At 66.4% G+C, this 57,085-nt stretch carries 49 protein-coding genes and 2 pseudogenes (1 of these 51 only partly in view); 22 read left to right on the top strand and 29 right to left on the bottom strand.

Annotated features, from left to right (window positions below):
• The first annotated feature begins 122 nt into the window (after positions 1-122).
• The 5 genes from LIN44_RS26555 to LIN44_RS26535 all read left to right on the top strand — a co-directional run bounded on the left by LIN44_RS26555 (position 123) and on the right by LIN44_RS26535 (position 3,807).
• The gene (locus tag LIN44_RS26555; RefSeq protein WP_370641702.1) at positions 123-941 is read left to right on the top strand and encodes a GntR family transcriptional regulator; all 819 of its coding nucleotides are present in this window, start codon (positions 123-125) and stop codon (positions 939-941) included.
• Between the two features lie 197 nt (positions 942-1,138).
• Positions 1,139-1,441: a hypothetical protein gene (locus LIN44_RS26550; protein ID WP_227315216.1), complete on the top strand. Its 303-nt coding sequence runs from the start codon at positions 1,139-1,141 to the stop codon at positions 1,439-1,441.
• Positions 1,442-1,933: 492 nt separating this feature from the next.
• Positions 1,934-2,164, top strand: coding sequence for a DUF1484 family protein (locus LIN44_RS26545; RefSeq protein WP_227315215.1), 231 nt, complete (start codon positions 1,934-1,936; stop codon positions 2,162-2,164).
• A 284-nt stretch (positions 2,165-2,448) separates the two neighbouring features.
• Positions 2,449-3,210: an SDR family NAD(P)-dependent oxidoreductase gene (locus LIN44_RS26540; RefSeq protein ID WP_370641757.1), complete on the top strand. Its 762-nt coding sequence runs from the start codon at positions 2,449-2,451 to the stop codon at positions 3,208-3,210.
• Between the two features lie 366 nt (positions 3,211-3,576).
• Positions 3,577-3,807, top strand: a complete 231-nt coding sequence (locus tag LIN44_RS26535; protein ID WP_227315213.1) for a DUF1484 family protein — start codon at positions 3,577-3,579, stop codon at positions 3,805-3,807.
• Between the two features lie 215 nt (positions 3,808-4,022).
• Here the strand turns inward: LIN44_RS26535 and LIN44_RS26530 are convergent, their stop codons facing one another.
• From LIN44_RS26530 to LIN44_RS26500, 7 genes are all read right to left on the bottom strand, one after another.
• The gene (locus tag LIN44_RS26530; RefSeq protein ID WP_227315212.1) at positions 4,023-5,060 is read right to left on the bottom strand and encodes a tripartite tricarboxylate transporter substrate binding protein; all 1,038 of its coding nucleotides are present in this window, start codon (positions 5,058-5,060) and stop codon (positions 4,023-4,025) included.
• Positions 5,061-5,155: 95 nt separating this feature from the next.
• Entirely contained in the window at positions 5,156-6,067 is a 912-nt protein-coding gene (locus LIN44_RS26525) for a CoA ester lyase (protein WP_227315211.1), read from the bottom strand.
• 74 nt (positions 6,068-6,141) lie between these two features.
• Positions 6,142-7,383 carry a CaiB/BaiF CoA-transferase family protein gene (locus LIN44_RS26520; RefSeq protein WP_227315210.1) on the bottom strand — a complete coding sequence of 414 codons (1,242 nt, stop codon included), beginning with the start codon at positions 7,381-7,383 and terminating at the stop codon, positions 6,142-6,144.
• On the bottom strand, positions 7,380-7,868 hold the full coding sequence (locus LIN44_RS26515) for a MaoC family dehydratase (protein ID WP_227315209.1): 489 nt from the start codon (positions 7,866-7,868) through the stop codon (positions 7,380-7,382). The genes LIN44_RS26520 and LIN44_RS26515 overlap by 4 nt, the downstream gene beginning before the upstream one ends.
• Positions 7,865-9,079: an acyl-CoA dehydrogenase family protein gene (locus LIN44_RS26510; protein WP_227315208.1), complete on the bottom strand. Its 1,215-nt coding sequence runs from the start codon at positions 9,077-9,079 to the stop codon at positions 7,865-7,867. Before LIN44_RS26510 ends, LIN44_RS26515 begins: the two co-directional genes overlap by 4 nt.
• A gap of 26 nt (positions 9,080-9,105) precedes the next feature.
• Complete coding sequence (locus LIN44_RS26505; RefSeq protein WP_227315207.1) at positions 9,106-9,642, bottom strand: MaoC family dehydratase; 537 nt, start codon at positions 9,640-9,642, stop codon at positions 9,106-9,108.
• Entirely contained in the window at positions 9,639-11,009 is a 1,371-nt protein-coding gene (locus tag LIN44_RS26500) for an MmgE/PrpD family protein (protein WP_227315206.1), read from the bottom strand. Before LIN44_RS26500 ends, LIN44_RS26505 begins: the two co-directional genes overlap by 4 nt.
• A 243-nt stretch (positions 11,010-11,252) precedes the next feature.
• Here LIN44_RS26500 and LIN44_RS26495 point away from each other — a divergent pair, with 243 nt between their 5' ends.
• Positions 11,253-12,155 (top strand): CoA ester lyase, encoded by a 903-nt coding sequence (locus LIN44_RS26495; RefSeq protein ID WP_227315205.1) that lies wholly within the window; start codon positions 11,253-11,255, stop codon positions 12,153-12,155.
• A 16-nt stretch (positions 12,156-12,171) separates the two neighbouring features.
• On the opposite strand, the gene LIN44_RS26490 is transcribed toward LIN44_RS26495, so the two are convergent.
• From LIN44_RS26490 to LIN44_RS26480, 3 genes are all read right to left on the bottom strand, one after another.
• Positions 12,172-12,912, bottom strand: a complete 741-nt coding sequence (locus tag LIN44_RS26490; protein WP_227315204.1) for an IclR family transcriptional regulator — start codon at positions 12,910-12,912, stop codon at positions 12,172-12,174.
• A gap of 267 nt (positions 12,913-13,179) precedes the next feature.
• Positions 13,180-15,390: an amylo-alpha-1,6-glucosidase gene (locus LIN44_RS26485; RefSeq protein ID WP_227315203.1), complete on the bottom strand. Its 2,211-nt coding sequence runs from the start codon at positions 15,388-15,390 to the stop codon at positions 13,180-13,182.
• 32 nt (positions 15,391-15,422) lie between these two features.
• Positions 15,423-16,502 (bottom strand): glycosyltransferase family 4 protein, encoded by a 1,080-nt coding sequence (locus LIN44_RS26480; RefSeq protein ID WP_227315202.1) that lies wholly within the window; start codon positions 16,500-16,502, stop codon positions 15,423-15,425.
• A 627-nt stretch (positions 16,503-17,129) separates the two neighbouring features.
• Here LIN44_RS26480 and LIN44_RS26475 point away from each other — a divergent pair.
• From LIN44_RS26475 to LIN44_RS26455, 5 genes are all read left to right on the top strand, one after another.
• A complete protein-coding gene (locus LIN44_RS26475; RefSeq protein ID WP_111516884.1) occupies positions 17,130-17,993 on the top strand; it encodes a branched-chain amino acid ABC transporter permease in 864 nt (287 codons plus the stop codon).
• Positions 17,994-18,003: 10 nt separating this feature from the next.
• The gene (locus tag LIN44_RS26470) at positions 18,004-19,035 is read left to right on the top strand and encodes a branched-chain amino acid ABC transporter permease (RefSeq protein ID WP_227315201.1); all 1,032 of its coding nucleotides are present in this window, start codon (positions 18,004-18,006) and stop codon (positions 19,033-19,035) included.
• Positions 19,028-19,792, top strand: coding sequence for an ABC transporter ATP-binding protein (locus LIN44_RS26465; RefSeq protein ID WP_227315200.1), 765 nt, complete (start codon positions 19,028-19,030; stop codon positions 19,790-19,792). The genes LIN44_RS26470 and LIN44_RS26465 overlap by 8 nt, the downstream gene beginning before the upstream one ends.
• Complete coding sequence (locus LIN44_RS26460) at positions 19,779-20,486, top strand: ABC transporter ATP-binding protein (protein WP_227315199.1); 708 nt, start codon at positions 19,779-19,781, stop codon at positions 20,484-20,486. Before LIN44_RS26465 ends, LIN44_RS26460 begins: the two co-directional genes overlap by 14 nt.
• 377 nt (positions 20,487-20,863) lie before the next feature.
• Complete coding sequence (locus tag LIN44_RS26455) at positions 20,864-22,036, top strand: ABC transporter substrate-binding protein (protein WP_227315198.1); 1,173 nt, start codon at positions 20,864-20,866, stop codon at positions 22,034-22,036.
• Between the two features lie 93 nt (positions 22,037-22,129).
• Here LIN44_RS26455 and LIN44_RS26450 read toward each other — a convergent pair whose 3' ends face one another.
• Complete coding sequence (locus LIN44_RS26450) at positions 22,130-24,835, bottom strand: DUF6600 domain-containing protein (RefSeq protein ID WP_227315197.1); 2,706 nt, start codon at positions 24,833-24,835, stop codon at positions 22,130-22,132.
• Positions 24,836-25,218: 383 nt separating this feature from the next.
• A complete protein-coding gene (locus tag LIN44_RS26445) occupies positions 25,219-26,547 on the bottom strand; it encodes a bifunctional diguanylate cyclase/phosphodiesterase (protein ID WP_227316434.1) in 1,329 nt (442 codons plus the stop codon).
• A gap of 354 nt (positions 26,548-26,901) precedes the next feature.
• Here LIN44_RS26445 and LIN44_RS26440 point away from each other — a divergent pair.
• Positions 26,902-27,657: pseudogene (locus LIN44_RS26440) on the top strand (diguanylate cyclase); the annotation flags it as partial.
• Positions 27,658-28,010: 353 nt separating this feature from the next.
• A complete protein-coding gene (locus tag LIN44_RS26435) occupies positions 28,011-28,793 on the top strand; it encodes a DUF4397 domain-containing protein (RefSeq protein WP_227315196.1) in 783 nt (260 codons plus the stop codon).
• A 295-nt stretch (positions 28,794-29,088) separates the two neighbouring features.
• On the opposite strand, the pseudogene LIN44_RS26430 reads toward LIN44_RS26435, so the two are convergent.
• The 3 genes and pseudogenes from LIN44_RS26430 to LIN44_RS26420 form a co-directional block, all read right to left on the bottom strand.
• Positions 29,089-29,373, bottom strand: a pseudogene (locus tag LIN44_RS26430) (acyl-CoA dehydrogenase family protein); the annotation flags it as partial.
• Positions 29,374-29,500: 127 nt separating this feature from the next.
• On the bottom strand, positions 29,501-30,553 hold the full coding sequence (locus LIN44_RS26425) for a phosphotransferase (protein ID WP_227315195.1): 1,053 nt from the start codon (positions 30,551-30,553) through the stop codon (positions 29,501-29,503).
• A gap of 55 nt (positions 30,554-30,608) precedes the next feature.
• Complete coding sequence (locus tag LIN44_RS26420; protein ID WP_227315194.1) at positions 30,609-31,421, bottom strand: SDR family NAD(P)-dependent oxidoreductase; 813 nt, start codon at positions 31,419-31,421, stop codon at positions 30,609-30,611.
• 329 nt (positions 31,422-31,750) lie between these two features.
• Between LIN44_RS26420 and LIN44_RS26415 the strand changes: the two genes are divergently transcribed.
• From LIN44_RS26415 to actP, 3 genes are all read left to right on the top strand, one after another.
• The gene (locus tag LIN44_RS26415; RefSeq protein WP_227315193.1) at positions 31,751-33,448 is read left to right on the top strand and encodes a fatty acid--CoA ligase; all 1,698 of its coding nucleotides are present in this window, start codon (positions 31,751-31,753) and stop codon (positions 33,446-33,448) included.
• A gap of 65 nt (positions 33,449-33,513) precedes the next feature.
• A complete protein-coding gene (locus tag LIN44_RS26410) occupies positions 33,514-33,828 on the top strand; it encodes a DUF485 domain-containing protein (RefSeq protein ID WP_227315192.1) in 315 nt (104 codons plus the stop codon).
• A complete protein-coding gene (gene actP, locus LIN44_RS26405; RefSeq protein ID WP_227315191.1) occupies positions 33,825-35,396 on the top strand; it encodes a cation/acetate symporter ActP in 1,572 nt (523 codons plus the stop codon). Before LIN44_RS26410 ends, actP begins: the two co-directional genes overlap by 4 nt.
• 30 nt (positions 35,397-35,426) lie before the next feature.
• Here actP and LIN44_RS26400 read toward each other — a convergent pair whose 3' ends face one another.
• Both LIN44_RS26400 and LIN44_RS26395 read right to left on the bottom strand, forming a co-directional pair.
• On the bottom strand, positions 35,427-35,846 hold the full coding sequence (locus LIN44_RS26400; RefSeq protein WP_227315190.1) for an ester cyclase: 420 nt from the start codon (positions 35,844-35,846) through the stop codon (positions 35,427-35,429).
• A gap of 172 nt (positions 35,847-36,018) precedes the next feature.
• Entirely contained in the window at positions 36,019-36,891 is an 873-nt protein-coding gene (locus tag LIN44_RS26395; RefSeq protein ID WP_227315189.1) for a LysR family transcriptional regulator, read from the bottom strand.
• A gap of 160 nt (positions 36,892-37,051) precedes the next feature.
• Between LIN44_RS26395 and LIN44_RS26390 the strand changes: the two genes are divergently transcribed.
• A complete protein-coding gene (locus LIN44_RS26390) occupies positions 37,052-38,071 on the top strand; it encodes an NAD(P)H-quinone oxidoreductase (protein WP_227315188.1) in 1,020 nt (339 codons plus the stop codon).
• A 321-nt stretch (positions 38,072-38,392) separates the two neighbouring features.
• On the opposite strand, the gene LIN44_RS26385 is transcribed toward LIN44_RS26390, so the two are convergent.
• Entirely contained in the window at positions 38,393-41,122 is a 2,730-nt protein-coding gene (locus LIN44_RS26385) for a LuxR C-terminal-related transcriptional regulator (RefSeq protein ID WP_227315187.1), read from the bottom strand.
• A gap of 900 nt (positions 41,123-42,022) precedes the next feature.
• On the opposite strand from LIN44_RS26385, the gene hchA reads away from it, so the two are divergent.
• The gene (gene hchA, locus LIN44_RS26380) at positions 42,023-42,904 is read left to right on the top strand and encodes a glyoxalase III HchA (protein ID WP_227315186.1); all 882 of its coding nucleotides are present in this window, start codon (positions 42,023-42,025) and stop codon (positions 42,902-42,904) included.
• Between the two features lie 307 nt (positions 42,905-43,211).
• Here hchA and LIN44_RS26375 read toward each other — a convergent pair whose 3' ends face one another.
• From LIN44_RS26375 to LIN44_RS26360, 4 genes are all read right to left on the bottom strand, one after another.
• Positions 43,212-43,538, bottom strand: a complete 327-nt coding sequence (locus LIN44_RS26375) for a helix-turn-helix transcriptional regulator (protein WP_227315185.1) — start codon at positions 43,536-43,538, stop codon at positions 43,212-43,214.
• 213 nt (positions 43,539-43,751) lie between these two features.
• Positions 43,752-45,254, bottom strand: coding sequence for a tripartite tricarboxylate transporter permease (locus tag LIN44_RS26370; RefSeq protein ID WP_227315184.1), 1,503 nt, complete (start codon positions 45,252-45,254; stop codon positions 43,752-43,754).
• Between the two features lie 13 nt (positions 45,255-45,267).
• The gene (locus LIN44_RS26365) at positions 45,268-45,729 is read right to left on the bottom strand and encodes a tripartite tricarboxylate transporter TctB family protein (RefSeq protein WP_025585326.1); all 462 of its coding nucleotides are present in this window, start codon (positions 45,727-45,729) and stop codon (positions 45,268-45,270) included.
• 432 nt (positions 45,730-46,161) lie between these two features.
• Complete coding sequence (locus LIN44_RS26360) at positions 46,162-47,652, bottom strand: MATE family efflux transporter (protein WP_227315183.1); 1,491 nt, start codon at positions 47,650-47,652, stop codon at positions 46,162-46,164.
• Between the two features lie 394 nt (positions 47,653-48,046).
• Here LIN44_RS26360 and LIN44_RS26355 point away from each other — a divergent pair, with 394 nt between their 5' ends.
• Both LIN44_RS26355 and LIN44_RS26350 read left to right on the top strand, forming a co-directional pair.
• Positions 48,047-48,841, top strand: coding sequence for an MHYT domain-containing protein (locus LIN44_RS26355; RefSeq protein ID WP_227315182.1), 795 nt, complete (start codon positions 48,047-48,049; stop codon positions 48,839-48,841).
• Between the two features lie 130 nt (positions 48,842-48,971).
• A complete protein-coding gene (locus LIN44_RS26350) occupies positions 48,972-50,399 on the top strand; it encodes an NAD-dependent succinate-semialdehyde dehydrogenase (RefSeq protein ID WP_227315181.1) in 1,428 nt (475 codons plus the stop codon).
• A gap of 64 nt (positions 50,400-50,463) precedes the next feature.
• Here the strand turns inward: LIN44_RS26350 and LIN44_RS26345 are convergent, their stop codons facing one another.
• The 6 genes from LIN44_RS26345 to LIN44_RS26320 all read right to left on the bottom strand — a co-directional run bounded on the left by LIN44_RS26345 (position 50,464) and on the right by LIN44_RS26320 (position 56,130).
• The gene (locus tag LIN44_RS26345; protein WP_227315180.1) at positions 50,464-50,871 is read right to left on the bottom strand and encodes a cytochrome C oxidase subunit IV family protein; all 408 of its coding nucleotides are present in this window, start codon (positions 50,869-50,871) and stop codon (positions 50,464-50,466) included.
• 8 nt (positions 50,872-50,879) lie between these two features.
• Positions 50,880-51,596 carry a heme-copper oxidase subunit III family protein gene (locus LIN44_RS26340; RefSeq protein WP_227315179.1) on the bottom strand — a complete coding sequence of 239 codons (717 nt, stop codon included), beginning with the start codon at positions 51,594-51,596 and terminating at the stop codon, positions 50,880-50,882.
• 23 nt (positions 51,597-51,619) lie between these two features.
• The gene (locus tag LIN44_RS26335) at positions 51,620-52,267 is read right to left on the bottom strand and encodes a bb3-type cytochrome oxidase subunit III (RefSeq protein ID WP_227315178.1); all 648 of its coding nucleotides are present in this window, start codon (positions 52,265-52,267) and stop codon (positions 51,620-51,622) included.
• Positions 52,264-54,021 carry a cytochrome c oxidase subunit I gene (ctaD, locus tag LIN44_RS26330; RefSeq protein WP_227315177.1) on the bottom strand — a complete coding sequence of 586 codons (1,758 nt, stop codon included), beginning with the start codon at positions 54,019-54,021 and terminating at the stop codon, positions 52,264-52,266. The genes LIN44_RS26335 and ctaD overlap by 4 nt, the downstream gene beginning before the upstream one ends.
• 10 nt (positions 54,022-54,031) lie before the next feature.
• Complete coding sequence (locus LIN44_RS26325) at positions 54,032-55,390, bottom strand: cytochrome c oxidase subunit II (protein ID WP_227315176.1); 1,359 nt, start codon at positions 55,388-55,390, stop codon at positions 54,032-54,034.
• A 236-nt stretch (positions 55,391-55,626) separates the two neighbouring features.
• Positions 55,627-56,130 carry a hypothetical protein gene (locus tag LIN44_RS26320; protein ID WP_111516864.1) on the bottom strand — a complete coding sequence of 168 codons (504 nt, stop codon included), beginning with the start codon at positions 56,128-56,130 and terminating at the stop codon, positions 55,627-55,629.
• 282 nt (positions 56,131-56,412) lie between these two features.
• Here LIN44_RS26320 and LIN44_RS26315 point away from each other — a divergent pair, with 282 nt between their 5' ends.
• Both LIN44_RS26315 and LIN44_RS26310 read left to right on the top strand, forming a co-directional pair.
• The gene (locus tag LIN44_RS26315; protein ID WP_041228702.1) at positions 56,413-56,592 is read left to right on the top strand and encodes a hypothetical protein; all 180 of its coding nucleotides are present in this window, start codon (positions 56,413-56,415) and stop codon (positions 56,590-56,592) included.
• Between the two features lie 42 nt (positions 56,593-56,634).
• Positions 56,635-56,799: a hypothetical protein gene (locus LIN44_RS26310; protein WP_227315175.1), complete on the top strand. Its 165-nt coding sequence runs from the start codon at positions 56,635-56,637 to the stop codon at positions 56,797-56,799.
• 272 nt (positions 56,800-57,071) lie between these two features.
• On the opposite strand, the gene LIN44_RS26305 is transcribed toward LIN44_RS26310, so the two are convergent.
• Positions 57,072-57,085: the 3' end of a ribonuclease activity regulator RraA gene (locus LIN44_RS26305; RefSeq protein ID WP_227315174.1), read on the bottom strand. It continues 706 nt past the right edge of the window; the window shows 14 of its 720 coding nt (coding positions 707-720); the start codon falls outside the window, past its right edge; its stop codon occupies positions 57,072-57,074.

The following is a 57,085-nucleotide window of genomic DNA, read 5'->3' as shown; positions in this document are numbered from 1 at the left end:
ATGGGGATGGGTGCGACAGCGCTGCGGGCTGGAGGCCTTGCCGGTATCGTCGAGGCTGCACCTTCCGTCAGGCGGCGGCTACTGAGGCACCACGGCGTACGGTAAGTCCAGAAATATATATAATGAATGCCACTATCTATCATTCTGCGAGACTCACCGTGCCAGCCAAGTCAGCAAACATGGCCGTCAACGACGATACCACCGCCGTCCCGCCTGACCTGGGCGGGCGCACCTGGGCGTCGGTCCTTGAGCAGGCGGTTCGCGAAGACATCATCAACGGCAAGCTGCCCGCCGGCAGCAAGCTGCGCCTGAAAGAACTGGCCGACCGGTATCAGGCCGGCGTCATCCCGCTGCGCGAGGCGCTTTCACGCCTGTGCACGACGGGCTTCGTTCTGGCCATCGACCAGAAAGGATTCCGTGTCGCGGAACTCTCGCTCGATGAATTACTGGATGTCACTCGCGTCAGGCAGCAGATCGAGACTGCTGCCTTGCGTGATGCCATTGAATCCGCCGATATCGCGTGGGAATCCGAAGTGATGGCTGCTCACCATCGGCTTACGCGCATTCCCATGGTGTTGCGCGGTCAGGGCGGCACCCTGAATCCCGAATGGGAAAATGCCCATGCAGAGTTTCACGAAGTACTGATCGCCGGGTGCCGCTCGCCCTGGATGCGGCGGTTCTCGAGAGTGCTGAGAGACCAGACCGCACGCTATCGTGTTTTGTCCCTGGCTGCGCCGAAGGCGGAGCGAAGCCGCGATGTCGCGGCCGAGCATGAAGCCGTGGTCAACGCCATCCTGGCGCGGGATGCGACGAAAGCGTGCAAGCTGCTATCGGACCATTTCCAGCACACCACAGACCTTGTCCTGAAGTACCTTCAGCAGCGCAAAGCCGGGGCCACCGGGAAATCAAGGCGTGGCGCCGCGACGGAAGCCGCGATTTGAAGGCTTGGGGACGGTTTTCCACCATAGTGGCGGCGCGAAAGCAGCCTGAAAGTAATCAGCGCCGCACCTAGACCCTGCTTCAGGCTCCTCGCGCAGGAAGAGTGGCAGAGTTACTGGCGTTACGGCTCGATACAGTCGCTGACCGCATTTGCTGCTCCCCTCGGCTTATCGCAAACAACTTAACGTTGGGGTTCTGTATGGTTCGCCATTTCGTCAGCCTGCTCCTGCTAGCAGGCTTGAGCGCTACATCAGTTGTCACGCATGCCGACCCGTGGAAGGATGAATCGGGCCACGGCTATGGACGCAAGCACAAGGGCGGCGATTATAAGGAAGAGTACTGGGACGGCCGCTGCAAGGTCGAACGGAAATGGGAAAAGAATGGCGAGTATAAGGAAGAGCGCAAGTGCAAGGACCGCCCCGCCGCGTACCATCCGCCTGGCGCGGTCTACTATCCTGAGCCCGCCATTGTCGTTAGCCCGCAAGTTGTGATTCGCCCCTGAAATCGAGCGGCATGCGCAGCCCAGCCCCGTTGTCGTAAGCAACGGGCTTTTTTGTTTGAAGCCTCTGGCTCAACCACTCAGATCGATATCTTCGTTGAAGCTGAAGGCGAACCTTCGCTGCGCTAAACCTGGGTGTCTCCAAAGGGTCGCTAGCTGCCGCCCGGCAGCCCTCACGAAGGTCGTCTGACGAAGCGCCCCAAGATTGCGAATCGTCTGATCGCCATACCCCACCGAAAAGGCAAAACTAAGCCCATCATCGAAACAACGGTGATCGGGTGTCGCAACTCGCTATTCTCTCTGACGGATGGTCGCTCATGCGACCATCCCCACATGCACGCGCGCGTCGCTTCACCATGGCGGGCCGGGCGGGGCAGCCGATAAGGCTGGCCGGTGTTCGTCAGAGAGCCGGTATTGCGACCCCCGCTGTCAGGCCCGCCACCCTCTACTGTTTTTGCATCCCGCGGGTCTCCCACCCTTCTTCAGGAGAACGCAATGCAAGAGAAACCCCATCCCCAGCACGAAACCATCTTCGTCGGCATTCCGGCGGAAACCCTGGAATCGCTCGACCGGATCCAGGGCGGCCTGGGTAGCGTCCTGTCGCTGCTGGAAGTGGAAAGCGAACGGTCCGAGGGCTGCCACGGCGTCCATTGCCTGCTGGCGATGATCAAAATGCACGTTGATCAGATCGCGGAGGCGTTGTGCCCTGAGGCTGAGTCGTTATGACACCCGAGGCCTTTGCCGGCTGCCCTGCAGCCGGCAAAGGCGCGTACTATTTCACGCTAGGGGTCGTCGCCAGATGCCGTGCCAGGGCCTTGCCAGCCCTGTGCGCGCTCTCGGCATCCCAGGCTCCGACAAGGCAGGCGGAGATACAGGAGGACATGCCCATGGATCGCAGAAAGTTTCTCGCCACAGGCGCCGGCCTGGGTCCGGCCCTGGCCGCGGGATCGTTGATCGCCGCCACGAACTCCTGGGCGCAGACGCCCGCGGATCCCCGCACGCAGCCCCCCATGTCCAGCGCCCGACGTGGTGCAGGCCGCAAGGCGCGCGTGTTCATCACCGGCTCATCCGACGGACTGGGCCATGCCGCGGCCCGGACGCTGCTGGCCGACGGCCACCAGGTGGTCGTGCACGTCCGCTCGCAGGCCCGGCAGCCCGCCGTGAAAGCACTGGTGGACCAGGGCGCCATCGCCACGATCGGCGACCTGTCGGACGTTGCGCAAATCCGCGATCTCGCCCGCCAGGTCAATGCGATTGGCAGGATGGACGCTGTCATCCACAACGCCGCCGTCATCTCCGGTGCGCAACTGATGGTGATCAACGTCGTGGCACCGTACCTGCTGACGGCGCTGGTCCAGCGCCCCCGGCGCCTGATCTACCTTAGCAGCAGCATGCACCGCGGCGCACGCGCCACGCTTGCCGGGCTGGACTGGTCGGGCCGCACGGCCACGGGCGGCTACTCGGAGAGCAAGCTCTTCATCACTACCCTCTCCGCAGCCGTTGCGCGGCTGTGGCCAGACGTGATCAGCAACGCCGTCGACCCGGGCTGGGTGCCGACGAAGATGGGAGGCCCGGACGCGCCGGACGACCTGCGGCTGGGGCACCTGACGCAGGAGTGGCTCGCTACCAGTGACGAGCCCGCGGCGCTGACCAGCGGCGGCTACTGGTACCACCAGCAGCGCCAGAGGCCGCATCCGGCAGTCAACGACATCCGCTTCCAGGACGCGTTGCTGGCCGAACTGGCGCGTGCCACCGGTACCAGGCTGGGGTGAGTGGCCCGGGGCGCTCCGGGTCTCGTGAAGCGTTCGCAGGACAAGAAGATTGAGCTGCCGTCTTTCCAGAACAAGAATATTGCGAATCGTCTGATCGCCATCCCGCACTGAAAAGGCAAAACTAAGCCCATCACCGAAACAACGGTGATCGGGAGTCGAAACCCGCATATCATCAACGGATGGTCGCTCAGGCGACCATCCCCCATACGCACGCGCGCGTCGTTCCACTACGGCGGGCCGGGCGGGGCAGCCGTCAGGCTGGCCGGGCTTCGTTGGTGATCCGGTATTTCGACCCCCGCTGTCTGGCCCGCCACCCTCTACTGTTTTGCATCAGGCGGGTCTCCCAACCTTCTTCAGGAGAGCGCAATGCAAGCAAAAACCCATCCCCAGCACGAAACCATCTTCGTCGGCATTCCGGCGGAAACGCTTGAATCGCTCGAGCGGGTCCAGGCCGGCCTGGGTAGTGTCCTGTCGCTGCTGGAAGTGGAAAGCGAACGGTCCGAGGGATGCCACGGCGTCCATTGCCTGCTGGCGATGATCAAAATGCAGGTGGATCAGATGGCAGAGGCGTTGTGTCCTGAGACTGAGTCGTCATGACCCCCACCACACGCCCGCCAGAGCGGCGTAGGAAAGCGGCCGGGTCCGGCCTGGCAGCACGTGCAGAGGGCTGCCGGTGCCCCGAACGGTTTGCTGGACGGGTCTTGCTAGTGCTTTGTGGTGTTGCCTGACACACGCCGCCCCGGCCGCGACAGTGCGGCCGGGCAGCTGGCGAACCGGTTCATGCCGAAAGGTAGCGGCACCGGTTCCACCCATCATTCCATCTGGAGTCCCACCGACCTCGTCATGGCCTGGTAGGTCGGCCAGGTGCGGCCGATGAACCGCTGCAGCGCTTCACCGGTCAGCGGCGTGTCCTGGCTGCCCAACTGCTCGCGCACGTTCCTGACCGCCTCCGATTCGGTGACCGACTGCCGCACCAGCGTGGCGAGCGTCGAGACGATGCCGGCAGGCAGCCCGGCGGGTCCCAGCAGCATGTTGCACTCCGCCAGGTTGCTGAACACGGGGTCCGAGATGCCCTCGTCCGTCCAGGTCGGTATGCCAGGCAACTTGGCCGAACGCGGTCCGGAGATCACCAGCAGCGGCTTGAGCCCGCCGGACGCCAGCCCACCCGACATGCCGAGCAGCGAACCGGCGCCGATATCGATATGCCCCGCCAGCAGGTCGCCGATCATCGCCCCGGTGCCCTTGTAGTTGATGATGTCGAGCTGCGCCCCGGTCAGCTTCTTCAGCTGCGCCACCATCAATTGCCAGCCCGAGCCGATGCCGTAGTTGCCGACGCTGACCGGACGCTTCTGCGCCAGCGCGATCAGTTCCTTGAAGGTGCTGGCGGGCAGGCCCCTGGTCGCCACCATCACGCCGACGCCGGTACTCATCGAGGCGACCGGCGTAAGCTCGCGCGCGGGGTCGATGGGCGGCTTCTTCAGCAGCACCGGCGCTTGCGCCAGCTGGCTGTGCAAGGTGCACAGCAGCGTGCACCCGTCGGGCTTGGCACGGGCCACGGCTTCGGCGGCGATCATGCCGATGCCGCCGGGCTTGTTTTCCACCACCACTGGCACCTTCAGCCTGGCGGAGAAGAACTCGGCGAACGCGCGCGCGGTGCTGTCGTTGGACGAGCCCGGCGCCTGCGCCGCGATGATCCGGATCGGGCGCGAAGGCCAGTCGCCGGCAAGCGCCTGGCGTGGCAGCAGCCAGGGCAGCACAGCCGCCCCGGCCGCGGCGCCGAGCCATTGGCGCCGGCGCAGGTTGACGGTATCCGCGGGCAATGCGTTGCCCGAACCAGCTATGAAATGCATGGGTCTTCTCCCGAATGCTTCAAGTCCGTGCCCGTGATGAACCGCGGGCAACGTGGCCGCGGCTATGCGCCACGGCCGGCACGGAGGGCATGCCGTTACATGCCGATCAGGTCGGCGCGCTGCACCAGGTTCCTGACGATGCGGACCGAGGCGATGTCGATCATCTTGCCCTCGTACTGGACCGCGCCCAGGCCTTGCGACAGCGCTTCGTCATAGGCGCGGATCATGTCGCGGGCACGTGCCACGTCAGCAGCGGCCGGCGAGAACACCTCCTGCGCAAGCTCGACCTGCGACGGATGAATCGCCCACTTGCCGACCATGCCGAGGATCATGGCGCGGCGCGCTTCCTCGCGGAACGCATCGGGACTGCGGAAGTCGGCGAACGGGCCGTCGACGGCGTCGAGCCGGTAGGCGCGCGCGGCAATCGTCAGCCGCTGGCGCTGGTAGTGCCAGATGTCGCCCGGGTAACCTCCGCTGCCGCCGATGTCGCGCATGGACACGCCCTGGCTGGCCGAGTAGTCGCCCATGCCGAAGATCAGGCATTCCAGCCGCGGTGTCGACGCGGCGATGGCTTCGACGTTCATCATCGCCTCGACTTCCTCGATCAGCACGTCGATGCCGATGCGGTGGCGCAGGCCGAGCTTCTTTTCCATCATCGACAGCAGCTTGTCGACGAACTGCACATCCGCCGCCGACATGGCTTTCGGCAGCATGATCACATCGAGGTTGCGGCCGGCGCCCTCGACCACTTCGATGATGTCCTCGTAGGCGTACTCGGTGGTCAGGTCGTTGATGCGCACGCAGCGCGTGGTGCGGCCCCAGTCGAGCCCGTTGAGCGCATCGACGATCTTGCGCCGTGCCGGGCGCTTCTCGCTGGGCGCCACGGCGTCTTCCAGGTCGAGGAAAACAAAGTCCACGCCCATGGCCGCGGCCTTGGCCATCATCTTCTCGCTCGAGCCCGGCACCGACAGCTGGCAGCGGCGCAGCCGCTTGGTCTTCTCTTGCATGATGTTGTCTCCTGCTTGTTGTACTCGTGTAGTTCTCTTGATGCCTGTCGCCTGGTCACGACCTGGCGCGATACCTACTGCACCACGCCATCCGCGCGCAGCGCGGCGATCTCGCCGGCATTGAAGCCGAGGTCGGCGAGGGTACGGTCGGTGTGCTCGCCAGTCATCGGCGCACGCCGCCGTACGCCGCCAGGCGTGGCGCTCATGCGCACCGGACTGCCGGCAATCGTCAGCGGGCGCGCCGCGCCAGGCTGCTCGGCCTCGACCAGCATCCCGCGGATGCGGAAATGCGGATCGTCGAAGATGTCGGCGGCATCGAACACCGGCCCGAACGGCACCTCGCCGCCGAGCATCCCGGCCAGCGCACGCTTGGTGTGGCGCACGGTCCAGGCGGCGACCGCCTGCTCCACCTCGGCGCGGTGGCGAACACGCAGTTCGTTGGTGGCAAAGCGCGGATCGTCGGCCCATGATGGATGGCCCATCCGTTCCACCAGCAGCCGCCAGAAGCGGTCGTTCGGCACCCCCAGGCTGATATGGCCGTCGCTGGCCGGGAACAGGCCGAACGGGCACAGCAGCGGATGGCCGTTGCCCTCCGGTCCCGGCGCCTGCGCCGAGGCGCTGTACTGGAACACCATGCGCTCGCACACCGCCAGCACGGCGTCGACCATGGCCACATCGACGAACTGGCCGCGACCGGTGCGCTGCGCATGCCAGCACGCCGCCGCAACACCATAGGCCAGGAACATGGCCGGCACGATATCGCCGACGCCGGGGCCGATCTTGGTCGGTGCGCCACCGCGCTGCGCTCCGGTAATCCCCATGATGCCGCCCATGGCCTGCGCGACGGGATCGTAGGCGGGCCAGCCGGCGTAGGCGCTTGCGCCGCTGCGCGGGTCGCCGAAGCCGCGCAGCGCCGCGTACACGAGCTTCGGGTTCTCCCCGGCGAGCCGTTCATAGCCCAGCCCGAAGCGCTCCATCACACCGGCGCGGTAGTTCTCGACCAGCACATCGGCGCCACGCACGAGCCGCAGCAGGGTCTCGCGTCCGGCGGGCCGCTTCAGGTCCAGCACCAGCGATTCCTTGTTGCGGTTGATCGAGCCGAAGTAGCCGCCGAAGCCGCCTGACTCCATCCGCAACGCGCCGTCGAGATGCGGGCCGTTGCGGCGGGTCTGGTCGCCCCCGGGCGGCTCGATCTTGATCACGCGCGCGCCCTGGTCGGCGAGCATCATCGAGCAATACGGGCCGGCCAGCATCTGGGTCAGGTCGAGCACCACCATGCCGTCGAGCGCGCCCCTGGTGTGGCCATCTGCGCTCATCGCCCGCCCCAATGGCTCTCGCGCTTGATCAGCGCAGTGCGCTCTGCCTGCACGCACAGCTTTTCGTCCTGGTTCACGCCGTAGTGGCGGAAGCGGACGATGCCGGCATCCTCGCGGTCGCCGTCTTCCCTGGCCAGCACCTCGGTGAAGGCGTAGAGCGTGTCGCCGTGGAACACCGGATGCGACAGGCGGATCTTGTCGAGCGCCAGTTCCTGCAGGCATTGCTCGGCGGTATCCTGCGCCGCAAGCCCGAGCACCATCGACAGGTTGATCCCGCCAAAGACCACCCGCTGCGCGAAGATGCCGCCGGCGGCGCGGCGCATGGCGTCTTCGTTGAAATGCCCTTCGGCCGTGTTCATGACCATGTTGGTCAGCATCACGTTATCCATCTCTGTCACGGTCTTGCCGCGCGCATGACGGATCAGCATGCCGGGCTCGAAGTGCTCGAAGTACCCGTCGGGGCTGGTAAGTGCGCAGAGTTTCATGCCGCCTCCTTCGACTGCCGCACCTGCCCGCCGAATGCGCGGCCGGCGATCATGCCCTCGACCTCGGACTTGCCGAGCAGGCTGTTGGCGATGATGCGTTGCTGGATCTCCGAGGTGCCTTCGAAGATCTTGGTGAGGCGCGCGTCGCGCCAGTAGCGCTCGACCGGGAACAGCTTGGTATAGCCCGCGCCGCCGAAGATCTGCAGCGCCTGCGAAGTCACGCGCTCGGCCATCTCCGAGGCGAAGTACTTCACCATCGACGCCTCCTTGTCGCAGCGCCGCCCGCTGTCGATCTCGTTGCAGACGAAGTAGAGCAGCTGCCGCGCGGCCTCGATCTCGGTCGCCATGGTGGCGATCTTGAAGCGGATCGCCTGGTATTCGGCGATCGGCATGCCGAACTGGCGCCGCTCCAGCGAATAGGCGATCGCGTCTTCCAGCGCACCTTGCGCCAGGCCGATCGCACGGGCGGCGGTATGCGCGCGGGCACCCTCCAGGCCCTTGGCCATCAGCAGGAAGGCCTTGCCCTCCGGGCCCATCAGGTTGCGCTTCGGCACGCGCACGCCGTCGAGCGCCAGTTCGAAGGTCTTCCAGCCGAAATAGCCGATCTTGGGGATCGGCGAGCCGGTCATGCCCGGCGGAAAGCCGCCGCGCTGCTTCTCGATCATGAAGCACGAAATGCCTTCCCAGCGCTTGTCGGGCGATGGCGGCGCCGAGGTGCGCGCGAACACGATCAGGTAGTCGGCGCCGTCGGCAAAGGTGCACCAGTACTTGTTGCCGGTCAGCACCCATTCATCGCCGTCGGGCACCGCGCGGCACGAGATCGACGCCAGGTCGGAACCGGTATCCGGCTCGGACAGCGCGCTGGCGTTGAGAAAGTCGCCGCGCACCACGCGCGGCAAGTATTCGCGACGCATCTCCTCGGGCATCGATTTCATGATCCAGCCGCCCTGCGCGCGGGCCACGATCGACGCCACCGACATCCAGCCGCGCGACAGCTGCTCGCAGATCAGGCAATACTCGAAGATGCCGAGGCCCAGGCCGCCGTACTGCTCCGGGATGGTGATGCCGAAGTAGCCCATCTCGGCCATCTTGTCGCGCAGCGACATCGGAATCTCCGCCTCGGGGCCGTCCAGCGCGTTGGCCACCGGCAGCACCTCTTTCATCGTAAACTCGCGCGCCGCATCGCGGATCATGCAACGCGCTTCCGTCATGTACCCCAGACCGTCTCCTGACATGCTTATCCCCTCATCCTGACCAGATTGGTACGCTTGAATTCGATCACCGCATCGCCCTGCTGATTCGTGCCCCGCGTGTGCCACGTGACGATGCCGTAGCCAGGCCGGTTGCTGGCCGGCCGGCGCGACACCACCACGGAGCTGGCATAGAGCGTCTCGCCCGGGTAGACCGGCCGTAGGTAGGCCAGCTCGTCGACACCGAGAAAGGGACCGCCGCCCTCGGACAGGTCCTCCACCGACAATCCGAACACGGTGTTGAACACCAGCAGCGGATTGACCGGCACGCCCGGGTGGCCGTTGGCCCGCGCCACCGCCTCGTTGGTGTACTGCGGGTTGTAGTGCAGCGTCAGCACCGAGAACATGGTGTTGTCCGCCGCGGTGACGGTGCGGCCCCAGTGATGGTCGAAGCGGCGGCCCGGATCGAAATCCTCGTAGCGGTTGCCGCGGCCGCGCAGCCGGGCCTCTGCCTGGAGGCGGGCGACGACCGGATCGGCGGGGATCGCGGGGACGCTCCCGATGGCGGGTTGGGTGGATGTCATTGGATTGCCTCAAACAAGGGTTCGACGGAAGGAAGCCGGTCCAGCGTGTCGACCACCGACACCAGCTTCGCGAACTTGGCCGCGCCGATGCGCGGCACGACGATGGCCTGCGCCTTGTCGACCAGGCGCCGCCACTGCATGGCGAGGTCCGCGGCCGGCACCGCGACATTGGCCTGCGCGCGCAGAGTGCGGCCGTCGCGCGTCAGGATCTCGACCGTGGCGGCGTTGCGGTCCGGGCCGGGCACCACCTGCAGCGTGATCCGTTGCCGCGCCCTGACATAGCGCGGCGCAAGCGCGGTCTCGGGCGAATACAGCGCGAGCGACGCCGTGGGCGCGCCGTCCATCGCCAGCGCCGCCAGATGCTGGATCGCGAACTTGATCTCCAGGCCGGTCTGCGGGTTGGCGATATCGCACACGCCGCGATGCGGTCCGGACACAAAGATGGTCATCGACTCGAGCGCGTCGAGGTCGATCCGGTGCTCACGGCAAGCCTGGCGCACGGCTTCGATGGTGGAGTGCGTGAGGTAGCAGGACGCATGGAACTTGAACAGGGTGCGTTCGATCGCCATCGCTGCGCGGCGCTCGAAGGTGGCCGGGAACGCCGGCGCGGCGGGCGCCTGGGTGCGGCCAAAGCCCTGCTCGCACTCGATGCCGCTGGCGTTGGCGGTGAACCCGCGCGCCGCCAGCCGTGCCGCCATCACGCCATTCATCGCGGCCTTGCCCGCGTGCAACGGCTTGGCCATGGTGCCGAACATGCATTTGAGCCCAGCGGCCTGCGTCGCGGCCAGGCCGAGTGCGTGCGCCGTGCGCGCCGGGTCGAGTCCGCCCAACCTCGCACAGGCGGCGGCGGCGCCCAGCGTGCCGGTGGTGCCGGTGGGGTGCAGGCCGAGGCGATACTGTTCGGCGCCAACCACTTCGCCGACCCGGCTTTCCACCTCATGTCCGAGGATCAGCGCGCGCAGCACGTCCTTGCCGCTGGCGCCGACCGCCTGGGCTACCGCCAGCGCCGCCGGGGCCACCGGCACGGTCGGGTGCCCGTGCATGGCCGAGGCCACGTCGTCAAAGTCCAGGGCATGGCCCGCGGCGCCGTTGATCAGCGCGGCCTGCGCCGGTTCGGCACGCAGTGGGCTTCCCACCAGCGCGCACGGCAAGTCGCGCAGGCCGGCATATTCGGCGACGAGCATTTCGACCAGCGGTTCGCGCGCGGCGGCGAGCGTCACCGCGACCCAGTCGAGCATGGCATGGCGGGCCCAGGCGAAGGCCGGCGCGCCCAGCTCGGCATCGTCGACCGTGCTGGTCCAGTCGGCCAGCGCCCGGGTAAAGCCGGCGCGGTCCGCTGTGTTGTCGGAGGTTTGGTCAGGTTCCACCGGAAGCTTCGCCGCGTTGGCCGGCGCCGTGTTGTTGTCGATGGACCCAGTATTGGCGAATGCCGACGAGCGCGGCATCACATATGTGATGAATGCCGGCCGCTGCCATCCATCACATATGTGATGGATGTGCGGGCGTGGGGGACCGAAACTCTCGTCCGTGGTCATGCGCGGCACCCCGCTGCCGCACATGGCCGCCTGTCCCGCCTTCGTCAACCTTACGCGTCCACGACGCCGCCGCTCATGACCATGACCAAGCCCACGCCCCGCCGCTCCGTGCTGTATGTGCCCGCCACCAATACCCGCGCCATCGAGAAGGCGCGCCACCTGCCCTGCGACGCCATCGTGTTCGACCTGGAAGACGCCGTGGCGCCGGCGATGAAAGCCCAGGCGAGGGATAACCTGGCCGCTGCATTTGCCGCGCAGCCATTCACCGCGCATGAAACGGTGATCCGGGTCAACGCGCTGGCAAGCGCCGAGTTCGATGCCGACCTGCGCGTGGCCGTCGCCTGCGGGGCCGATGCCATCCTGCTGCCGAAGGTCGATACCGGCGCGGACCTGGAGCGCTTCGCCGCGGCCATCGGCGCCATCGCCAACGGCCGGGCGCCCCGGCTATGGGCCATGATCGAAACGGCTGCGGCGATCCACCATATCGACGGCATCCTGCAAGCCGGCCAGCGCCGGCAGGTGCAACTCGACTGCCTGGTGGTGGGCACCAATGACCTGGCCAGGGAAACCGGCGTCTGTCCGGGCGACCAGCGCGCGTACCTGCTGCCCTGGCTGATGTCGGTGGTGCTGGCGGCAAAGCGCCATGGCATTGACGTGCTCGACGGTGTGTGGAATGACTTCGGCGACCGCGCCGGCTTCGACAATGAAGTGCGGCAGTCGGTCAGGATGGGCTTTGACGGCAAGACGCTGATCCACCCGTCGCAGGTCGACCCGGCCAATGCGGCGTTCACGCCGTCGGACGCCGCCACGGCCGAGGCCCGGGCGATCGTCGCGGCCTTTGCGCGGCCCGAGCATGCCGCCGCGGGCGTGATCAACCTGGACGGACGCATGGTCGAGCGCCTGCACCTGGAACAGGCCACGCGCCTGCTGGCACGGCTCGACGCCATCCGGGCGCGCAGCGAACGGCCCGGCCGCTGAGCGCGCGCGCCGGCGCTCAGCAGTCCTGCGCCACGGCCAGCACCGCGGCCAGCAGTTTCCTGCGGCGCGCGTGCAGGCGCGCCACCGGGCCGCCGGTGCCGATGCCCAGCCACTGTCCGCGGATAGGTGTGGCCATCAGCGTGGCAATCACGCCGGCCCCTGGCGTGGCCAGGCTGGCCGATTCATAGTAGCCCTGGCGACGCGCCAGCTCGACCTCGCGCAGGATCTCGGCGGGCCGTGCCAGCGGCTCGCCGGCGGCCGCCTCGGCGTTGTAGCGGCGCAGCAGTCGTCCGATCTGCTCATCCTCCATCCGGCTCATCAGCATGATGCCGATCGCGGTGCGATGCATTGGCCGCAGAATGCCCGACGCTACCGACAGGCGCAGCGCATGGCTGGATTCGATCACCGACAGGTATTGCAGCATGTTGCCGCTCTGGCGGCCCAGCAGCACGGTCTCGCCGGTTTCGCTCGACAGGCGGCGCATGGCGTCGTGCACCGAGGCGCCGGCGCCTTGCTTGCGCGTGGTCCAGCCGCACAGGAAGGCGACCCGCACCGACGGGCAATAGCTGCGCAACTGCGCGTCGAACTCCATGTAGCCACGCGCAACCATGGTCCGCAGCAGCATCGAGACACTGGACTGCGGGATGCCGAGGCGCTCGGCAATCTCGCCGACGCGCAGCGGCCGGCGCACGCGCTCGAACAGTTCCAGCAGGTCGAACACGCGGTTTGCCGACTTGACCATGCCGCTGTCCATCATTGTCCCCTCCTTGCCCCGCGCGACTCGTGGCGACGGGTGTCGCTTTGGATCGGCCCGCCCCCCGGATGGCTCTTGCGCAGGATTTCTTCCCTCACGGTCACGGGCTCCATTCGCGGTCTGGTTCAGGCGGTGCACGACGATGCCGCGCAGCAGGCGCAAGATGATGAAGGCCGCGGACCAGCCGCGGCCGAATTGTACCGAAAGGCGGGGGTTATTCGGGAAGGTACCGGCGCGCGCGGCCGGGCCGGTCCTCGCGCCACTCCCCCACTAATTCCGCGTCAGCACGCGCACCGGCCCGCGCCGTTCCAGCACGTCGACCACCACGCGCTCGCCCGAACGTCGCACCGCCACGTCGGCGCTGCCGCCGCCCACCCCCAGGTTGCGGAACACCACCTCATCCAGGAACGGCGGCAGCGACGGGTTCTCGAACGTGATCGCCGGTTCCTGCGTGTCGAAGTCCAGCCCCAGGCAGGCCTGCAGCATCAGCAGCGGCGCGGCCGCGGCCCACGCCTGCGGCGCGCAGGCGACCGGGTAGAAGGTCGGCCCCTGGCTGCGCTGGCGCGCGAAGCCGCAGAACAGCTCGGGCAGGCGGCGCAGGTCGATATAGCTGGAGGCCGCGAACAGGCCCTCGAAGATGCGGCTCGCCTCGGGGTGGTAGCCGTAGCGCGCCATGCCCGCGGCGATCAGGGCATTGTCGTGCGGCCATACCGAGCCGTTGTGGTAACTCATGGGGTTGAAGCGCGCCGCGTCCGCGGCGACGGTGCGGATACCCCAGCCACAGAAGGAAGTGCTCTGCATCAGCGTGCCCACCACGGACGGCGCGCGCTCCGGCAGCGCGATGCCGGTGAAGAGGGTATGGCCCGCGTTGGAGGCGCGGATGCGGCACGGCTGCTTCTTGCCATCCAGCGCCAGCACATAAGTGCCCAGCGCGGGGTCATAGAAGTGCTTGTCGAAGGCGTCGCGCAGCACTTCCGCCCTGGCGGCATAGCGGGCGGCGCCTTCGCTGTCGTCCAGCGCCGCGCGGATCTGCGCCGCGGCCTGCCACGCGCCATAGGTGTAGGCCTGGACTTCGGCCAGCGCGATCGGACCGGCGGCGAGCCGCCCGTCCTCATGGAACACCGAATCGCGGCTGTCCTTCCAGCCCTGGTTGATCAGCCCCTCAGGCGAGAGCCGGCCGTATTCGACGAACAGGTCGCCGTCGCGGTCGCCGTATTCGCTGATCCAGCCCAGCGCGGCCTCCAGCCTGGGCCACAGCGCGCGGACGGTGTCGAGATCGCCGGTGCGCCGCAGGTAGGCGCCGGCCAGCAGCACGAACAGCGGCGTGGCATCGACGCTGCCGTAGTAAAGCGCGAACGGCACTTCGCCCAGGCGGGCCATTTCGCCGTGGCGCATTTCGTGCAGGATCTTGCCGGGCTCGGCATCGGCGTGCGGGTCTACCGTTTCGGCCTGCATCGCGGCCAGGTACTGCAGCACGCCGCGCGCGATCTCGGGATCGAGCCATAGCGTCTGCAACGCGGTGATCAGCGCATCCCGGCCGAATACCGTGCTGAACCATGGGATGCCGGCATACGGGTAAGGCCCGTGCACGGTGTTGGTCAGCAGCATGTACAGGTCGGAGACGCTGCGCCGCGCGACTTCGTTGAACAGTTCGTTGGAGGTGGTGATCGACGCCGCGCGCCCGGAGGAGCGCCGCAGCTCGCGCCGGGACTGCAGCAGCGCACCGAGAAAGGACTGGGACTCGTGCTCCTCGCGGTCGACCGACTGGCAGCGGATCTCCATGCGCAGCAGCTGCATGCACGACGGCTTGAGCAGCAGCGTGAAGCTGGCGCGGCTGCCGCTCAGCGCCTGCGGCACGGGATCGAACGAGAGCCGGGTCTCGCGCCGCGCCTGGTCCAGGCCGGTATAGCTCAGCGTGACCGCGGCACCGTCGACCTGCGGTGCGTGCATGGTACCGCGCCGCAGCCGCTGCGTGCCGCGCACCTCGAACAGGTCGGCAAAGTCCGCGTCGAAGGCGATGTCGATGCACACGCGGCGCGGCCGGTCGTCGAAGTTGCGCACGCTCAGGCGTTCATAGCAGGTGCCGTTCCACAGGAAGCGCGAGCGGCGCAGGTGGATCAGGTCATGCTCCAGCCACAGCGTGCCCTCCTGGTCGAACAGGTCGGGATTGGTCAGGTCGCAGGTCAGCGCGGCATTGTCGTCGCGCAGCGTCGACGACAGCAGCATCGGGCGCTGCCCTTCCACCGTCAGGCGCAGGAAGGAAAGATGGCGGGTATCGAAATGGAACAGCCCCTCGGGGCTGCCCGGTGCGCCGATCGCATCGCCGTTATGGTCGAACAGCGCGAAGGTGTCGCCATGCTTGAGCGTGCGCGGACGCCGCTCCTGCAGCGACGCGGCCGCGGGGATATAGAACTGGGCGACGTCGCCGGCGCCGGCGACCGCCACCGAGCGGTTGGGATGTTCCGTGGATTCTGCAGGCATGAGCGGGTCTCTCCAGCAGTGGTCGTGTGCGGTTATGCGAGCGCCAGTCCGTCGGCCTCGCCATGTGCCTCGCCCGCGTCGCCGGGGGTCGGCAGGCCCTGGTAGATGCGCACGTAGTCGCGCGCCATGCGCTCGGCGGTAAAGCGCGCCTCGAACGCGGCGCGCACGCCGGCGCGCGGCAGCGTGGCCACGCTGGCGACGGCGGCCACCGCTTCGTCGACGCTGTGCACGATATAGCCGCTGATGCCCGGCTCGATCACTTCCGGCACCGAACCGCAGTCGAACGCAATCACCGGCGTGCCGCAGGCCATGGCTTCGATCATCACCAGGCCGAACGGCTCGGGCCATGCGATCGGGAACAGCAGCGCGCGCGCATTGCCGAGGAAGGCGGACTTAGCGGGCTCGTCGATTTCACCGATGAACTCGACGTTGGCGTGCGTCGCCACCAGCGGGCGGATCACTTCCTGCCAATAGGCGCGGTCGACCCGGTCGACCTTGGCCGCCATCTTCAGCGGCAAACCCGCGCGCTCGGCCACCTCGATGGCATGGTCGGGACGCTTCTCCGGAGAAATGCGGCCGAGGAAGGCCAGGTAGTCGCCCGCGGGATGGGCGCAATAGTCCAGCAGCGTCGCCGGGATGCCGTGGTGCACCGTGCCCACCCAGTTCACCGGCGGCATCGGCGCGCGCTGCGCGTCGGAGACCGACACCAGCGGAAAATGCGGGAAATGCGTATAGAAGGGCTGCAGCTCCGGCAAGTCCAGCCGGCCGTGCAAGGTCGTCACCGCGCGCACCGGCAGGCGCCGCAGCAGCGGGCATTGCAGCATGTCGATATGGAAATGCAGCACATCGAAGCGCGTGGCGGCAGCCATCACGCGGTCCAGCATCATCACGTAGTAGGGCAGATGGTCGCCGACGCCGGCATCGAGGCGCAGTGCCATGTCGCAGCATGGCACCAGTTCGGCCCGCGTGGCCGAGTCACCGCTGGCAAACAGCGTGACCTCGTGGCCCTGGCGCACCAGTTCTTCCGTCAGGTACGAAACGATGCGCTCGGTGCCGCCATACAGGCTGGGCGGGCAGCGCTCGGCGAGTGGTGCAATCTGCGCAATCTTCATCGGCTTTCCCCCCTGGTCATCAGCAAACTGCAGGGTGGATTGCCGCGACAGTGCCTGGGCTGATGAAGGCACCATAGAAAGCGGCGGCGGCTTTTTCAAGCTGGTCCGGACCATGCAGGCGCGGCATGGCAACCATGTAGCGCAGCGATGGTGGCGGCCTTTCTCGTCAGGGCTTACCCGGAGGCGCGGCCGCTGCTATTTCGCGGTGCGGAATAGCAGGCCGCTTTCCTTGACGGTGCCCGCGGCCCTATGCAAAAGTCGGCGAAAACGAACGATCGTGCGGGAACGCTTTCCCGACACGGCGTCACCGGGCGGCAACGCTGCCCGGCTTGCCGGGCGGCCATCGCGCCGCATCGCACAGGAGACACCGCCATGCCGTATCCGCAGCACCGCATTGCGCACCGCCATCGCCTCGTCCCGCACGTGGACCCGGCGCCCCCGCGCAGTAACGCACGCACCGCCGCACGCACCACCGCACGCATTCCGGCACGACAGCCAACGCTGCAGCCGGCCTGACCCACTGCGCCCCGATTTCATCTGCGCGGCCGCGCTGGTCGCCGCCGCGACGGAACACGCACGGCCATTGCCGGCGCGTGCCTGGTTTTCCGAACCGTAAGAGGTACCCCCGTGGCATTGTTCCTTCAACAGTTCCTGAACGGCCTGACGCTGGGCGGCGTGTACAGCCTGGTGGCGCTTGGCCTGACGCTGGTCTACGGCATCCTGCACGTGCCCAATTTCGCGCACGGCGCCTTCTACATGGCGGGTGCCTACGTGTCGTACTACCTGATGACCGCGCTGGGCGTGAACTACTGGCTGGCGATGCTGGGCGCGGCGCTGGTGGTGGCGGTGCTGTCGATGCTGGCCGACCGGCTGGTGTTCCACCCGCTGCGCAACTCGCCCGAGCTGCACGACATGATCGCCGCCATCGGCATCCTGCTGTTCCTGGAAGCCGGCGCGCAGGCGCTGTGGGGCGCGGACTTCCACCGCATGCCCACGCCCTATGGCCAGATCGTCGACGTGTTCGGCCTGACCGCGCCGCTGCAGCGCCTGCTGATCATCGGCGCCGCCTTTGCGCTGATGGTGCTGCTGCACCTGTTCCTGACCCGCACCATGACCGGCGCCACCATCATGGCGATGGCGCAGAACCGCGAAGGCGCGGCGCTGGTCGGCATCGACGCGACGCGCGTGACGCTGCTGGTATTTGCGATCTCCGGCGCGCTCGCCGCCATCGCTGCCACGCTCTACGCCCCGATCAACCTGGTCTACCCCAGCATGGGCAACCTGGTCATCACCAAGGCCTTCGTCATCATCATCCTGGGCGGCATGGGCAGCATCCCCGGCGCCATCGTCGGCGGGCTGATCATCGGCATGGCCGAGAGCTTCGGCGGCTTCTACGTTTCCACCGACTACAAGGACATCATCGCCTTCGTGCTGCTGGTGGTGATCCTGTCGATCCGGCCGCAGGGCCTGTTTGCCGGCAAGGCAGCCTGAGGAGCACAACATGAAAGCACTGCAAGGAAAGACCGGCTGGATGCTGCTGCTGGCTTGCGCCATCGCCTTCCCGCTGGTCACGCCCAACAGCTACTACCTGACCGTGATGACGCTGGCCTTCATCTATGCCATCGCCACGCTCGGGCTCAACCTGATCACCGGCTATACCGGGCAGCTGAACCTGGCGCACGGCGGTTTCATGGCGATCGGCGCCTACACGCTGGGGATCCTGACCGTGGACTACCAGGTGCCGTTCTGGCTAGCGTTCGTGCTGGCCGGGGTGCTGTGCATGGTGCTGGGCTATGTGGTCGGCGTGGTGTCGCTGCGCCTGAAGGGCCATTACTTCTCGATCTTCACCATGTGCGTGGGCTACATCATCTACCTGCTGATCGAGAAGTGGGAAAGCCTGACGCACGGCACCGTGGGCCTGATCGGCATCCCGGTGCCGGCGGCGATCGGGCCGCTGAGCTTCGACAGCGTGCAGGCGCAGTATTACCTGGTGCTGGCCTTCCTCGCGGTCGGCGTGTTCCTGATGCACCGCATCGTCACCTCGCTGCTGGGCCGCAGCTTCATGGCGGTGCGCAACAGCGACGCGCTGGCCGAGGCGCTCGGCATCAACCTGATGCGCACCAAGGTGCTGTCGTTCGTGCTGTCGGTGGGCTACGCCGGCCTGGCGGGCGCGCTGTACGCGGGGCAGGTGCGCTTCCTGGGCCCGGACATCGCCCGCACCGACCTGACCTTCGACATGGTGATGTCGATGCTGGTGGGCGGCATCGGCACCATCTTCGGGCCGCTGCTGGGCGCGGTGCTGGTGCCGTGGATCACGCAGTCGCTGCAGTTCATGCAGGACTACCGCATGCTGGTGTTCGGCCCGGTGCTGATCCTGCTGATCATCTTCGTGCCCGACGGCATCGTCGGCTCTTACCTGAAGAAGCAGGCGCGCAAGGCCGCCGCCGAGCGGCGCGGCAAGCTGGCCCAGCCCGCTGCCGCCGGCAACACCGCCGCTGTCCCGACCACCCGCGCCGGAGCCGACCATGCTTGAGATCCGCAACCTGACCAAGAAATTCGGCGGCCTGACCGCGGTGCACGATGTCTCGGTGACCTTCGAGCCAGGCCATATCAACGCCATCATCGGCCCCAACGGCGCCGGCAAGACCACCTTCTTCAACCTGGTCGCGGGCACCCATGCGCCCTCCTCCGGCCAGATCCTGTTCAAGGGCCAGGACATCGCGGGCCTGCGCGCCGACCAGATCGCGCGCCTGGGCGTGGCGCGCACCTTCCAGGCCACGGCGCTGTTCGACCGCGCCACGGTGCTCGACAACCTGATCGTCGGCCACCGCCTGCGCACGCGCTCCGGCCTGGGCGACGTACTGTTCAACACGCGCCGCCTGCGCGAGGAAGAACGGCTGTGCCGCGACAAGGCCGAAGCCGCGCTCGACTTCGTCGGCCTGTCGCACCTGGCGCACGAGGTTGCCGCCGACATCACGCAGGAGGCGCGCAAGCGCGTGGCGTTCGCGCTGGCGCTGGCGACGGACCCGGAGCTGCTGCTGCTCGACGAGCCCGCCGGCGGCGTCAACCCGGAAGAGACCGTCGGCCTGGCCGAGCTGATCCGCAAGATGGTGCGCCATGGCAAGACCGTCTGCCTGATCGAACACAAGATGGACATGATCATGCGCCTGGCCGACAAGATCATGGTGCTGAACTACGGCGAGAAGATCGCCGAAGGCACGCCCGCGCAGATCCAGCAGGATCCGCATGTCATCGAGGCCTACCTGGGAGCCGACCATGTTGCAGCTTGAACGCGTCTCGCTGTCGTACGGCAGCTTCCGCGCGCTGGACAACATCACCCTGCACGCCGGCGCCGGCGAACTGGTGGTGCTGCTGGGCGCCAACGGCGCCGGCAAGAGCTCGATCTTCCTGGCGATGAGCGCGATCCACCGCATCAGCGGCGGCAGCATGCGCTTCGACGGGCGCGAGCTGTCCGGCATGAAGCCCTCGCAGATCGTGCAGGCCGGGCTGGTGCATTGCCCCGAGGGACGCAAGCTGTTCCCGGCCATGAGCGTGGAGAAGAACCTGGTGCTGGGCGCCTACGTGCACCGGCGCGACGGCGCGGGCATCCGCAAGACGCTGGACGAGGTCTATGAACTGTTCCCGATCCTGCGGCAAAAAAGGGACGACCCGGCCGGCTCGCTGTCGGGCGGGCAGCAGCAGATGGTGGCGCTGGGACGCGCCCTGATGAGCCGCCCGCGCGCGCTGCTGCTCGACGAGCCGTCGCTGGGGCTGGCGCCGCTGGTGGTCAAGCAGATGTTCGAGATCATCCAGCGCATCAACCGCGCGGGCACGACGGTGCTGCTGGCCGAGCAGAACGCGTATGCGGCGCTGGGGATTGCGCATCGTGCGTATGTGATCGAGAGCGGCAGGATCGTGATGGAGGGGGACAGGGATACGTTGTTGAAGGATGAGGGGATTCGCAAGGCGTATATCGGGGGCTGAATCCGAAAGCCCTCCACTACCGATTGCGTGCTCCCTCTCCCGCTTGCGGGAGAGGGTTGGGGTGAGGGCCAGGCATCGCAACGAAGTGAAGGCGTTGGCATAGCGACGTCCCGCCCTCTCCCCCGCCCCTCTCCCGCACGCGGGAGAGGGGAGAAAACAAGCAGTGAAGAGTCCGCTCGCAGCAATTGGTTGCTCCCTCTCCCGCTTGCGGGAGAGGGTTGGCGTGAGGGCCAGGCGTCGCAACGAAGTGAAAGCGTTGGCATAACGACGTCCTGCCCTCACCCCCGCCCCTCTCCCGCACGCGGGAGAGGGTAGAAAACCGAGGGGTCATTGAAGACAACCGGAACTGACAAGCCGTACTTTCAGGAGACAACACCATGCAACACAACCTTATGCGCCGCATCTTCCCGCTCGCCGCCACCGCCCTGGCCGCGATGCTGGCCTCGGGCGCCGCGCTGGCGCAGGAAGTCGTCAAGATCGGCTACACCGGCCCGCTGTCCGGCGGCGCCGCGCTGTATGGCAAGAACGTGCTGTCCGGCGTGCAGATGGCCGTGGACGAGATCAATGCCGCGGGCCTGGAGGTCAAGGGCAAGAAGGTCAAGCTGGAGGTGGTGGCGCTGGACGACAAGTACTCGCCCGCCGAGGCCGCCATCAACGGGCGCCGCCTGGTGCAGCAGCACAAGACCCCGGCGGTGTTCGTGCCGCATTCGGGCGGCATCTTCGCGCTGCAGGCCTTCAACGAGCAGGAGAAATTCCTGGTGATGGCCTACTCCAGCGTGCCGCGCATCACCGACGCCGGCAACAAGCTCACCATCCGCATCCCGCCGGCCTATACCGGCTATATCGAGCCGTTCATCAAGGCGCAGATGAAGCGCTATGGCAAGAACGTGGCGCTGGCCCCGGCCGACCACGACTACGCCAAGGCCTGGGTGCAGGCCTTCCTGCCGGCGTGGGAAGCCGCGGGCGGCAAGGTGGTGGCGAACAATCCGATGTCGTACACCAAGGCCACCGACTTCTACAGCGGCGTGTCGCGCGCGATCAGCGAGAAGCCGGACGTGATGTTCGTCGGCGGCCCCTCCGAGCCCACCGCGCTGGTGGTCAAGCAGGCGCGCGAGCTGGGCTTCAAGGGCGGCTTTATCGTGATGGACCAGGCCAAGATGGACGAGATGGCACGGGTCACCAACGGCCTGGGCATGCTGGAAGGCTCGATCGGCGTGCTGCCGCTGGTCAACGACAGCCGCCCCGCCGCGCAGGCCTTCAATGCCCGCTACAAGAAGCTGCACGACGGGCGCGATGCCACCACCGAGATGTCGCTGAACTACACCATGGTGTATGCGCTGGCCGGGGCGATGAAGCTGGCCGGCACCACCAGCGATGCGGCGGCGATCCGCGCGAAGATGCCGGACGCGGTCAAGGGACTGGCCAAGGAGGTCAACCCCAACGAAGTCGACGGCATCGATGCCAAGGGCGGCTCGATGGCCGACACCGTCGTCGGCTGGGTGCAGAACGGCAAGATCTCGCAGGTCCGCTTGTCGGAACTGGCGAAGTAAGGCGAGACACGCTGCCGGCACGGCACCGCGCAGCACAAACCCCGGCAGGCCGCGAGGCCTGCCGGGGTTTTTTATTGCGGCGCTCGGGCGTGGCTAGCGGCGATCGCCGTCGCGGCCCTGGCGCGCCTCGAACTGGCCGCGCTCATGCTGCGCGCGTTGCTGGTGTTGCTGGCGCTGCTGGTCCATTTGCTGGCGCTGCTGGTCCATTTGCTGGCGCTGGCGCTCCTGTATCTGCCGTTGCTGCTCATGCATCTGCCGCTGCTGCTGCTCGGCCTGGCGCTGCATGGCCTGCTGGCGCTGCTGCTCATGCATCGCCCGCTGCTGCTCCTGCATGGCGCGTTGCTGTTCTTGCATATGGCGCTGCTGCTGCTCGGCCTGGCGCTGCATGACTTGCTGGCGTTGCTGCTCCTGCATGGCCCGTTGCTGCTCCTGCATATGGCGCTGCTGCTCGGCCTGCCGCTGCATGGCCTGCTGTCGTTGCTGCTCCTGCGCCGCGCGCTGCTGCTCCGGCATCTGCCGTTGCTGATCCGCTTGCCGCTGCATGGCTTGCTGGCGCTGCTGCTCCTGCGCCGCGCGCTGCTGGTCCTGCATTTGCCGTTGCTGATCCGCTTGCCGCTGCATGGCTTGCTGGCGCTGCTGCTCCTGTGCCGCGCGCTGCTGGTCCTGCATTTGCCGCTGCTGATCCGCTTGCCGCTGCATGGCTTGCTGGCGCTGCTGTTCCTGCGCCGCGCGCTGCTGGTCCTGCATCTGCCGCTGCTGCTGTTCGGCCTGGCGCTGCTGCGCTTCCTGCCTCTGCCGCTGCTGCTCGAAGCGCTGGCGCTGCATTTCCTGCGACTGCCGCGCCGGGTCAGGGCGCTCCTGACCGTCGGCCCACTGGCGCGGCGGCATGCCCTGCTGCCGCTGCTCGTCCAGCTGCCGTTGCTGCTCGCGCAGCGCGCGCTGCTGCTCGATCTGCTGGCGCTGCTGCTCACGCTGCATGGCCTGTTGCTGCCGCTGCGCATCCCCTGGCACGCCCGGTTGCCCGGCAAAGCCGCGCGCCTCGTCGGGCCGGGTGGTCTGGCCACGCCCAGCGCCGCGCCAGGGCTCGCCCCGGGCCTGTGCATCGTTGCGATCCGCGCGGCCGTCGCCGTCGGCATCGATACGCCCGGGGCGCGGCTGCGCTGGGACGTGGTCGCGCGATGCGTTCGCGGCCTGGCTCATGCGCACGTCCGGCAGCGGCCGTGCGTCGCGGCCGGGACGGCGCTCGTTGCCGCCGCGCCAGGCCGGGCCGGCACCGGGGACGACGCCGCCTTCGCGCGCAAAGCGCCGGGCCAGGTCTTCCGTGGCCGGGCGACCGGGCGGGCGCGCGGCGATGGCCTGGCGTTCGAAGCCATGGCGCGCCTGCGGCGGCAGCGGCCGCATCGGCGCCGCGCCCACCAGGCTGCCCTTGACCGGCGCCACCGGCGGCGCGCCGTGGGCCTCGCCCGCCGGCAGGTTGCGCCATTCGGGGCGGTGCAGCCCGCGCACGGGCCGCCCTTCGACAAAGTTGCGCGCCGGCATGCCGGTGATGGCGCCGGGCACGGTGCGGTTGGCGTAAGGCGGCGGGCGGCGGTCGCCCATCACGAAGTTGTTGACAGTGACCCGGTTGATGCGGGCGACGTAAGTCGGGCTGGCGCGATAGACCGGCCGGTAGGCGTCGCGCGGTCCCAGCGGATACCAGGCCACGCCCGGCCCGCTGCCGATGCGCACACTCCAGCTGGGCCCGGCGGCGCCGACGAAGGCGACCAGCGCCGGGGCATAGCACGGGCGCACGCGCGGCCCGGGAACCCAGCCCCAGCGCGAGCCCACATAGGCCCAGCGGCCATAGTGCGACGGCGCGAAGCCCCACGGCGCGTCGTCGATCCAGGTCCAGCCCCAGGGCGCGATCCAGGCCCAGTGGCCGGTGCTGTACGGCACCCAGCCCGCGCTGACCACGCGCGGGAACCAGATCGCGCCATAGCCCGGGTCTTCCTGCCAGTCGCCATAGCCGTCCAGCGCGGCGTAGCCCGGCATCTCGCGCGGCACGTAGCGTGCCGACTGCGAAGCGTCCTCGCGCGCGTCGCGCGCCGCGGTCCAGCGGTCGAACGCATCTTCGGGCGCGGGGCCGCCGCCGGCATCGGCCAGGTCGGTGCCGGCAAAGCGCATGCGGTCGCCGCGCTGCAGCTCGATCGTGCGGCTGTCGCCGTAGACCACCGCGCTGCCATGGCGCATGATCACGGTGGTGGTGCTGCCGTCGGGCGCCACGTCCAGGCGGTAGTCGCCGGGCTCGCGCGGCACGAAGGCCAGGTTCGGGGTATCGACCTCGACCGTCTGGCCCGGCGGCAACGCGCGCACCCGCACCTGCAGCGTGCCCTGCGTCAGCTTGACCTGCGTGGTGCTGTCGTCCAGGTTCAGGATGCTGGCGGCGGTGGCGCCGCCCATGCGCAGCGCCACCGTGCCGGCGTGCAGCTCGGCGCGGCCGCCCGGTTCCAGCCAGAGCCGGTCCCCGGTGGTGACCGGCCGGTTCAGCCCGGCCGCCGCCCAAGCGTCGGAGCCGGCCGGCGCAAAACTAAGGTTGCCGTCGACCGCCGTCAACGTGGCGATGCGCGACGAAGGATCGGCCTGCTGCAGCGCGGCGTCGGCAACCGGCGCATCGAGATAGGGTTCGGCCGGCGCGGCGGGCACCTGTGCCAGTGCAGCAGCCGCCACTGCGAGGCCAGCGGCTGCCGCCAGCGCGGTCAGCGCGAGCCGGCCGCCAATGCGGCCAGAAGCCGGGCCGGCAGATTGAAAGAGATCGGACATGGAAGGGCAGGAGCAGGACGACCACTGGGATCGGCGGGCAGGCCGGCCCACGCCGGCGGCAGCCCTATTGTCACCATACATGGCCCCGGAGTGCGGCGGCGCGTGCGGCGCGGCACAGTTTGTAAGCTCGTATTTCGCCAGGCGGCGATGCCGGGCGGCCTGCCCGGTGGGCGCGGCAGGCTGCGCGCGGGCCGGCGGCCAGCGCCGCCGTGGCGGGGCCTGGCGCGCCGACAAAGGTGGAAACAACTTTGGCTCGCTTGGCGACAGTTAAGCGACTGTCGTCCCCGCGAAAGCGGGGATCCAGTGACTTCTAACGACGCTGGATTCCCGCTTTCGCGGGAATGACGGCAGGAATTGAAACCTTATCTAAACGGCCTTACCGCTCAGCGGCCGGACTGCTGGCGCAGCATCTCGGTCAGGCGCTCGGCGGGCATCGGACGCCCGTACAGGTAGCCCTGCGCCTCATGGCAGCCGTTGGCGAGCAGGAAATCGCGCTGCTCGGGGGTTTCCACGCCTTCGGCCACCACGCCGATGTGCAGGCTGGCACCCACGTTGATCACCGAGCGCACGATGGCCGCGTCGACCGGGTCTTCGGTCACGTTGCGGATAAAGGACTGGTCGATCTTGAGCCGGTCCACCGGAAACGACTTCAGGAAGCTGAGCGAGGCGTAGCCGGTGCCGAAGTCATCGCAGGTCAGCGTGATGCCGTCGCGGCGCAGCGCCTGCAACTGGTCCGAGACCTCGTCGCCCTGCTGCAGGGCGATGGTCTCGGTGATCTCGATCTCGAGGCATTCGGGCGCCAGCTCCAGCGCCCGCAATACGTGGCGCACTTCGGTCAGCAGGCGGCTTTCGGACAGCTGGGCCGCGAACAGGTTGATCGCCACGCGCGGCGGCGTCGGGAACGCCAGCGCCCAGGCACGCGCCTGGGCACAGGCGGTCTGCAGCAGCCACATGCCGACATCGCTGGCGATGCTGCTGCCGGCCAGCGCGTCGATGAAGGCGGCCGGCGTCAGCAGCCCGCGGGTGGGATGGCGCCAGCGCATCAGCGCCTCGGCGCCCTGGATGCGGCCGTCGCGCAGGTTGACCTGGGGCTGGTACAGCAGCTCGAACTGGCGCTGGGCATAGGCTTCGTGCAGCGCCTGCACCAGCGACAGCCGCGTGGTCACGTCCGAACGCATCTGCGGCTTGAAGAAGCGGATGGTGCGGCCGCCGTCGTGCTTGGCCCGTGCCAGCGCCAGGCTCGCCGCCGCCAGCATGTCCGAGCCCTGTTCACCGGCCGCGGGCGCGACGCACGCACCGATGCTGGCCAGCACATGATGGCGGCGCCCGGCATGTTCGTGGGGGGAGGACAGCATCGACAGGATCGCGGCGCTGACGTGGCGCACCAGCGTGGGATCGGCAATGGAAGGCAGCAGCACGCCGAATTCGTCGCTGCCCATGCGGCCGATGACGGCGTCGCGGGGCGAGGCATCGCGCAGGCGGCGGGCCACGCGTTGCAGGATGATGTCGCCTTCGGCATGGCCGTGCATGTCGTTGAAGGCGCGGAAATCGTCGATGCCGATCAGCAGCAATGCGCAGCGCGGCACAGCCTCGCTATGCAGGCGTGCCTCCAGCCGCTTCAGAAAGCCCTGGCGATTGTCAACGCCGGTCAGCGGATCGAGATCCGAGCCTGGCGAGGCGCCAGCCGACTTCGCCCCCGACTTGGCCACCATCCCTGCCCCATCTGTAATTGTCGACATTGTTACCCGCTAGCAATTTAGCAAGTGTGACGAAAACTTGGAAAAAATCAAGCAGTTCCGGTACTCGCCAAAACCCCTAGGCGCCGGCGCAACGCCGCGCCCGCCGGGATCCTGCTGCGCGTTGAATCGGGCGGCTGCATACAGTACCCTACCGCGCATCGGCGCCCCCGCCGCTCGCAGTCCGGCCGCGCCCTGAACAAGAACATCACCGGGATCTCATCGTGAATTCGTGAATGAATGGACCATCCGCACGCGCATCCTGGCAAGCTTTTCGCTGATCCTGCTGGTCATGGCACTGATGGGCGTGGTCAACCAGGTGGTGACCACAACCCCGCCACGCGCGATATCCCGATCATCGTGCTGTCGACCAAGGAAGAAGCCGCGACCAAGGGCGCGGCCTTTGCCGCGGGCGCCAACGACTATCTGGTCAAGCTGCCGGACAGCATCGAGCTGATCGCGCGCATCCGCTACCACTCGCGCTCGTACCTGAACCAGCTGCAGCGCGACGAAGCCTACCGCGCGCTGCGCCAGAGCCAGCAGCAGCAGCTGGAGACCAACCTTGAGCTGCAGCGCCTGACCAACTCGGACGGCCTGACCGGCTTGTCCAACCGGCGCTATTTCGACGAATACCTGGGTGCGGAATGGCGCCGCGCGCTGCGCGAGCAGACCGAGCTGGCACTGCTGATGATCGATGTCGACGCCTTCAAGGCGTACAACGACACCTACGGCCACGTCGCCGGCGACGACGTGCTGCGCCGCGTCGCCGCGGTGATCCGCGACAATTGCGTGCGCGCCACCGACCTGCCCGCGCGCTTCGGCGGCGAAGAGTTCGCCATGGTGCTGCCGGCCACCTCGCCCGGCGGCGTGCGGCTGCTCGCCGAAAAAGTGCGGCGCGCGGTGCAGGGGCTGGCCATCGCCCACAGCGGCTCGCCCGCCTTCGGCTGCGTCACGGTCAGCATCGGCGGCGCGGTGCTGGTGCCGCAACCCGACGCGCAACCCAGCCAGCTGGTGCAGGCGGCCGATGCCGGCCTGTACCAGGCCAAGCGCAATGGCCGCAACCAGGTCATGATGTCGCCAGCCTGAGCCGCGGCGGCAATCGCGTCGGCAATCGCGTCGGCAACCGCAGCGGCAACAACCGGTTACACATCTATGCAGGCGGCATGGCGGCCCGCGGCCGCATCCCGTCGCGCCGCCGCGCTTGCGCTGCCAAGGCGCGCCGCCTTGCATCCCCGCGCAGGCATCACTTCCTGTCGGAATCGTCCGACACTGAATTCGGAGCGTCGCGCCTGTCTGGCCTACTGCTTCAAACCTATCGTTGCATCACGGCAAGCGTGATCCCGCGCCTGCATACCAGATAGCAACTGGCCACGCGGCCGCCGCGATCCGCGCCGGCATGGGCCAGCTCGTCTCTGACTCCAACAGCAAGAGGTGACCCCATGCTTCGATCCAAGACCCTGTTCCTCGGCCTCGCGCTGGCCGCGACCGCGGTGCTGACAGCGTGCGGCGGCGGCGATGACGGCATCGACGACCGCATCGGCCTGAGCAAGCCGAGCGTACGCGTGATCCACGCCGTCACCGGCGGACCCAATGTCGACGTGCTGCAGAACGGCGCGCTGACCAGCATGGTCAACAAGCCCTACAAGTTCGTCTCGACCTACTTCAACGTTGAAACCGGCAACCAGCTGATCTCGTTCAACGCCGCCGGCACGCAGACCGAACTGGCCCGTGGCAGCCTGGTGGCAGCCACCGGCCACAAGTACACCGTGGTGGCGCTGCCGGGCGCGTCTACCGCGGAAACGGTGACGATCGACGATCCGTTCGGCAAGGGCCTGCTGTCGAACAAGGCGCGCGTGCGCGCGCTGAACGCCTCGTTCAATGCGCAGAACGTCGACATCTACGTGACCATGCCCGCCATCGACCTGAACTCGGTCGGCCCGACCTTCGCCGCGGTGGGCTACAAGCAGGCCTCGCCGGCCTCGGGCCAGGATTCGATCGACCTGGACGGCAACACCACCTATCGCCTGCGCATCACCCCGGCCGGCACCAAGACCGTGATCTTCGACTCCGGCGCGCTGACGCTGGCGAATAACGCCGACTGGCTGATCACCACCATCCCGTCGGATGGCATCGCCGGCCTGACGCCAAACAAGATCAAGGTGCTGGTCGCGCGCGGCGACGACGAGTCGCAAGCCGGCCTGGAACTGGTGACCACGCAATAACCGCTGCCGCGGTTGCCCGTGGCAGGCGGGCAGCGTGCGGGAGGCCGGCCCGGAGGGGCCGGCTCTTTTTATGGTTCATCGCCAGGGAAAACTCGTAGTCCGGCGGCAGAGTTCGGCCAGTTTTCGACACTCGCCGGCGTACCTACGTGGACACTCGACCGGCCGCTCCGGGCTTGGCAACGGACGTTCCAACATCGAGCAGAACGAACCGAACACCGTTGAAGCAAGCGGTGGCTGTACTCAACGGACGGGGGTGCGGACATGCTGAGCCAGATACTTGCTCCTTTTCAAACAGCCTGACCTTGGCGTCGTCGTGCCGGCCCAGCGCAGCCTCGGTCTCGGCGATCTGCGCGCAGATCGCGCGGGCGACCGCGCCCCCGTCGCGCACGTTCTTGCGGCCGACCAGGTCGTTGGCCTGGATCGCCGTGGTGCCCTCGTATATCGGCAGGATGCGCGCGTCGCGGTAGTGCTGCGCCGCACCGGTCTCCTCGATAAAGCCCATGCCGCCATGCACCTGCACGCCGAGGCTGGTGACATCGATCGACAGCTCGGTGCTCCAGCCCTTCACCACAGAGAGGAGCACGGTACGTCATTGGTGAGCATCCTTTAGATGGGCAAATCGGCAGCGAGTGCGAGCGAGTGAGGCCCTGGTCGCCCCCTGAACCAACGCGCACCTCGCACATTGAGTGCTGGCGCCTCCGACGTCTTCATGGCATCGGATGCGGGGGACACTTCCGAATGGCTTCGTAGCGCATCGCGTAGTGCCACCCAAGGTCAGCCATCGGCCCGGCTTTCCGGCCGGTCTCCACGGCATCGGCAGCCGCCGCGTTGCCTTGCCGGGCACGCTCAGCGATCCCGAACATGATGGCCGCCAGGCGGAACAGGTTGTAGGCGATATAGAAATCCCAATGCTCGACACCCGCCGTACCGTTGGCACCGAGATACCACTGCATATACGTGTCCTCGTTCGGGATGCCGAGGCCAGCGAGGTCAAGGCCGGCGACGCCGCGCCACAACGATGACGGGATGTGCCAGCTCAGGCAGTGGTAGGCGAAGTCGACCAGTGGATGTCCCAGCGCAGACAACTCCCAGTCCAGCACGCCAATGACCTTCGGTTCAGTCGGATGGAAAACCAGGTTGTCGAGGCGGAAGTCGCCGTGGACGAGACTGGTGCCGTCGACTGCGGGAATGTTCCTCGGCAGCCAGCTCATCAGGGCTTGCATGGCAGAATGACCTGCAGCGCCGGTTGCGCGGCACTGACGCGTCCACCCGGCAATCTGGCGAGCCAGATAATCCCCGCTCGGGCTGTAGTCGGCAAGTCCGGCCGAGTGGACATCGACGCGATGCAGCGCCGCGATCACGCGATTCATTTCCGCGTAGATCGCTCTGCGCTCTTCGCGCTGCATGCCGGGTAGCGACTGGTCCACCAGCACCCTGCCATTCAAGTACTCCATCAGGTAGAACGGGCTGCCGACTACGGAGAGGTCTTCGCTATAGAGGTACACGGTGGGGACGGGCACGTCGCTGCCCGCCAGAGCGCGCATCACCCGATACTCCCGGTCGATGGCATGCGCCTTGGCCTGGACCTGCCCGGCCGGCTTCATACGCAGGACATAGCGCTGCTTGCCAGACGAGATCAGGAACGTCGGATTGGACTGGCCGCCGGTCAGGCGGGTGGCAGTGAGCAATGCCTGGTCAATCAGCCCCCGCGCATGCAGCAGCCTTGCCAGCGCATCCCAGTCGCCCTGAGTTTCGTTCATCGGTCTTTCCTTCTAGCTTGTGTGCGGGATCGCGTGCCGCCGGCCCAATACTGCATCACAGCGTGCTGACGAGATGCCCGCCGTCGACGGGCAGCACGGAACCGGTGATGTAGGTGGAAGCCTCTGACGCCAGCAGCAGCAATGCGCCGTCCAACTCGGACGGCTGCCCCAGGCGCCGCTGGGGGATCCGCCGAATCATGGCTTGTCCGCCGTCGGTTTCGAAGAACTCTCGGTTGATGCCCGTGGCGAAATACCCCGGCGCCAGCGCGTTCACGCGGATGCCATGCCGAGCCCATTCCAGAGCGAGCGCCCGAGTCAGCTGGATCAACCCGGCTTTCGCGGCGGTGTACGCGGCAACCTGCTGCGCGACCCGTAGCCCGAGAATGGAAGCGATATTGACAATGCTGCCGCGCCGGCCCGAATCCCGCATTTGCTGGGCGGCGTACTGGGCAACGCGCCAGGCTCCGCTCAGGTTGGTATCGATCACGCGCGCCCAGTCCTGCTCGGTCGTTTCCAGCGCGGGCCCGGTGGTGGCAATGCCGGCACTGTTGATGACAATCTCGACGGTACCCAGCGCCTGCTCAGCCTGGAAGAATGCGCCAGAAACGGAGTCGGCGTCGCATACATCCAGTGGCACCACACATCCTGTTCCGCCTGCTGCACGGATTTCCGCCAGCAAGCGCTCGCCCTCCGCCAGGCGCCTGCCTGCAAGAACCACGCGACAGCCCGCGTTGGCCAGTGTCAGCGCGAAGTGGCGGCCAAGCCCGCCGAATGCGCCAGTGACAAGTGCCACTTTGCCGTCGAGATCCGGGAAGACAGGAGCGGGACAGTGGTCCGAAAGCGGGGCGGAATGAGGGGCGGAAGCCATGTATGGAGTCTCCTTCGACGCGGTTGTCGGAGCGGAGATCTTTCGTGACGTGGCATCGTCGGCCGCTTCCGATGGGCAGGCAAAGGTTAAGCCGCCGCGATCGAAAAGCCAGCCACCCAAACGGGGAGGCCACCGCCGCGCAGCGAGGCGACGCGAGCAGTGGCATCCCCCGCAGGCCACCCTCGCAAGACCTCCCCTATCGGGGGGCTGGAAAGCCGTGCGCGGGCGCTTACGCTGCCAGGCATCCGGTGTCCCCTGGCGCGAGCCGTGCACGGCAAGCTGCGCGTGCTGGCCAGGCCGCCGCCACAGCGATCGAGGAGTCTCTCTCCGTGTCACGGCCTAAACCTATTTCACGCACGCCATCCGCGTACGCATATCCGCTGCTGATCAAGCAGCTTTTGCACGCGCCGCTGGCGATCAACCCTGAGCAGGAAATCGTTTACCGCGCCCAGGTCCGGCACAGCTACTGGACTATGCGTCACCGCGTCGGCCAACTAGCCAGTGGCCTGCAATCACTGGGCATCGAGGCCGGCGATACGGTGGCGATGATGGACTGGGACAGCCATCGCTACCTCGAAGCCTACTTCGGCATCCCCATGATGGGAGCCGTGCTGATGACGGTCAACGTGCGGCTCTCGCCGGAGCAGATTGCCTACACGCTGAATCATGCGGGCGTAAAGCTCCTGGTCGTGCATGCGGACTTCCTGCCCGTGATCGCGGCGATCCGCGATCAGCTGGAAACAATCGAGTGCTTTGTACTGATCGGGGAGGACACCCTCGCAATCGAGAGCACGCCGTTGCCCGACGGCTTCGCCACCGAGTACGAAGCGCTGCTGGCCGCGTCGCCGCCTGACTACGCATTTCCTGACTTCGACGAGAACGCGCGCGCCACGACCTTCTACACTACCGGCACCACTGGATTGCCCAAAGGCGTGTACTTCAGCCACCGGCAGATCGTGCTGCATACGCTGGCGACCATGGCGGCGCTGACCGGCGCTCCCAGTCAGGGTCGCGTGCATCGGGACGATGTCTACATGCCGCTGACGCCGATGTTCCATGTGCACGCATGGGGGATGCCCTATGTGGCGACTGCGCTCGGCATCAGGCAGGTCTATCCGGGGCGCTATGCTGCCGATCACCTCCTTCGGCTAATTCAGAGCGAGCGCGTCACCTTCTCCCACGGCGTGCCCACGCTGCTGCATATGCTCCTGTCGCACCCGGATTCGGCGGGGGTGGACCTCAGTGGCCTGAAGATTATCGTGGGCGGCTCGGCACTGCCGCGCGGCCTGGCCCAGGCCGCCATCGACCGGGGCATCGACGTATTCACCGGCTACGGCATGTCGGAGACCTGCCCCATCCTCACGCTGGCACAGGTCAAGACGACACTGCTAGGCGATGCCGCCACAGAGCTTGACGTGCGTACCAAGACCGGCTTGCCGATTCCCCTGGTCGACCTGCGTATCGTCGATGACGACATGCGCGATATCGCGCATGACGGCAGGTCCAGCGGCGAAATCGTTGTCCGCGCGCCGTGGCTTACGCAAGGCTATCTTGGCAACGCCGCGGAGTCTGAACACCTATGGGCTGGGGGCTACCTCCATACCAACGACATCGGCTCGATCGACAGCGATGGCTACCTGCAGGTCACGGACCGAATCAAGGATGTCATCAAGAGCGGCGGCGAGTGGGTGTCGTCGCTTGAGCTCGAAGACCTGATCTCGCGTCACGCTGCGGTCAGCGAGGTGGCCGTTATCGGCATCAAGGATGCGCGTTGGGGCGAACGCCCCTTGCCGCTGATCGTGCTCCGGCCTGGACAGTCAGCCGAAGCCGCCGACATCCAGGAGCATCTTCGCGACTTCGTCCGCCGCGGCGCGATCTCGAAGTACGCGGTGCCGGAACGGGTGCTGTTTGTCGACGCGATCGAGAAGACCAGCGTGGGCAAGATCAACAAGCGGCTGCTTCGTGAACAGTACCAGGCCGCCCAGACCTCTTCTCCGCCACCTTCCCTTCCCGGCACCCATCCATGAAGCGGCAGCGCATGCCCGCGTGGAAGGCGCGTTACTACTAAAGAAGCAAACTGAGGAGACAACCCATGCAAGATCCCAGCCATACCGAGCGCATCCGGCGCCATCCCAGGTTCTGCGAGCTGGTCCGCCGTCGCTCCCGCCTGTCGCGCGGGCTGCTCGTCGTGGTCCTGGCGCCCTATCTCGCGCTGATGATTGCCATCGCAATGCAGCCGCAGCGCCTCGCCCAACCGCTTCATGCCGGCACATGGCTCAACGTCGGCATCGTCCTTGCCGTCGGGATCGTGCTGCTCGGATGGCTCTGCACGTGGTTCTACGTGCACCGGGCGAACGGCACGCTCGAGACGTTGGTGCAGCAGATTCTGTCGGAGGCAGCGCAATGAATCTCCAGGCCATTGCAATGTTCCTGCTCTTTGTCGCGCTGACACTGGGCATCACGTACTGGTCGTCACTGCGGACCCGGACCGCCAACGACTTCTTTACCGCCGGCGGCGGCATCACCGGCATGCAGAACGGCCTGGCCGTGGCGGGCGACTATATGTCGGCCGCTACCCTGCTCGGCGTGGTCAGCCTGGTCTATGCGCGCGGCTTCGACGGGCTGCTGTATATCGTCGGGTTCTTTATCGGCTGGCCGGTCATGCTGTTCCTGATGGCAGAACGCCTGCGCAATCTCGGCAAATTTACCTTCGTGGATATCATCTCGGATCGGCTCGATCCGGTCAGCACGCGCTGCATGGCGGCAGCCAGCAGCCTGGTGGTCGTGCTGCTCTACCTGATCGTGCAGATGGTGGGCGCCGGCGAACTGGTGCAACTTCTGTTTGGCATCGACTATGCCTACGCCGTCATCGGCGTCGGCGCACTGATGATGGTCTACGTGACCGTGGGCGGCATGCTCGCCACCACCTGGGTCCAGATCATCAAGGCGGTACTGCTGCTGTTCGGTGGCTCGCTGCTGATGCTGCTGTCGCTGGCGCACTTCGGCTTCAGCTTCGAGACCCTGGCCGCCCGGGCGGTCGCGGTACACCGCAGCGGCCCGGCACTGCTCGCGCCTGGCACGCTGTTCGCCGATCCGGTCTCGGCGCTCTCCCTGTGCGTAGCCACCGTGCTCGGTCTTTCCGGGCTGCCGCATATCCTGATGCGCTTCTTTACGGTGCCGAATGCGTGCGAGGCACGCAAGAGCGTACTGGTGGCCAGCACCTGCATTGGCTACATGTTTCTTGCCATGTTCGCCATCGGCCTTGCGGCGATTGTGATCGTCGGCACCGACGCCCGGTTCTTTGAAGCCGGCCAGGTCGGTGGAAAACTGCTCGGCGGTGGCAACATGGTTGCCATGCATCTCGCCAGCGCGACCGGCGGCAACCTCTTCCTGGGCTTCCTGGCGGCCGTCGCCTTTGCCACCATCCTCGCCGTGGTCTCCGGACTGACGCTGGCTGGCGCTTCCGCGATTTCGCACGACATCTACGCCAATGTGCTGCGCCGCGGCACCGCCACCGAGGTGGCGGAGATCGCCGTGACCAAGCGGGCCACGCTGGTCATCGGCGTAGTCGCGGTGCTGCTCGGCATCGGCTTCAGGGGGCAGAACCTCGCATTCCTGGTCGCGCTGGCCTTCAACGTGGCGGCTTCGGCGAATTTCCCGGTGCTGGTGCTCTCGATGTACTGGCGCGGCCTCACCAGCCGCGGCGCGGTATGGGGCGTGGCGGCTGGCCTGGTGTCATCGGTAATGCTGGTGATCCTTTCGCCCGCCGTCTGGAAGAATGTGCTAGGGCATCCCGCGGCAGTCTTTCCGTACGATCACCCGGCGCTGTTCACAGTCCCGTTTGCGTTCCTGGTCGCGTACCTGTGCTCGCGCTTCGACAAGAGCGCGAGGGCGCAGGCAGAGCGCCAGGCTTTCGATGCGCGCCTGGTGCGCGCACAGACTGGCCATGGGGCGTCGGCAGCATCGAGCCACTGACGGCCAGCGCACCGCCAGGCACGGCCAGGCCTACGCCGCTGCATCGGACAACGCGGCATACAACGCCGCGTTGTCCCAATAGGCGCGCATGAATTCGATCCTGGCATCCTGGTCCACGCGGGCGATAAAGACGTGCGGCAGCGAGAAGGAGCGGCCCCGGTTCGCTATCCCCAACACGTCTTTGGCCTGCGTTCCGGTAATGGTGACTTCGGCAATGACAGTGCGCCGATCGTCGGCAGCATAGATCGCGGTGACAGCATTACTCAGATCCGGGAAGCCATCCATCAGCGAGCTCCAGATGGTCTTCCCGGTCTCGCCAGCCGGGCCCTCCAGCATCATGGGGACATAGTCAACGCGCGCCCCTGGGGAGAGCAGTGCCAGCATGCCATTCAGGTCATGCTCGCGGTAACACGCAAAAAACGCCTGGACTGTCTCGATCTGGCTCATCATCGGTCTCCCGGGGGTTAGGTGAGGGCGAGGGCTCGCGCACGATGCGCCGCGGCGCGCGTGCCTGCCCTCCCGCCCATCATCTCGCTTCGCCGTACTCTGTCAATGCCCCTCCCCGAACGGGTGGGCTGCGCCAGCGCCATCAGCCGGGACGATATGACCGCTGCCTCGCTCGCTAGCGCAGGCCCTCAAAGGCAAGCGCAATTTGCTCGATCGCTACGCGTATCCGGGCGCTGTGGCGCAAGTCCTTGTGGGTCACCAGCCACACCTCGTATGGTGCATCGCGGCTGCGTTCCGGCCAAAGCCTCACCAGGCCGTCGGCCTCGCCCATGTAGACGGGAATCTCGCCGAGGCCCAGTCCCGCCTTGATGGCGGTGCGCAGCATCAGACTGGAGTTGACTGCCGCCACGATGCGCCCGCCCGAGATCGGTTCTCCCACCAGCATGGGCTCACGCGAGGCCTTCACGTAAGGTTGATACACCACCAGGTCGTGCCCAGCCAAAGATGTCCCGGGTTGTGGTTCTCCGTGCGCCCTCAGGTAAGCAGGCGACGCATACAGGCCCATTGGCCACTGCGCCAGGCGCCGCGCGATCAGGTCGGGATTGTCGGGCCTCGCTGTACGGATCGCGAGATCGGCTTCGCGCCGGGCCAGGTTCAGCATCTGCGTCGATGCATGAATCTGCACCGCGATGTCTGGATACTTAGCATGCAGCGCCTCGAGGGCAGGCATTAGGAAATCCAGCGCCAGCGAATCTGTCGTGGTAATCCTCACCTCCCCTGCAAGGCGATCGTCAACGCCCTGCGTCAACCTTTGAAAATCATTGGCCGACTGCTCCATGCGTTGCGCTGCGTCGAGCACGCTCTCTCCCGCCATGGTCAGCACGTAGCCGCAGGACGTGCGCAGGAACAGGGTGGCCCCGACCACGCCTTCCAGTGCCGCAAGGCGCCGCCCGACTGTGGCCTGGTCCACGCCCAGCGCCCGCGCCGCGGCGCGCAGCGTTCCTTCCCGATACAGCGCCAGAAATACCCTGGCATCGTCCCAATTCATATCGCCCTATATGCCCCAAGGAGGGCCGATGCAATTCTGCATGGCAGCCATGAAAACCTGCATCACATAATCAAATTCCTGCTGCCTATACTCCCTCAACCGCGACGGTAATCCCATGACGGATTCTTCGCCAGCGTTCACAAGTTATCCAGGAAAAGCCATGCATTCGCCTCTGAGTAAGATCCCCGATATGATGACCGCCATCGAAATCACACATCCCGGTGGCCCGGAAGTGCTGGTGCCCACGCGACGTCCGGTCCCTAAGCCCGGCATAGGCGAACTGCTGATCCGCCACCATGCTGCGGGCGTCAATGGCCCCGACGTGTTCCAGCGCAAGGGACTGTACGATCCGCCTCCCGGCGCGTCCGACATTCCGGGCCTCGAGGTAGCGGGCGCGGTGGTGGCTCTCGGCCAGGGCGTCACCGGATTCAAGGTCGGCGACCTTGTCTGCGCCCTGATTCCGGGGGGTGGATACGCCGAGTATAGTGTCGCCAGCGAGCACAATACCTTGCACCTGCCCGAGGGCCTTGAACTGGTGGAAGCCGCCGCGATGCCTGAGACGTTCATGACCGTCTGGCTGAACCTGTTCCAGCGGGGTCAGTTCACCAGGGGCGACACCATCCTGATCCATGGCGGCGCTTCCGGGATCGGCACCACGGCCACCATGCTCAGCAAGGCCTTTGGCGCGGCCAAGATAATCACCACCGTCGCCTCGAACGCACAACGCGACGCCAGCCTCGCCCTCGGCGCCGATTACGCGGTCAATTACCTGGATGAGGATTTTGTCGACGCCGTCATGCGGGTCACCGATGGCAAGGGTGTCGATGTCGTGATGGATATTATCGCCGGCGATTATGTCCCCCGGAACTACGCGGCCGCGGCCGTTAACGGGCGCATCGTGCAAATTGGCGTGATAAAAGGCGTTGCCAAGGAAGTCGACCTGTTCCCGATGCTGACCAAGCGACTCACACATATCGGGTCGACCTTGCGCTCGCGCACACCTGAGGAAAAGGCCGAGATCATTCGCGAACTCGAGGCGCAGGTATGGCCGCTGTTGGCGTCTGGCGCGGTCAAGCCATTGATCTACCAGACCTTTGCGCTGGAGCAGGCGCGAGCAGCCCATGAGCTTATGGACTCCGGCACCCATATTGGCAAGATTGTGCTGAAGATGGATAAGTAGCGCCGCTGTGCTGCATAACCTGGGCGCGGGCGATACCGCCCGCTCCGACCATTCCGGTACCCGTGCCCCGCGTGCGCTCATCCTTGCCTTGGTGCCCGTGGTCAGCAAGGCAGTCAGCATGACTGCGGAGACCCCCCATCGCTCGCGATAGCGCGCATAGATCGGGGTCGGCACGCTTGCCGCCACCATGAACGTGACACGTATCGTGTGCTGGAGTGTGAATCCGCGTCCTGCGTCCATGCGGCTGGCAAAGAACGCAGGTATGGCTGGAAAGGACATGAGGGGGACTGAGTGGTTCGCAATCGGACTGCGCGTCCGCGGCTAGTTCCGCGGCATGTTTCGTTCCACGACCTTGGGCAGGTCACGGCCAAGGCCGCTGCGGACCGCCTGGATGCGGGAATTCACCTTCAGCTTCTCAAAGATATTCTTCAGGTGCCACTTCACCGTTTCCGGCGCGACGCGGATGGCCCGAGCGATTTCCTTGTTGGACAGCCCCCTCGCCACGTAGTCCAGGATTTCAACTTCGCGGGCGCTCAGCCTGCTAGCGGCCAGTGGCTCCGCCAGATACTCCGTGGAGGCGACACGCGCGGCATCCACCGCGCTGGCCGGCGCATTGAAGCTTGCGCATAGTCCGTCCACATACCAGCGCTCAACCTCGGCCGGCAGCACCGGCTGCTGGCGCAGGCCTTCAAGGATGTTCCGGGCCACCGGCCCGGCGTCGAGAAACACGCGCTGCAGGCCGTTCTTCTGGCCATATGCAACCGCTTCCTGCATGGCCTGTACGGCCTGCGCGCGCTGTCCGGCACTATGCAAAGCAACAGCGAGCGTTACCGCGATCTGGGCGCTCAGATATTGCATTCCCGTGGCGCGCAGTTTCTCATGCACGCCCTGCAGGATAGGCACGGCTTCCGCTGGCCGGCCCCGGGCCACCAGCAGACGGCAATGCGCCACTTCGAAACGCTGCCAGGTCTCCAGGTAACTGCCCTGCAAGCTCGCTGGCCGCGGCCCGACCAGCGCTTCCAGTTCGTGGCCGATCCTCGTGGCACGGGCCAGGTCGCCGGACTGGATACTGATCCTGATCGCCTCGGCCTTGCACGCGACCTGCATGCGCAGCCATTGGCGGTTCCTGGCAACGGCTTCCGCGTCTTCCACGATCCGGTAGGCTTCGTCCTGCTTTCCCGCAAGCAGCCGCAGCCGGGCCATCGTCACGCAGAAGCCGACCAACGGCCCTAGCGAGCAGGATTGCAGCGCCAGCTCGAGCCGTCCTTCCAGCAGTTCGTCGACCCGGGCCAAGTCATTCCATTCATAGTGAATGGCGGCCAGGTATCCGACCGGGAGTACCGATGCGGCAGACTGCCGGCCGGCGCGCGTGTTAGATTCGCGTAGCGCGTCCTCCAGGGTCTGAACGGCCTCGCCCAGCCTGCCTTCCACGAACAAGCTGAGCCCGACCATGCTCTGCCGGTACACCGTTGCGTAGATCGGCGCGTTCGCCCCGGTACCAAACGTCAGCGTGTTCCGCAACCGCTCGATTTCCCCAAACCCGGACGCATAGCTAAGCCCGAAGATAAGCGTCGTCAGGCCAATTCCTTCCGCCCATGAGCCTTCCGCCGGGCCGAGCTCCAGGACCTTGCGTCCCATTTCGAGAGAGCGCTGACTCTCGTCGGACAGGCCCGCGATCAGCGCCTTAACCGCCAGCAACTCGATACGGACCACCTCGGTGACAGGCAGCAGCCCGAGCCCGATGTCATCCTCGACCGCCTGCAATTCCCGCTTTGCCGCGACGGCTTGCATTGTCAGCGCGAGCGCCCAGGTATGCGCCAGGCGCAATCGCGGGTGGCCACGCACTGCCTCGGGGGGCAGTTTCGCGACCCAGCTCAGAACAGTACGCACATCGCTGGCCTCCACCAGGCTCATTGCGCATTGCTCGACCCAGGCCGCGGCGCGATCGACATCGCCGGCTGCCAGGGCGTGTCTGACGGCCTCCGTCCATAGCGATTGCGCCGCAAACCATTCACTGGCCCTTCGATGTAACCCGGCGACTTCGTGTGGCCGTTCCCGAATCAGACGTTGTCTCAGGTATTCGATAAACAGCGCGTGATAGCGGTACCACTGGCCCTCAGCATCCAGCGGCCTGACGAACATGTTCCGTGCCATCAGCCACTCAAAACTGGCATGCGCCTCGGCAGATCCTGTGACCGCATTGCATAAAGGCACTGACATCCGGTCCAGCACCGCGGTCTGCAGGAGAAATGACTGAAGCGACTCGGGGATGTGAACAAACACGTTCTCATTCAGATACGCTTCAACGCTGCGCCGGGCGAACGGCAAGCGCTCCGCGAATTCGCCGGTATGGTCGTTCGTGCTCAATGCAAGCGACGCCAGTTGCAAGCCAGCCACCCAGCCTTCAGTCGCTTGCAGCAGCGCCTCAGTCTGCGCCGCGCTTAGGGCGTGGCCCGAAACCGCAGAGAAGAACGCCTGTGTCTCCGCGCGATCGAAGCGCAGAGCTTCCGCGTCCAGCTTCAGCAATTGGCCCCGGACCTCGAAGAAGCTCAGCGGAAAAGCCGGCTCGCTGCGCCCGGCGACGAGCAGATGCAGGTTCTCCGGCGCATAGCGCAGCAGCCGGAACACTGCCTCGTGAATGGCAGCCGATGCCAGCCGATCGAAGTCATCCAGCACCAGCACCATCTGCCGCGGCAGCGCCGCGACCGCATTGAGGAATTCGGCAAGCATCACGTCCGCCGGCGCCAGCGGGTCCGGCTCCAGGCGGCTCGGAACTGGATCGCCAGCCTGCGTGCAAGCATCCCTGGCCGCGGCAAGCAGATAGGCGCCAAACTGGAAGAGATCATCATCGTCGCGGTCAATGCTGAGCCAGCCAACGGCACAGCCTTCCTGCGCCATGACTCGCGTCCATTCACTCAACAGCGATGTCTTGCCGAAGCCGGCGGGGGCTATTAGCACCGTTAGCTTGCGCTCAATGCCAAGGCGCAATCGACCGATGGCGCGCTCACGATGGATATAGTGGCGCGTTACCGGCGGAGCGAGCTTCGTCAAGATCAAGGCTGGCCGCCATAGAGGTGGTTGCGCAGCAACCACCGGCGATGATTGGGTCATCCCGAACTCTTCCTGACGGCGGGCGGAACACACTAGACGATCACATCCCATTCTTTCGCCTGTTCCCGGCGCACCATCTCGGCGGCGGACTCAGGCTTGATGATTCGATAGCGACTCCTTGCCTCTCGCGCCTGACTTTCCTTCACTAGGATCAGTTGACCAGGTGCGGGTACGACTGTAATAGATGATCGCCGAAACGGAAGTCAAGCCACAAGGGAATTGGGATACCGTCAACGGGGGGGGATGCGGGGGGCTTGTCCGACGAAACCATGCCCCCCCCCACTTAGGGAGGCTCCTTGCAAACACGGCAACGATACGGGGATCATTGGTTGGCGGTCCTTACTTCTTAAACCTGAAGACGAGTTTTGCCTTCCCACAATCAACTGCTCGCGAATGGGTCCGCAGGCCATAGAGTGACATGTGTAGTTCCAAGCATGCAGGAGTAACGTCATGCGATTCGTAAGGTTCTTCAAGGAAGGAAAAGCTGGCTTGGCCCTGGAAGCGCGGGACGAGCAGCATGGCTTGGCAGCGACGCGTCATCATCCTGCAGGCGCCGTTCCGAAGTTCTCTATCGCCCACTCGGGCTTGCACCGTGTCGGCTCGGCACCGAAAACAACCTCGAATACACGCACCTTCCGCCTAACCCGGATGCTCGGCGAGCGCCTACGCAATATTCCCAAGGCTGTGATCGCCAAGGTCGAAGGTATCCCCGTGGCGGCGGCTGCGAGATCGCCCTCTCCGCGGCATGGCCCATGCTGGTAATTGGGGGGAAATCCCTCATTCGATGTTGAAGCCGGTGAAAACTAAGCTCTAAAACTGATTTTTTTGAAGGAAACTATCATGACGTCCCAGACAGACAGCAAGCAGCCGACGCCTGACCCAGCCGAACGCAATGCGTTCTTTCCCTCCCCTTATTCACTCTCGCAATTTACGTCGCCCAAATCTAACCTCGCGGATGCCGACTATCCTGACGCTTATCAGGGTGGCCGGTGGAAGGTACTACTCGTCGCTGCGGATGAGCGCTATCTCCTGACGGGAAACGGTACCTTTTTTTCTACTGGCAACCATCCCGTCGAGACTCTCCTACCCATGTATCACCTTGACCGAGCGGGCTTCGAATTCGATATTGCCACGTTATCGGGCAATCCGACTAAGTTTGAATGGTGGGCGTTCCCTTCGGAAGACGCGGAGATTAAGGCGCTCTATGATAAGTATGAGCAAAAGTTTAAGCAGCCGCTTAAACTTTCCGACGTAGTGGATTCCCTCGACCAGGATACGAACTACATTGCTGTCTTCATTCCGGGGGGCCATGGTGCCCTGATGGGACTTCCCGAGAGCTCTGACATGAAGGCGACCCTGCAATGGGCGATGCAGAACGATAAATTCATTATCACACTGTGTCACGGACCTGCCGCCTTGCTTTCTGCCAGCGTCGGTGAACCCAACGGTGGAGATCTCTTCCGCGGCTACCGAATCTGCGCATTCCCGGATGCCATGGACAAGCAGACACCAGATATTGGCTATATGCCTGGCCCACTACGGTGGTTTTTCGGGGAAAAACTGGCTGCCATGGGGGTCGAGATCATTAACACCAAAATCGATGGGAGCACGTTCCAGGACCGTAAGCTCTTGACGGGTGATAGCCCCTTCGCTGGCAACAATCTTGGCAAACTTGCTGCGCGTGCCTTGCTTAATGAAGTGCAGGATACAGGCGGGCGCTGATTTTCCGTACCCGCAAATACCTTGTTTGCTAAAGGCGCTGAACTAGCACGACCTGCGCAGACGTGTATACGTCTCTAGCCCGGCGGCGCGTGACTTTTTACTCGTCCCGCGCCACTAGGCTTACGAGTTTCGCCGGCAAAAAAAAGCCATCCGCGAATGACCGTGACGGGCCGGCAACAGACAATCAGCAACTGCCGGAAGCAGTCCAACGAATTCGCGCATCGAGTCTCCATCTCAATCGCATTTTGCCCCATCCCTTCAGGGCGTTCTGCGCGCTCGCACCGATCGGTATTAGGCCTTTCCTATTTCAAACCTCGGCATCGGACCGCTCCAGCCCTTCATCAGCCGGTTCCAGCTCCGCCTTCAGCACCGCCAGATGCGAGATATACGTCTCCAGTTCCGCCCGCCCCTGCGCAGTAATGCAATACACCCGTCCGCTGCCTTCGACCAGCTCCGCGGTGATGGCGCGGGCCATCATCAGGCTGCGCAGGATCGGCCGCAGCGAGCGGATGTTCTTGTCGATGCCGCGCTCGCGCAGCCGGTCGACCAGGCTGAGCACCGTCGACGGGCTCGACTGGACCAGCTTGAGCACATAGATGCGTGAGAAAAACCGGTCAAGGGTAGGCGGTTTCATGGGCGCTGTCGGCACACCCGGTGGTGCGGGAATCCTGATCATGATGCGCTGCCCATGACTGCTGCAGCAGTCGGGCAAGCTGTAAGGTAAGGCGGGCGAGCACGCGGCGCGCCCGCGAAAGAAAACGGGGTGCGCGAAGGCACCCCGAATGCTTGCATGGCGTACGCCGGTCGCGCTGCACGCGCCGGCGCCATTCCGGGGCGCTCGCTGGCGCTAGTCTTCCTGGAACGCTTCCTCGCGCTTGGCCTTGATCGACGGCAGTGCCACCACTGCCACCAGCGCGGCGGCGGCGATCAGAAGGCCCACCGACAGCGGCCGGGTCACGAACACACTGAAGTCGCCACGCGACAGCAGCAGCGTACGGCGGAAGTTTTCTTCCATCATCGGCCCCAGCACGAAGCCGAGCAGCAGCGGCGCGGGTTCACACTTCAGCTTCAGGAACAGGTAGCCGATCACGCCAAAGCCGGCGGCCATGAACACGTCGAAGGTCTGGTTGTTGACCGAGTACACGCCGATGCCGCAGAACACCAGGATGGCCGGGTACAGGAAGCGGTACGGCACGGTCAGCAGCTTCACCCAGATGCCGATCATCGGCAGGTTCAGGATGATCAGCATCAGGTTGCCGATCCACATCGAGGCGATCAGGCCCCAGAACAGCGACGGGTTGCTGGTCATCACCTGCGGGCCCGGCTGGATGTTGTGGATGGTCATGGCCCCCACCATCAGCGCCATCACCGCGTTGGGCGGAATGCCCAGCGTCAGCAGCGGGATGAACGAGGTCTGTGCCGCGGCGTTGTTGGCCGATTCCGGACCGGCCACGCCTTCGATCGCGCCCTTGCCGAATTCGTGCGCGTTCTTGGAGGTCTTCTTTTCGAGCGAGTACGCCGCGAACGAGGCCAGCGAGGCGCCGCCGCCCGGCAGGATGCCCAGCGCCGAACCCAGCGCGGTGCCGCGCAGTACCGCCGGGATCATGCGCCTGAAGTCTTCCTTGGTCGGGAACAGGTTGGTGACCTTGTTGGTGAAGGTCTCGCGGGCTTCCTTCTGCTCCAGGTTGGCGATGATTTCGGCAAAGCCGAACATGCCCATCGCCAGCGCGACGAAGTCGATGCCGTCGGTCAGCTCCGGCACGTCGAACGAGAAGCGCGCGGCGCCGGAGTTGACGTCGGTGCCGATCAGGCCCAGCAGCAGGCCCAGCACAATCATCGCGATGGCCTTGGGCAGCGAGCCGGAAGCCAGCACCACGGCGCCGATCAGGCCCAGCACCATCAGCGAGAAGTACTCGGCCGGACCGAACTTGAAGGCGATCTCGGACAGCGGCGTGGCGAACGCAGCCAGGATCAGCGTGGCCACGCAGCCGGCGAAGAACGAGCCCAGGCCCGCGGTGGCCAGCGCCACGCCGGCGCGGCCGCGCCGCGCCATCTGGTAGCCGTCGATGGTGGTCACCACCGACGACGATTCACCGGGCAGGTTCACCAGGATGGCGGTGGTCGAGCCGCCGTACTGCGCACCGTAATAGATGCCGGCCAGCATGATCAGCGCGGCCACCGGCGGCAGCGTGTAGGTGATCGGCAGCAGCATGGCGATGGTGGCCAGCGGCCCCAGGCCCGGCAGCACGCCGATCAGCGTGCCCAGCACGCAGCCCAGGAAGGCATAGGCCAGGTTTTGCAGCGACAGGGCCGTGGAGAAGCCCAGCGCGAGGTGTTCAAACAATTCCATGATGCGGCGCTCCTTAACCGGTGATGAAGGCCGGCCACACCGGCATCTGCAGGTTGATGCCGTACACGAACGCGCCCAGGCTGATCAGTACCAGCACCACCGCGTTGAGCAGCGCGCCCTTCCAGCTGAACTCATGGCTCGCCATCGACGACACCAGCACCAGCACGAACACCGACAGCACCATGCCCAGCGGCTTGAGCAGCAGGCCGAACAGCACCACCGAGCCCAGGATCCACAGCAACGTCTTCAGGTCCCAGCGTGCCAGGTGGTCTTGCTCGCCCTTGGGCGACAACGAGGTCAGCAGCACCACCGCGCCCAGCACGGCGAGCACCAGGCCTAGCAGAAATGGAAAATATCCGGGTCCCATCTTGGCGGCCGTTCCCATGGAATAGCCGCGAGCGACCCAGGAAAAGCCCAGACCGACCAGAATGAACATCAGGCCGGAGGCAAAGTCCTTTTGGCTGCGTATGCGCAAAACGATTCTCCTCAAAGTTCACGAAATGCCGTGCCGGGGGCGCACTGGCTCAGGCGCGCCGCGCATGCAGGACGGCATGCTTCCCGACGGTTGACCCGAACCTTAGAGACGTGATCTTTCAGGTGCCTTTCATTTGTCCTGTTTTAGGGGTATTTACCAATAGCCCCTAAAACAAGGCAAAGCCGGCGATGACGCGCGCGCAAATACATCACGTTGTGATGTATTTGGACGAAAGGAATCCGAACGAAGAGTCGACAGGAATGTCAGGCGAACAAGACGGCGCGCGCCCTTGCATCGACGCAAGGGCGCGGCCGCGAAGACGCGCGCCGCAGCCGGGAGGGCGGGCACGCGCGCGCTGGGAGGGAGTGCCAGCGACGATACGATGACACATCGATCTTTCGGAAGGCTTTCAATGCGGGCGTCGCAGAGCAATCAGCGCGCGGCTTCGGCCGCTGGCCTGGCGCTGCTCGCCGCATCGACAACTTCGCCGGCGTCTTCGCAGGGCGTGCCCATGCTGGTATCGGGCGCCTGCCCCACCGCCTCCGCGGGATGCGCCACGGCGGGCAGGATCTGGCTGCCACGCCAGTTGCCGAAGCGGTAGTAGCCGATGGCCAGCGCCAGCGACACCACCGAGCCGAGCGGGAAGCTCCACCAGATCGCGTCGGCGCCGATGCGCGGTCCCAGCGCCCACGCGAACGGCAGCCGGATCACCCACATCGACAGGAACAGGATCACCAGCGGCGCCATCACCGCGCCGGTGGCGCGCACTGTGCCGAAGATGACGATGGTGAAGCCGAACAGGATGAACGACCACAGCACCACCACGTTGATATGCTGGGCAATGCCGATGGCGACGCCGTCGGTGCCGAGGAACAGGCCCAGCGAATGGCGGTTGAACAGGTAGATCAACGCCACCAGCGCGCCGGTCATCGCCACGTTGAACAGCAGCCCCATGCGCGTGATGCGCGCCACGCGCTGCCACAGCCCGGCGCCGACGTTCTGCGCCACCATCGACGACACGCTCGCGCCCACCGCCAGCGCGGGCATCTGCACATAGGTCCACAGCTGCGAGGCCACGCCGTAGGCGGCAGTGGTCTGCGAGCCATAGGCGTTGACCAGCGCCATCATCACGATCGCGGACGACGAGATCACCACCATCTGCAGCCCCATCGGCAGGCCCTTGACCACCAGCGCGCGCAGGATCGCCGGGTCCGGCACCAGCAGCGCCAGCTGGCCGCGGTGCAGCAGCAGGAAATGCCGGCGCCGGTACAGCAGCACCATCATCGCCGCCAGGCTCACAAGCTGCGCGATCAGCGTGGCCAGCGCCGAGCCGGCGATGCCCATGGCGGGGATCGGGCCCACGCCGAAGATCAGCACCGGGTTGAGCACCACGTCGAGCACCACCGACAGCAGCATGAACCAGAACGGCGTGCGCGAATCGCCGGCGCCGCGCAGCGTCATCATCACGAAGTTGTAGAAGTACATGAACGGCAGCGCCAGGAAGATGATGCGCAGGTAGGCCACCGCCAGCGGCGCGGCGTCGGGCGGGGTCCGCATCGCTGCCAGGATGTCGGGGGTGTAGACGTAGCCCAGCGCCGACGCCAGCACCGACAGCGCGACGAAGAAGGTGGTGCTGGTGCCGACCACCCGGCGCGCCTCGTCGACGTCGCGCGCGCCGACCGCCTGGCCGATCATGATGGTGTTGGCCATGCTGATGCCGAACACCACCCCCAGCAGGAAGAACAGGATGATGTTGGCGTTGGAGGTGGCGGTCAGCGCGGCCTCGCCCAGGAAGCGCCCGACCCAGACCGAGTTGATCGAGGCGTTGAGCGACTGCAGGATGTTGCTGCCGAGCACCGGCAGCGAGAACAGCAGCAAGGTCCGGCCGATCGGGCCGGTGGTCAGTCTGGCATCGGGCTTCATGGGGCGTGGGCTGGCGGAACTCCGCCCAGTCTATGCCTGCCCACAGGGCGCTTCAAGCATGCCAGGCTGCGCCCCGCCACTCATGCCGTTCAGTTAACCACCGTCGTTCCCGCGTAGGCGGGAACCCAGTGACTTCAAAAGACGCTGGATTCCCGCCTGCGCGGGAATGACGGTAGTGTTTGATACCTTAACTGAACGGCATTATGCGCATCGCCCGCTTTTTTACCTGAATGAGTTATTTCCCGGCGATGGCCGGCGACCCCATACTCCGCACGGGACCAGCGCGTCCCGGGCCGGCTGCCGGACGGGGATATCCGGGATTGTTCGGACTTTCCGGATCGATCCGGCCTGCGCGAGCGCCTTCCGTCGCAGTCAATAAAAAGGAGGTGGGGTCATGTTTGTCGGTTTCGAGCCTGTTGCCGGCGCCCTGGTGCCGTTTGCCTATGACTGGCCGATGGTGGGCCTGTCGTTCCTGATCTCGGTGTGCGGCGCCTACGTCGGCCTGCGCTGGTCGCGCCGGGTGCGCCAGCCAGACGGGCGCCTCGATGTCGACCGGCTGCTGTGCGCCAGCGTGGCGCTGGGCGGCGGCGCGGTCTGGTCGATGCATTTCATCGGCATGGTGGCCTACCAGACCCCCACCCACCGCGAGTTCGGGCTGTTCACCACGCTGGCCTCGCTGCTGGTGGTGATGGTGCTGGCCGGGGCCGGCCTGGCGCTCGCCTCGCGCCCGCGCGGCAGCCGCACCGCCAACGTGGTGCAGGGCGGCGTGCTGACCGGCCTGGGCGTGGTGGCGATGCACTACACCGGCATGGCGGCGATCCGCTCCAATACCCGCTTCGACTGGGATCTCGCCATCATCGGGCTGTCGGTGGTGATCGCGGTGGTGGTGTCGGTGGTGGCGCTGTGGCTGGCGATCACGGTCAAGACCGGCGGCAAGCAGCTGGCGGCGGCGGTGGTGATGGGGGTGGCGGTCTGCGGCATGCACTACACCGGCATGTCGGCCGGCACCATGATCTGCACCAGCCCGACCTACGCGCCCAGCCTGTTTGCGATCGAGGGCGACAGCATCGGCTATGCGGTGTTCGGGCTGAGCCTGATCACGCTGCTGGTGATCCTGGTGGTGGAAGCCACGCGCACCGGCGCCGCGGCCGGAACCCCCGCCATGGCACGCAGCCGCGATCCCGCCTGACCGCGGGCGAACGCGCCGGCGACCCGCGCGCCCGTTCCCGCACATTCCTGGCGGACCAGCACCCGGCGCGCTGCATGAACGCGGCGGCCGGGTTAAGCTTGCGGTTTCACCGCCCACCAGGAGAACACGCATGTACCAGGATCTCGCCCTCTATATCGACGGGGAATTCATCAAGGGAGGCGACCGGCGCGAGCAGGAGGTCATCAACCCGGCCACGCAGGAAGTGCTTGGCCAGCTGCCGCACGCCACGCGCGCCGACCTGGACCGCGCCCTGGCCGCCGCGCAGCGCGCCTTTGAAAGCTGGAAGAAAACCTCGCCGCTGGAGCGCGGCAAGATCCTGCGCCGCGTCGGCGAGCTGGCGCGCGAGCGCGCCCGCGACATCGGCCGCAATATCACGCTGGACCAGGGCAAGCCGCTGGCCGAGGCGGTCGGCGAGATCATGGTCTGCGCCGAGCACGCCGACTGGCACGCCGAGGAATGCCGCCGCATCTACGGCCGCGTGATCCCGCCGCGCCAGCCCAACGTGCGCCAGCTGGTGGTGCGCGAGCCGATCGGCGTCTGCGCCGCGTTCACGCCGTGGAACTTCCCCTTCAACCAGGCCATCCGCAAGATCGTCGCCGCGGTGGGCGCGGGCTGCACGCTGATCCTGAAGGGACCGGAGGACTCGCCCAGCGCGGTGGTGGCGCTGGCGCAGCTGTTCCACGATGCCGGGCTGCCGCCGGGCGTGCTCAATATCGTCTGGGGCGTGCCGGCCGAGGTCTCGACCTACCTGATCGAATCGCCGATCGTGCGCAAGATCTCGTTCACCGGCTCGGTGCCGGTGGGCAAGCAGCTGGCGGCGCTGGCCGGCGCGCACATGAAGCGCGTGACCATGGAGCTGGGCGGGCATTCGCCGGTGCTGGTGTTCGACGATGCCGACATCGACCCGGCCGCCGAGATGCTGGCGCGCTTCAAGCTGCGCAATGCCGGCCAGGTGTGCGTGTCGCCGACGCGCTTCTACGTCCAGGAGAAGGCCTATGACCGCTTCCTGGCGCGCTTCACCGAGGTGATCGGCTCGATCAAGGTCGGCAACGGCCTGGAAGACGGCACCCAGATGGGCCCGCTGGCGCACGAGCGCCGCGTGCTGTCGATGGAGCAGTTCCTGGACGATGCCAGCCAGCGTGGCGGCAAGGTCGTGGCGGGCGGTTCGCGCCTCGGTGACAAGGGTTTCTTCTTCGCGCCCACGGTGGTCACTGACCTGCCGGACGACTCGCGCCTGATGACCGACGAGCCGTTCGGCCCGGTGGCGCCGGTGACGCGCTTCAAGGACACCGCCGAGGTGCTGCGCCGCGCCAACAGCCTGCCCTACGGCCTGGCGTCGTATGTGTTCACCAATTCGCTGAAGACCGCGACGGAAGTGTCCAACGGCCTCGAAGCCGGCATGGTCAACATCAACCATTTCGGCATGGCGCTGGCCGAAACCCCGTTCGGCGGCATCAAGGATTCGGGCATCGGCAGCGAAGGCGGCCAGGAGACCTTCGACGGCTACCTGGTGACCAAGTTCATCACCCAGGCCTGAGCGCCCGGGCCGGTGCAGGGCGGCGTGCCGCCGGCTCCCTCCCGGGGCCGGCGGCGCCTCCCCGTCAGCGGAAGAAGATGCCGCGCGTCAGGAACGTATGATTCGCTTCTTCCGCCATCAGCCAGACCAGCACCAGCAGGCACAGCGGCGGGATCAGGATGGCGCAGATCAGCGCCATGCGCTCCCATGCCATGTGCATGAACACCGCCACGATCAGGCCCGCCTTCAGTCCCATGAACAGCAGGATCAGGGTCCAGCGCAGGTAGCCGCTGACATGGAAGTAATCGACCATGTACGACAGCGCGGACAGCACGAACAGCAGCAGCCAGATCTTCAGGTACAGCCCGATCGGGTGCTCTTGCCCGTGATGCGCCGCGTGCCCGGCGTCAGCGCCGGTGCCGTGCGGCGGGCCATGCGGGGGCGTTGCGGGCGCCACGGGAGTTGCCGCGGGGGTTGCAGGGTTCGATGCCATGGCCACCCTCACCAGAGATAGAACAGCGCAAAGATGAACACCCACACCAGGTCGACGAAGTGCCAGTACAGGCCGGCGATCTCGACGATCTGGTAGTTGCCGGTGGCTTCGTAGCGCCCGCGCAGCACGCGCGCGGCCACCACCAGCAGGTAGATCACGCCGCATGACACGTGCAGGCCGTGGAAGCCCGTGATCATGAAGAAGGTCGAGCCGAACTGCGCCGCCCCCATCGGATTGCCCCACGGCCGCACGCCCTCGTCGACAATCAGCTTGGTCCATTCGAACGCCTGCATGCCGACGAACAGCACGCCGAACGCCGCGGTGACGAACATCAGCGTCGCGCATTCGCGGCGCGCGCGCCGGTAGGCAAAGTTCACCGCCATCGCCATGGTGCCGCTGCTCGTAATCAGCACGAAGGTCATGATGGCGATCAGCAGCAGCGGGATGTCGGCGCCGCCCACGTGCAGCGCGAACACCTCGCTCGGGTTGGGCCACGGTACCGTGGTCGACATGCGCACGGTCATGTAGCCAGTCAGGAAGCAGCTGAAGACGAAGGTGTCGGACAGCAGGAAGATCCACATCATCGCCTTGCCCCACGACACCTTGAAGGCCTGCTGGTCCGACGACCAGTCGGCCAGCATGCCGCGCACGCCGCCCACCGGTGGCGCGGCCTGCGCGGGCGCCACCGCGGGGGCGGCCGATGGTGAAGACAGTTGCGTGGACATGCCGGTCCTCCTTGCCGCCGGCGCTAGGCCGTGCCGCAGATGTAGCGCACCAGTTCGGGCGTGAGCCAGCCCAGCGCCGCCAGCAGCACCGCCCACACCGCCAGCAGGAAATGCCAGTAGCGCGCGCACAGCCGCAGGCGCAGCACCGCGGCCTCGCCGCTGCCGCGTGCCGCCATGGCAAAGCCCCAGCCGGCCAGGCCGCCCAGCACGTGCAGGCCGTGCATCGCGGTCAGCAGGTAGAAGAAGCTGCCGGCGGGATTGCCGGCCGGCGCCACCTGCATCGCGCCCAGGGCCTGCCACGCCCATAGCTGCGAAGCGACGAAAGCCGCCGCTCCCAGCCCGCCCAGGCGCAATGCGCGCCTGGCCGCGGCCATCTCGCCCCGTCCGGCCGCGCGCGCGGCCACCGCCATCGCCACGCTGCCCGCGGCCAGCAGCGCGGTCGACAGCCAGACCTGCCACGGCAGCGCGATGCGGTGCCAGTCAGGGCTGTCCATGCGCAGCGCGTAGGCGGTCAGGAACAGCGCGAACAGCGAGGTGACCACGCCCATGAACACCCACAGGCCGATGCTGGCCGGCGCGCGGCGCTGCGGGTGGCGGTTGGCGGCGTTCTCGCCGGAAGGGTTGCCGCCGAAGTCGTCGCGGCTGACCTTGTAGACGGCGTCGGCGTTCATGCTACGGCTCCACGGCTGGCGTGCGGTTCAGGCTCCGAACCGCCTTCCTCGGGTGGCGCGTTCTGCGCGATAAAGTCGTCGCGTGCGCCCGGCACGCTGTAGGCATAGGCCCAGCGGTACACCACCGGCAGGTGCGGGCCCCAGTTGCCATGCGCCGGCGGCGTCTGCGGCGTCTGCCACTCCAGCGACGCCGCGCGCCACGGGTTGCCGTCGGCCTTGCGCCCGTGCCTGAGGCTCCAGAACAGGTTGAAGACAAAGAGCAGCTGCGCGGTGGCGACGACGAACGCGGCCACCGAGATATACATGTTCATCACATGCGCCGATTCCGGGATAAAGGCGTAGTTCTCCCAGGCGTAGTAGCGCCGCGGCATGCCCAGCACGCCCAGGTAATGCATCGGGAAGAAGATGGCATAGGTGCCGACGAAGGTCACCCAGAAGTGGATGTGGCCCATCCTGTCGTCCAGCATCCGCCCCGTCACCTTGGGATACCAGTGGTAGAGCCCGCCGAACACCACCAGGATCGGCGACACGCCCATCACCATATGGAAGTGCGCCACCACGAAGTAGGTGTTCGACAGCGGGATGTCAACGCTGACGTTGCCCAGGAACAGCCCGGTCAGCCCGCCGATGATGAAGGTGCTGATGAAGGAGATGGCGAACAGCATCGGCACGGTGAAATGGATATCGCCGCGCCACAGCGTGATGACCCAGTTGTAGACCTTGATCGCGGTCGGGATCGCGATGATCAGCGTGGTGGTGGCGAAGAAGAAGCCGAAGTACGGGTTCATGCCGCTGACGAACATATGGTGCGCCCACACCACCACCGACAGCACGCCGATCGCCAGGATCGCCCAGACCATGGTGCGGTAGCCGAAGATGCTCTTGCGCGAATGCACGCTGACCAGGTCCGAGACGATGCCGAAGGCCGGCAGCGCGACGATATAGACCTCGGGATGGCCGAAGAACCAGAACAGGTGCTGGAACAGCAGCGGGCTGCCGCCCTTGTACTGCAGCTGCTGCCCCATCGACACCATCGCCGGCATGAAGAAGCTGGTGCCCATGGTCTTGTCGAGCAGCATCATCACCGCCGACACGAACAGCGCCGGAAACGCCAGCAGCGCCAGGATGGTCGCCATGAAGATGCCCCATACCGACAGCGGCATGCGCAGCAGCGTCATGCCCTCGGTGCGCGCCTGCAGCACGGTGGTGACGTAGTTCAGCCCGCCCATGGTCGCGGCGACGATAAAGATCGCCAGCGACACCAGCATCAGGATGATGCCCCAGTCATGCCCCGGCGTGCCGGGCAGGATGGCCTGCGGCGGATACAGCGTCCAGCCCGCGCCGGTGGGCCCGCCCGGCACGAAGAAGCTGGCCAGCAGCACGATCACCGACAGCAGGTAGACCCAGAAGCTGAGCATGTTGAGGAACGGGAACACCATGTCGCGCGCCCCTACCATCAGCGGGATCAGGTAGTTGCCGAAGCCGCCCAGGAACAGCGCGGTCAGCAGGTAGATCACCATGATCATGCCGTGCATGGTGACGAACTGGTAGTAGCGGTTGGCGTCGATGAACTCGAAGCGGCCCGGGAAGCCCAGCTGCATGCGCATCAGGTTGGACAGCGCCACGCCCACCAGGCCCACCACGATCGCCACGATGGTGTATTGCACGGCGATGACCTTGTGGTCCTGGCTCCAGACATAGCGCGTCCAGAAGCTCTGCGGCGCGTGATGGGCGGCGTCATCGGCGTAGGCCATGCAGGTCTCCTCACTGGCGCGGCGGCGCGGGCGCGGCCGTGGGCGGCACCGCGACGGCCGTCGAAGTGGTATAGGTGCCGGACGCGGCGCCGGCGGTGGCCGCCGGCGCTGCCGAACCCGCCGCCGCGGTCGTGGCGGCGCTGGTGGTGGCGGCCGCCCCCGCGGGCACGTCCGCGGGAGCGACCGGCGCCACCATGCCGGCCTCCGCCGCGCCGCTGCCTGCCGACTTGATATACGCGGTCAGCGCCGCGATCTCGTCGTCGCTGATCGGCACCTTCGGCATCACCGGACCGTAGCCCTTGACCAGCCGCGCATGCGGGTCGGCGATCTCCTTGTGCAGGAAGGCATCGTCCACCCTGGCGCTGCTGCCGTCGGCAAAGGTCTCGGTCTTGCCGTACAGGCCCTTCCAGGTGGGCCCCACGCCCGGATTGCCGTCGATGCTGTGGCAACCGACGCAGCCCTTGCTCTGCGCCAGCGCGCGGCCCTTCTCGATGGTGCCGGCCGCGCCCGCGGCACCGGGTGCTGCCGCGGCCATCGCAGCAGGCGGCGCCGCGGCCTTCGCCAGCGTCATGGCAAAGGTCTGCTGCTTCGCCAGCCACGCCTCGAACGCGGCCGGCTCTTCCACCACCACCGTGCCGCGCATGTTGTAATGCCCCACGCCGCACAGCTGCGCGCACAGGATGTCGAAGCGCCCCGCCTGCGTGGGCGTGAACCAGAACGACGTCACCATGCCCGGCACCATGTTCATGCGCGCGCGGAACGGCGGCACGTAGAAGTCATGCAGCACGTCCTTGGAGCGCAGCAGCACCTTGACCGGCTGGTTCAGCGGCAGGTGCACCTCCGGGCCGACGATGACGATGTTGTCCTGCCCGCGCGGATCGTCCGGATCCAGCCCGAGCGGATTGGCGCCGGTGACGAAGCGCGCGTCCGAAGCGCCCAGCTGCCCGCTCTTGCCGGGAAAGCGGAAGGCCCACGACCATTGCTGCCCGACCACTTCCATCACCATCGCCTCGCGCGGCGGCCGCACGTAGTCGGCGTAGACGAACAAACCCGGCGCCAGCAGCAGGATCACGCCCAGCGTGGTGCCGCCGATCAGCCACAGTTCCAGCTTGCTGTTCTCGGGGTGATAGGAGGCGCGGTGGCCGCTGCCGCCGTTGGGATGCGGCGCATCATGGCGGAAGCGCCAGACGATGTAGCCGACGAACAGGTTGATGCCGATAAAGAAGATGCCGGTGATGACGAGGGTAATGGTCAGCGTGTCGTCCATCTGTTTCCAGTTGGACGCCAGCGGCGTTGCCCACCACGGGCTCAGGAAATGGAAGAGCACCGAAGCGGCAACCATGACGACGAGTGCGATGGCCATCGCCATATCCACCCTCCTCCTCGCGCGCGGCGAGGGATGCGCAAGTCACGCAGGTAGAGATAAGACTAGTGCATGCCGTCAGGTCACTGCAAGGCGACACGCCGGCGCATCGGTGTCGCACTGCACAAGCGCGCGCGCAAGGAAAAAGCGGCGGCGGGAACCCGTGATCCCCGCCGCCGCTGCAGCGCTATGTGCCCGGCCGTGTACTGGCCGCGTATCGGCCGCATCCGGCCGGCTTCGGCTCAGTGCGACACGTCCTTGCTTTCCAGTTTCCAGTAGCACGCCGCCGCCGCAATGCCGAAGATCAGGTGGCCGACGAAGGTATGCCAGCCGCGCACCTCGACAAACCACGGGAACGCCCGCGTCATCACATAGAAGTTGAAGACATAGACCAACACCCCGAACACCGCGCCCGCCAGCATCGCCAGCCCCAGGCTGGAATCGAGCGTGAACGGCGCCAGGATCGCCGCCAGGATCATGCCCAGCACGGCGCCCAGCACGAAGTGGATCACCAGCGCCGCGGCCACGGTGCCGACGCTGAACAGCGAGGTCTGCAGCACCTCAGGCCCCATCACGATCGCCGCGATCATGCGCGTTGCCACCCAGGGGTTCACGCCCGACACCATCGACGACCAGAACAGTTCCAGCACCAGCAGCAACGCGCCCGCCGCCAGGCCCGACACCGCTGCCGCGGTCCAGTCCGGCAGTCGCCGCACGTAGTGGTGCGATTGCATGTGAAGTTCCATAGCCACCTCCGTCTCTCGTCGGCGGGGCATCGCACGAAAGGGGAAACACGCCCCGCGTCTCTGCTCAGAATAGGACACCTGTCCAGCGCTTCGAGGGCGGCAAGCCGAAAAAAGGCTCGGAATGCGTACGTCGCGCAACGACCCGGCCGCGGCAAGTGCACCCGCCGATACCTGCGCCGACCGGCACAAGCGCCGCATCGGGGACAATCCCGATGCGCACACCATGCATACGGCACACACTGCCTATACTGGAATCACAAAAGAGAGAGACAGGAGACCGCCATGCACTTCACCGCGCATGATCTTGTATTCCTGATTCCGATGGCGCTGGTAGGCGTGATCGCCATGGGCTCGATCCCGGTGACCGCCAAGTTCCTGCGCATCAGTTGCCGCACCATGGGGGCGCTGATCGGCGCACTGGTGGCGGTGCTGGTGCTGGAGGCATTGCCGCTGCTGATCTGACTCCCAACGGAGTCTGATCCACGCGTAGCGGGAGGGCCCGCCATGTCGATCGGCCTGATCGCCGCCATGATGGCGGCGTTGCTGTGCCTTACCGTATTCTGGGCGCTGTGGCGCTGCAGCCATCCGCAGCGGATGCGGTATCGGCGCTGCATGGCGCAGCGTCAGCGCGCGGGGCTGTGCCGGCACGCGCCGCGCAGGCACGGCTGAGCGACCAGCGCGTCCGCCAGGCGCTCCTCGATACCGGATGCGCTGCTGTTCCACCGTCAGCGGTTTTGCAAGCGGGAGAGGTCCATGCACGTCTTGCACTTGCCGACTTGCTCCCGCAAACCGGGGCGTCGTCCCCGCGAAGGCGGGGACCCAGTGGCTTTTTGTCCCCCGTGGGGGACTTTTAAGACGCTGGATTCCCGCCTTCGCGGGAATGACGGTGGCATTTGCCGGCCTGTGTTGTTGTCGTTGGCGCGCTTGACGAAGCGGGGCGGCTAGCGGCCGGTTG

The organism is Cupriavidus sp. MP-37 (assembly GCF_020618415.1).
GTDB lineage: Bacteria > Pseudomonadota > Gammaproteobacteria > Burkholderiales > Burkholderiaceae > Cupriavidus.
Note: the sequence above shows the minus strand (reverse complement) of the source record. Positions and strands in the feature narration are given on the sequence as shown.

Bases quoted from the DNA above. Each gene is read 5' to 3' on its own strand.
- LIN44_RS26555 (WP_370641702.1), top strand. From the start codon at position 123: ATGAATGCCACTATCTATCATTCTGCGAGACTCACCGTGCCAGCCAAG.
- LIN44_RS26550 (WP_227315216.1), top strand. From the start codon at position 1,139: ATGGTTCGCCATTTCGTCAGCCTGCTCCTGCTAGCAGGCTTGAGCGCT.
- LIN44_RS26545 (WP_227315215.1), top strand. From the start codon at position 1,934: ATGCAAGAGAAACCCCATCCCCAGCACGAAACCATCTTCGTCGGCATT.
- LIN44_RS26540 (WP_370641757.1), top strand. From the start codon at position 2,449: ATGTCCAGCGCCCGACGTGGTGCAGGCCGCAAGGCGCGCGTGTTCATC.
- LIN44_RS26535 (WP_227315213.1), top strand. From the start codon at position 3,577: ATGCAAGCAAAAACCCATCCCCAGCACGAAACCATCTTCGTCGGCATT.
- LIN44_RS26530 (WP_227315212.1), bottom strand. From the start codon at position 5,060: ATGCATTTCATAGCTGGTTCGGGCAACGCATTGCCCGCGGATACCGTC.
- LIN44_RS26525 (WP_227315211.1), bottom strand. From the start codon at position 6,067: ATGCAAGAGAAGACCAAGCGGCTGCGCCGCTGCCAGCTGTCGGTGCCG.
- LIN44_RS26520 (WP_227315210.1), bottom strand. From the start codon at position 7,383: ATGAGCGCAGATGGCCACACCAGGGGCGCGCTCGACGGCATGGTGGTG.
- LIN44_RS26515 (WP_227315209.1), bottom strand. From the start codon at position 7,868: ATGAAACTCTGCGCACTTACCAGCCCCGACGGGTACTTCGAGCACTTC.
- LIN44_RS26510 (WP_227315208.1), bottom strand. From the start codon at position 9,079: ATGACGGAAGCGCGTTGCATGATCCGCGATGCGGCGCGCGAGTTTACG.
- LIN44_RS26505 (WP_227315207.1), bottom strand. From the start codon at position 9,642: ATGACATCCACCCAACCCGCCATCGGGAGCGTCCCCGCGATCCCCGCC.
- LIN44_RS26495 (WP_227315205.1), top strand. From the start codon at position 11,253: ATGACCATGACCAAGCCCACGCCCCGCCGCTCCGTGCTGTATGTGCCC.
- LIN44_RS26490 (WP_227315204.1), bottom strand. From the start codon at position 12,912: ATGATGGACAGCGGCATGGTCAAGTCGGCAAACCGCGTGTTCGACCTG.
- LIN44_RS26485 (WP_227315203.1), bottom strand. From the start codon at position 15,390: ATGCCTGCAGAATCCACGGAACATCCCAACCGCTCGGTGGCGGTCGCC.
- LIN44_RS26480 (WP_227315202.1), bottom strand. From the start codon at position 16,502: ATGAAGATTGCGCAGATTGCACCACTCGCCGAGCGCTGCCCGCCCAGC.
- LIN44_RS26470 (WP_227315201.1), top strand. From the start codon at position 18,004: ATGAAAGCACTGCAAGGAAAGACCGGCTGGATGCTGCTGCTGGCTTGC.
- LIN44_RS26465 (WP_227315200.1), top strand. From the start codon at position 19,028: ATGCTTGAGATCCGCAACCTGACCAAGAAATTCGGCGGCCTGACCGCG.
- LIN44_RS26460 (WP_227315199.1), top strand. From the start codon at position 19,779: ATGTTGCAGCTTGAACGCGTCTCGCTGTCGTACGGCAGCTTCCGCGCG.
- LIN44_RS26455 (WP_227315198.1), top strand. From the start codon at position 20,864: ATGCAACACAACCTTATGCGCCGCATCTTCCCGCTCGCCGCCACCGCC.
- LIN44_RS26450 (WP_227315197.1), bottom strand. From the start codon at position 24,835: ATGTCCGATCTCTTTCAATCTGCCGGCCCGGCTTCTGGCCGCATTGGC.
- LIN44_RS26445 (WP_227316434.1), bottom strand. From the start codon at position 26,547: ATGGTGGCCAAGTCGGGGGCGAAGTCGGCTGGCGCCTCGCCAGGCTCG.
- LIN44_RS26435 (WP_227315196.1), top strand. From the start codon at position 28,011: ATGCTTCGATCCAAGACCCTGTTCCTCGGCCTCGCGCTGGCCGCGACC.
- LIN44_RS26425 (WP_227315195.1), bottom strand. From the start codon at position 30,553: ATGAACGAAACTCAGGGCGACTGGGATGCGCTGGCAAGGCTGCTGCAT.
- LIN44_RS26420 (WP_227315194.1), bottom strand. From the start codon at position 31,421: ATGGCTTCCGCCCCTCATTCCGCCCCGCTTTCGGACCACTGTCCCGCT.
- LIN44_RS26410 (WP_227315192.1), top strand. From the start codon at position 33,514: ATGCAAGATCCCAGCCATACCGAGCGCATCCGGCGCCATCCCAGGTTC.
- actP (WP_227315191.1), top strand. From the start codon at position 33,825: ATGAATCTCCAGGCCATTGCAATGTTCCTGCTCTTTGTCGCGCTGACA.
- LIN44_RS26400 (WP_227315190.1), bottom strand. From the start codon at position 35,846: ATGATGAGCCAGATCGAGACAGTCCAGGCGTTTTTTGCGTGTTACCGC.
- LIN44_RS26395 (WP_227315189.1), bottom strand. From the start codon at position 36,891: ATGAATTGGGACGATGCCAGGGTATTTCTGGCGCTGTATCGGGAAGGA.
- LIN44_RS26390 (WP_227315188.1), top strand. From the start codon at position 37,052: ATGCATTCGCCTCTGAGTAAGATCCCCGATATGATGACCGCCATCGAA.
- hchA (WP_227315186.1), top strand. From the start codon at position 42,023: ATGACGTCCCAGACAGACAGCAAGCAGCCGACGCCTGACCCAGCCGAA.
- LIN44_RS26375 (WP_227315185.1), bottom strand. From the start codon at position 43,538: ATGAAACCGCCTACCCTTGACCGGTTTTTCTCACGCATCTATGTGCTC.
- LIN44_RS26370 (WP_227315184.1), bottom strand. From the start codon at position 45,254: ATGGAATTGTTTGAACACCTCGCGCTGGGCTTCTCCACGGCCCTGTCG.
- LIN44_RS26360 (WP_227315183.1), bottom strand. From the start codon at position 47,652: ATGAAGCCCGATGCCAGACTGACCACCGGCCCGATCGGCCGGACCTTG.
- LIN44_RS26355 (WP_227315182.1), top strand. From the start codon at position 48,047: ATGTTTGTCGGTTTCGAGCCTGTTGCCGGCGCCCTGGTGCCGTTTGCC.
- LIN44_RS26350 (WP_227315181.1), top strand. From the start codon at position 48,972: ATGTACCAGGATCTCGCCCTCTATATCGACGGGGAATTCATCAAGGGA.
- LIN44_RS26345 (WP_227315180.1), bottom strand. From the start codon at position 50,871: ATGGCATCGAACCCTGCAACCCCCGCGGCAACTCCCGTGGCGCCCGCA.
- LIN44_RS26340 (WP_227315179.1), bottom strand. From the start codon at position 51,596: ATGTCCACGCAACTGTCTTCACCATCGGCCGCCCCCGCGGTGGCGCCC.
- LIN44_RS26335 (WP_227315178.1), bottom strand. From the start codon at position 52,267: ATGAACGCCGACGCCGTCTACAAGGTCAGCCGCGACGACTTCGGCGGC.
- ctaD (WP_227315177.1), bottom strand. From the start codon at position 54,021: ATGGCCTACGCCGATGACGCCGCCCATCACGCGCCGCAGAGCTTCTGG.
- LIN44_RS26325 (WP_227315176.1), bottom strand. From the start codon at position 55,390: ATGGCGATGGCCATCGCACTCGTCGTCATGGTTGCCGCTTCGGTGCTC.
- LIN44_RS26320 (WP_111516864.1), bottom strand. From the start codon at position 56,130: ATGGAACTTCACATGCAATCGCACCACTACGTGCGGCGACTGCCGGAC.
- LIN44_RS26315 (WP_041228702.1), top strand. From the start codon at position 56,413: ATGCACTTCACCGCGCATGATCTTGTATTCCTGATTCCGATGGCGCTG.
- LIN44_RS26310 (WP_227315175.1), top strand. From the start codon at position 56,635: ATGTCGATCGGCCTGATCGCCGCCATGATGGCGGCGTTGCTGTGCCTT.